Annotated in this window: 53 protein-coding genes and 4 tRNA genes (1 of these 57 only partly in view); 38 read left to right on the forward strand and 19 right to left on the reverse strand. The window is 61.6% G+C overall.

Annotation, left to right across the window (positions count from 1 at the left end):
• Window positions 1-370 precede the first annotated feature (370 nt).
• The 22 genes from rpsB to EOE18_RS04555 all read left to right on the forward strand — a co-directional run bounded on the left by rpsB (window position 371) and on the right by EOE18_RS04555 (window position 20,283).
• Window positions 371-1,123 (forward strand): 30S ribosomal protein S2, encoded by a 753-nt coding sequence (rpsB, locus tag EOE18_RS04455; RefSeq protein WP_127706684.1) that lies wholly within the window; start codon window positions 371-373, stop codon window positions 1,121-1,123.
• A gap of 107 nt (window positions 1,124-1,230) precedes the next feature.
• Window positions 1,231-2,157 carry a translation elongation factor Ts gene (gene tsf, locus EOE18_RS04460; protein ID WP_127706686.1) on the forward strand — a complete coding sequence of 309 codons (927 nt, stop codon included), beginning with the start codon at window positions 1,231-1,233 and terminating at the stop codon, window positions 2,155-2,157.
• Between the two features lie 249 nt (window positions 2,158-2,406).
• Window positions 2,407-3,114, forward strand: coding sequence for a UMP kinase (gene pyrH / locus EOE18_RS04465; protein WP_127706688.1), 708 nt, complete (start codon window positions 2,407-2,409; stop codon window positions 3,112-3,114).
• 18 nt (window positions 3,115-3,132) lie between these two features.
• Window positions 3,133-3,696 (forward strand): ribosome recycling factor, encoded by a 564-nt coding sequence (frr, locus tag EOE18_RS04470; protein ID WP_127706690.1) that lies wholly within the window; start codon window positions 3,133-3,135, stop codon window positions 3,694-3,696.
• 62 nt (window positions 3,697-3,758) lie between these two features.
• Complete coding sequence (uppS, locus tag EOE18_RS04475; RefSeq protein ID WP_127707379.1) at window positions 3,759-4,403, forward strand: polyprenyl diphosphate synthase; 645 nt, start codon at window positions 3,759-3,761, stop codon at window positions 4,401-4,403.
• Window positions 4,393-5,148, forward strand: coding sequence for a phosphatidate cytidylyltransferase (locus EOE18_RS04480; protein WP_127706692.1), 756 nt, complete (start codon window positions 4,393-4,395; stop codon window positions 5,146-5,148). The genes uppS and EOE18_RS04480 overlap by 11 nt, the downstream gene beginning before the upstream one ends.
• 17 nt (window positions 5,149-5,165) lie before the next feature.
• Window positions 5,166-6,320, forward strand: a complete 1,155-nt coding sequence (locus tag EOE18_RS04485) for a 1-deoxy-D-xylulose-5-phosphate reductoisomerase (protein WP_127707377.1) — start codon at window positions 5,166-5,168, stop codon at window positions 6,318-6,320.
• A gap of 5 nt (window positions 6,321-6,325) precedes the next feature.
• Window positions 6,326-7,435: an RIP metalloprotease RseP gene (gene rseP, locus EOE18_RS04490; RefSeq protein ID WP_246027291.1), complete on the forward strand. Its 1,110-nt coding sequence runs from the start codon at window positions 6,326-6,328 to the stop codon at window positions 7,433-7,435.
• Between the two features lie 284 nt (window positions 7,436-7,719).
• Window positions 7,720-10,467: an outer membrane protein assembly factor BamA gene (gene bamA / locus EOE18_RS04495; RefSeq protein ID WP_127706694.1), complete on the forward strand. Its 2,748-nt coding sequence runs from the start codon at window positions 7,720-7,722 to the stop codon at window positions 10,465-10,467.
• A complete protein-coding gene (locus EOE18_RS04500; protein ID WP_127706695.1) occupies window positions 10,467-11,159 on the forward strand; it encodes an OmpH family outer membrane protein in 693 nt (230 codons plus the stop codon). Before bamA ends, EOE18_RS04500 begins: the two co-directional genes overlap by 1 nt.
• A gap of 21 nt (window positions 11,160-11,180) precedes the next feature.
• Window positions 11,181-11,657: a 3-hydroxyacyl-ACP dehydratase FabZ gene (gene fabZ / locus EOE18_RS04505; RefSeq protein WP_127706697.1), complete on the forward strand. Its 477-nt coding sequence runs from the start codon at window positions 11,181-11,183 to the stop codon at window positions 11,655-11,657.
• 108 nt (window positions 11,658-11,765) lie between these two features.
• A complete protein-coding gene (gene rpmE, locus EOE18_RS04510; protein ID WP_127706699.1) occupies window positions 11,766-11,999 on the forward strand; it encodes a 50S ribosomal protein L31 in 234 nt (77 codons plus the stop codon).
• Window positions 12,000-12,180: 181 nt separating this feature from the next.
• Window positions 12,181-12,257: transfer RNA gene (locus tag EOE18_RS04515), tRNA-His, on the forward strand.
• Window positions 12,258-12,449: 192 nt separating this feature from the next.
• Window positions 12,450-13,205, forward strand: a complete 756-nt coding sequence (ccmC, locus tag EOE18_RS04520) for a heme ABC transporter permease CcmC (protein ID WP_127706701.1) — start codon at window positions 12,450-12,452, stop codon at window positions 13,203-13,205.
• A gap of 3 nt (window positions 13,206-13,208) precedes the next feature.
• Window positions 13,209-13,349, forward strand: a complete 141-nt coding sequence (locus EOE18_RS18420; protein ID WP_164852663.1) for a hypothetical protein — start codon at window positions 13,209-13,211, stop codon at window positions 13,347-13,349.
• Window positions 13,346-13,816: a cytochrome c maturation protein CcmE gene (ccmE, locus tag EOE18_RS04525; protein WP_127706703.1), complete on the forward strand. Its 471-nt coding sequence runs from the start codon at window positions 13,346-13,348 to the stop codon at window positions 13,814-13,816. The genes EOE18_RS18420 and ccmE overlap by 4 nt, the downstream gene beginning before the upstream one ends.
• Window positions 13,817-13,825: 9 nt before the next feature.
• Complete coding sequence (locus EOE18_RS04530; RefSeq protein WP_127706705.1) at window positions 13,826-15,799, forward strand: heme lyase CcmF/NrfE family subunit; 1,974 nt, start codon at window positions 13,826-13,828, stop codon at window positions 15,797-15,799.
• Window positions 15,796-16,344 carry a DsbE family thiol:disulfide interchange protein gene (locus tag EOE18_RS04535; protein ID WP_127706707.1) on the forward strand — a complete coding sequence of 183 codons (549 nt, stop codon included), beginning with the start codon at window positions 15,796-15,798 and terminating at the stop codon, window positions 16,342-16,344. Before EOE18_RS04530 ends, EOE18_RS04535 begins: the two co-directional genes overlap by 4 nt.
• Window positions 16,344-16,766, forward strand: coding sequence for a cytochrome c-type biogenesis protein (locus EOE18_RS04540; protein ID WP_425464287.1), 423 nt, complete (start codon window positions 16,344-16,346; stop codon window positions 16,764-16,766). The genes EOE18_RS04535 and EOE18_RS04540 overlap by 1 nt, the downstream gene beginning before the upstream one ends.
• Window positions 16,763-17,425, forward strand: a complete 663-nt coding sequence (locus EOE18_RS04545; RefSeq protein WP_127706709.1) for a tetratricopeptide repeat protein — start codon at window positions 16,763-16,765, stop codon at window positions 17,423-17,425. The genes EOE18_RS04540 and EOE18_RS04545 overlap by 4 nt, the downstream gene beginning before the upstream one ends.
• A gap of 130 nt (window positions 17,426-17,555) precedes the next feature.
• A complete protein-coding gene (locus tag EOE18_RS04550; RefSeq protein WP_425464285.1) occupies window positions 17,556-19,499 on the forward strand; it encodes a potassium transporter Kup in 1,944 nt (647 codons plus the stop codon).
• A gap of 163 nt (window positions 19,500-19,662) precedes the next feature.
• A complete protein-coding gene (locus EOE18_RS04555) occupies window positions 19,663-20,283 on the forward strand; it encodes a superoxide dismutase (protein ID WP_127706711.1) in 621 nt (206 codons plus the stop codon).
• A gap of 61 nt (window positions 20,284-20,344) precedes the next feature.
• Here the strand turns inward: EOE18_RS04555 and EOE18_RS04560 are convergent, their stop codons facing one another.
• The 9 genes from EOE18_RS04560 to EOE18_RS04600 all read right to left on the reverse strand — a co-directional run bounded on the left by EOE18_RS04560 (window position 20,345) and on the right by EOE18_RS04600 (window position 30,247).
• Complete coding sequence (locus EOE18_RS04560) at window positions 20,345-20,971, reverse strand: inner membrane-spanning protein YciB (RefSeq protein ID WP_127706714.1); 627 nt, start codon at window positions 20,969-20,971, stop codon at window positions 20,345-20,347.
• Window positions 20,968-21,894: a signal recognition particle-docking protein FtsY gene (ftsY, locus tag EOE18_RS04565; protein ID WP_127706716.1), complete on the reverse strand. Its 927-nt coding sequence runs from the start codon at window positions 21,892-21,894 to the stop codon at window positions 20,968-20,970. The genes EOE18_RS04560 and ftsY overlap by 4 nt, the downstream gene beginning before the upstream one ends.
• Window positions 21,891-23,063, reverse strand: a complete 1,173-nt coding sequence (mtaB, locus tag EOE18_RS04570) for a tRNA (N(6)-L-threonylcarbamoyladenosine(37)-C(2))-methylthiotransferase MtaB (protein ID WP_127706718.1) — start codon at window positions 23,061-23,063, stop codon at window positions 21,891-21,893. The genes ftsY and mtaB overlap by 4 nt, the downstream gene beginning before the upstream one ends.
• On the reverse strand, window positions 23,060-23,869 hold the full coding sequence (dapF, locus tag EOE18_RS04575; RefSeq protein ID WP_127706720.1) for a diaminopimelate epimerase: 810 nt from the start codon (window positions 23,867-23,869) through the stop codon (window positions 23,060-23,062). The genes mtaB and dapF overlap by 4 nt, the downstream gene beginning before the upstream one ends.
• A 53-nt stretch (window positions 23,870-23,922) precedes the next feature.
• Window positions 23,923-25,539 carry a putative bifunctional diguanylate cyclase/phosphodiesterase gene (locus EOE18_RS04580; RefSeq protein WP_127706722.1) on the reverse strand — a complete coding sequence of 539 codons (1,617 nt, stop codon included), beginning with the start codon at window positions 25,537-25,539 and terminating at the stop codon, window positions 23,923-23,925.
• 136 nt (window positions 25,540-25,675) lie between these two features.
• Entirely contained in the window at window positions 25,676-27,085 is a 1,410-nt protein-coding gene (locus tag EOE18_RS04585) for an efflux transporter outer membrane subunit (protein WP_246027262.1), read from the reverse strand.
• Complete coding sequence (locus EOE18_RS04590) at window positions 27,082-28,041, reverse strand: HlyD family secretion protein (RefSeq protein WP_127706724.1); 960 nt, start codon at window positions 28,039-28,041, stop codon at window positions 27,082-27,084. The genes EOE18_RS04585 and EOE18_RS04590 overlap by 4 nt, the downstream gene beginning before the upstream one ends.
• Window positions 28,038-28,259, reverse strand: coding sequence for a DUF1656 domain-containing protein (locus EOE18_RS04595; protein ID WP_127706726.1), 222 nt, complete (start codon window positions 28,257-28,259; stop codon window positions 28,038-28,040). Before EOE18_RS04595 ends, EOE18_RS04590 begins: the two co-directional genes overlap by 4 nt.
• Window positions 28,256-30,247 carry an FUSC family protein gene (locus EOE18_RS04600; protein WP_127706728.1) on the reverse strand — a complete coding sequence of 664 codons (1,992 nt, stop codon included), beginning with the start codon at window positions 30,245-30,247 and terminating at the stop codon, window positions 28,256-28,258. The genes EOE18_RS04595 and EOE18_RS04600 overlap by 4 nt, the downstream gene beginning before the upstream one ends.
• 82 nt (window positions 30,248-30,329) lie before the next feature.
• On the opposite strand from EOE18_RS04600, the gene EOE18_RS04605 reads away from it, so the two are divergent.
• Window positions 30,330-31,244: a LysR family transcriptional regulator gene (locus EOE18_RS04605; RefSeq protein WP_127706730.1), complete on the forward strand. Its 915-nt coding sequence runs from the start codon at window positions 30,330-30,332 to the stop codon at window positions 31,242-31,244.
• On the opposite strand, the gene EOE18_RS04610 is transcribed toward EOE18_RS04605, so the two are convergent.
• Both EOE18_RS04610 and EOE18_RS04615 read right to left on the reverse strand, forming a co-directional pair.
• Window positions 31,241-32,065, reverse strand: a complete 825-nt coding sequence (locus EOE18_RS04610) for a DeoR/GlpR family DNA-binding transcription regulator (RefSeq protein ID WP_127706732.1) — start codon at window positions 32,063-32,065, stop codon at window positions 31,241-31,243. The genes EOE18_RS04605 and EOE18_RS04610 overlap by 4 nt on opposite strands.
• A 37-nt stretch (window positions 32,066-32,102) precedes the next feature.
• Window positions 32,103-33,626 carry a glycerol-3-phosphate dehydrogenase gene (locus tag EOE18_RS04615; protein WP_127706734.1) on the reverse strand — a complete coding sequence of 508 codons (1,524 nt, stop codon included), beginning with the start codon at window positions 33,624-33,626 and terminating at the stop codon, window positions 32,103-32,105.
• Window positions 33,627-33,810: 184 nt separating this feature from the next.
• On the opposite strand from EOE18_RS04615, the gene glpK reads away from it, so the two are divergent.
• Window positions 33,811-35,304 (forward strand): glycerol kinase GlpK, encoded by a 1,494-nt coding sequence (glpK, locus tag EOE18_RS04620; RefSeq protein ID WP_127706736.1) that lies wholly within the window; start codon window positions 33,811-33,813, stop codon window positions 35,302-35,304.
• A 128-nt stretch (window positions 35,305-35,432) separates the two neighbouring features.
• Here glpK and EOE18_RS04625 read toward each other — a convergent pair.
• The 3 genes from EOE18_RS04625 to EOE18_RS04635 form a co-directional block, all read right to left on the reverse strand.
• Window positions 35,433-35,509 (reverse strand) — tRNA-Pro (locus tag EOE18_RS04625).
• 142 nt (window positions 35,510-35,651) lie between these two features.
• Complete coding sequence (locus tag EOE18_RS04630; protein WP_127706738.1) at window positions 35,652-37,190, reverse strand: methyl-accepting chemotaxis protein; 1,539 nt, start codon at window positions 37,188-37,190, stop codon at window positions 35,652-35,654.
• Between the two features lie 11 nt (window positions 37,191-37,201).
• A complete protein-coding gene (locus tag EOE18_RS04635) occupies window positions 37,202-37,588 on the reverse strand; it encodes a hypothetical protein (protein WP_127706740.1) in 387 nt (128 codons plus the stop codon).
• Between the two features lie 157 nt (window positions 37,589-37,745).
• On the opposite strand from EOE18_RS04635, the gene thyA reads away from it, so the two are divergent.
• A complete protein-coding gene (thyA, locus tag EOE18_RS04640; RefSeq protein WP_127706742.1) occupies window positions 37,746-38,705 on the forward strand; it encodes a thymidylate synthase in 960 nt (319 codons plus the stop codon).
• Between the two features lie 202 nt (window positions 38,706-38,907).
• Window positions 38,908-38,984 (forward strand) — tRNA-Asp (locus EOE18_RS04645).
• Window positions 38,985-39,092: 108 nt separating this feature from the next.
• Here the strand turns inward: EOE18_RS04645 and EOE18_RS04650 are convergent.
• From EOE18_RS04650 to EOE18_RS04665, 4 genes are all read right to left on the reverse strand, one after another.
• Window positions 39,093-39,308 carry a DUF2842 domain-containing protein gene (locus tag EOE18_RS04650; RefSeq protein WP_127706744.1) on the reverse strand — a complete coding sequence of 72 codons (216 nt, stop codon included), beginning with the start codon at window positions 39,306-39,308 and terminating at the stop codon, window positions 39,093-39,095.
• The gene (locus tag EOE18_RS04655) at window positions 39,308-39,880 is read right to left on the reverse strand and encodes a 5-formyltetrahydrofolate cyclo-ligase (RefSeq protein WP_127706746.1); all 573 of its coding nucleotides are present in this window, start codon (window positions 39,878-39,880) and stop codon (window positions 39,308-39,310) included. Before EOE18_RS04655 ends, EOE18_RS04650 begins: the two co-directional genes overlap by 1 nt.
• A gap of 268 nt (window positions 39,881-40,148) precedes the next feature.
• Complete coding sequence (gene zapA, locus EOE18_RS04660; protein WP_127706748.1) at window positions 40,149-40,481, reverse strand: cell division protein ZapA; 333 nt, start codon at window positions 40,479-40,481, stop codon at window positions 40,149-40,151.
• Window positions 40,478-40,708: a hypothetical protein gene (locus EOE18_RS04665; RefSeq protein WP_127706750.1), complete on the reverse strand. Its 231-nt coding sequence runs from the start codon at window positions 40,706-40,708 to the stop codon at window positions 40,478-40,480. The genes zapA and EOE18_RS04665 overlap by 4 nt, the downstream gene beginning before the upstream one ends.
• A gap of 160 nt (window positions 40,709-40,868) precedes the next feature.
• On the opposite strand from EOE18_RS04665, the gene tkt reads away from it, so the two are divergent.
• From tkt to EOE18_RS04695, 6 genes are all read left to right on the forward strand, one after another.
• Window positions 40,869-42,875: a transketolase gene (tkt, locus tag EOE18_RS04670; protein ID WP_127706752.1), complete on the forward strand. Its 2,007-nt coding sequence runs from the start codon at window positions 40,869-40,871 to the stop codon at window positions 42,873-42,875.
• 10 nt (window positions 42,876-42,885) lie between these two features.
• On the forward strand, window positions 42,886-43,893 hold the full coding sequence (gap, locus tag EOE18_RS04675) for a type I glyceraldehyde-3-phosphate dehydrogenase (protein WP_127706755.1): 1,008 nt from the start codon (window positions 42,886-42,888) through the stop codon (window positions 43,891-43,893).
• Between the two features lie 88 nt (window positions 43,894-43,981).
• The gene (locus tag EOE18_RS04680; RefSeq protein ID WP_127706757.1) at window positions 43,982-45,178 is read left to right on the forward strand and encodes a phosphoglycerate kinase; all 1,197 of its coding nucleotides are present in this window, start codon (window positions 43,982-43,984) and stop codon (window positions 45,176-45,178) included.
• 122 nt (window positions 45,179-45,300) lie between these two features.
• The gene (locus EOE18_RS04685; protein WP_127706759.1) at window positions 45,301-46,212 is read left to right on the forward strand and encodes a class I fructose-bisphosphate aldolase; all 912 of its coding nucleotides are present in this window, start codon (window positions 45,301-45,303) and stop codon (window positions 46,210-46,212) included.
• Window positions 46,213-46,309: 97 nt separating this feature from the next.
• Window positions 46,310-47,008, forward strand: a complete 699-nt coding sequence (gene thiE, locus EOE18_RS04690) for a thiamine phosphate synthase (RefSeq protein WP_127706761.1) — start codon at window positions 46,310-46,312, stop codon at window positions 47,006-47,008.
• Window positions 47,009-47,074: 66 nt separating this feature from the next.
• The gene (locus EOE18_RS04695; protein WP_127706763.1) at window positions 47,075-49,033 is read left to right on the forward strand and encodes an OPT family oligopeptide transporter; all 1,959 of its coding nucleotides are present in this window, start codon (window positions 47,075-47,077) and stop codon (window positions 49,031-49,033) included.
• Between the two features lie 42 nt (window positions 49,034-49,075).
• Here EOE18_RS04695 and EOE18_RS04700 read toward each other — a convergent pair whose 3' ends face one another.
• On the reverse strand, window positions 49,076-49,423 hold the full coding sequence (locus EOE18_RS04700) for a hypothetical protein (protein WP_127706765.1): 348 nt from the start codon (window positions 49,421-49,423) through the stop codon (window positions 49,076-49,078).
• 114 nt (window positions 49,424-49,537) lie between these two features.
• Between EOE18_RS04700 and efp the strand changes: the two genes are divergently transcribed.
• The 6 genes from efp to prsR all read left to right on the forward strand — a co-directional run.
• Window positions 49,538-50,101: an elongation factor P gene (efp, locus tag EOE18_RS04705; RefSeq protein WP_127706767.1), complete on the forward strand. Its 564-nt coding sequence runs from the start codon at window positions 49,538-49,540 to the stop codon at window positions 50,099-50,101.
• Between the two features lie 7 nt (window positions 50,102-50,108).
• Window positions 50,109-50,930: an inositol monophosphatase family protein gene (locus EOE18_RS04710; protein ID WP_127706769.1), complete on the forward strand. Its 822-nt coding sequence runs from the start codon at window positions 50,109-50,111 to the stop codon at window positions 50,928-50,930.
• 69 nt (window positions 50,931-50,999) lie between these two features.
• A tRNA-Leu gene (locus tag EOE18_RS04715) sits at window positions 51,000-51,083 on the forward strand.
• Window positions 51,084-51,593: 510 nt separating this feature from the next.
• Window positions 51,594-52,979: a TIGR03013 family XrtA/PEP-CTERM system glycosyltransferase gene (locus EOE18_RS04720; protein ID WP_127706771.1), complete on the forward strand. Its 1,386-nt coding sequence runs from the start codon at window positions 51,594-51,596 to the stop codon at window positions 52,977-52,979.
• A gap of 2 nt (window positions 52,980-52,981) precedes the next feature.
• Window positions 52,982-55,081, forward strand: coding sequence for an XrtA/PEP-CTERM system histidine kinase PrsK (gene prsK, locus EOE18_RS04725; RefSeq protein WP_127706773.1), 2,100 nt, complete (start codon window positions 52,982-52,984; stop codon window positions 55,079-55,081).
• A gap of 1 nt (window position 55,082) precedes the next feature.
• Window positions 55,083-56,298 carry the 5' portion of a PEP-CTERM-box response regulator transcription factor gene (gene prsR, locus EOE18_RS04730; RefSeq protein WP_127706775.1) on the forward strand. Its footprint extends 146 nt past the window's final position, so the window shows 1,216 of its 1,362 coding nt (coding positions 1-1,216); its start codon is at window positions 55,083-55,085; the stop codon falls past the right edge of the window.

Here is a 56,298-nt window from a genome sequence, read left to right on the forward strand (position 1 = left end):
GCCAAATCCAGACCGATAATGCTAACTTCGTCCATGGATGCCTTCTCCTCTGTTGTGACGTTGTGAAAACGTCACAATGGCACATTCGATGCCGTCGGGAGGGGGCATCCACTCCATCAATTCTCAGTGAAAATTTACGCCCCTCCCGGGTCAATTCTCAGCGCAACTCAACAAACAAAGGCGGAAAATAAATTCCCTCTGGCCTTTTGTCCGCCATCCCGCTAAGGGCGCGGCTCCCGTCAGGGATTCGGCATTTCGTCGGGTCTTTTGAACGGGTGTAGCCCACATGGGACGCGCTTTTACCGGTGCCGCAGCGGAATGGTCCGCACGGTTCCTGCGTCCCAGAGGAACAACCGGAAGGAATTCTATTATGGCGGCTCCCGTCGTCACTCTTCAGCAGCTGATCGAAGCCGGTGCCCACTTCGGCCACCAGACCCACCGTTGGAACCCGCGCATGAAGCCCTATATCTTCGGCGCGCGCAACGGCATCCACATCCTCGACCTGTCGCAGACCGTTCCCCTGATGGCTCGCGCTCTGGACTTCATTTCGGCCACCGTTCAGGCTGGCGGCAAGGTGCTGTTCGTGGGCACGAAGCGTCAGGCTCAGGAGCCTGTGGCTGATGCTGCTCGCGCTTCGGGTCAGCACTTTGTGAACCACCGTTGGCTGGGCGGCATGCTCACCAACTGGAAGACCATCAGCCAGTCGATCAAGCGTATGAAGACGCTGGAAGAAAAGCTGTCGGGCGACACCGCTGGTCTGACCAAGAAGGAAGTTCTGCAGCTGACGCGTGAACGCGACAAGCTGGAACTCTCGCTGGGCGGCATCCGCGACATGGGCGGCATTCCCGACGTGATGTTCGTGATCGACGCCAACAAGGAAGAACTGGCGATCAAGGAAGCCAACGTGCTGGGTATCCCCGTCGTTGCCATCCTCGACTCGAACGTTTCGCCCGAAGGCATCGCTTTCCCGATCCCCGCCAACGACGACGCCTCGCGCGCCATCCGTCTGTATGTTGACGCCGTGGCCGCTGCTGCCACCAAGGGCAACCGCAACGCTGTTGTGGACTCGGGCGTGGACCTGGGCGCCATGGCCGAACCGGTGGCCGAAGAAGTCGCGGGCTAAGCCCTTTTGACGCGCACCTGTCATCGGGTGCTGTCATAAAACTTAAGCGCGCCGGGTCCATGGGGCCCGGCGCAACTGCATCAAACCGTCTCTAAAGGATTTCGGACATGGCTTACACTGCCGCCGACGTGAAGAACCTGCGTGAGCGCACCGGCGCTGGCATGATGGACTGCAAGAAGGCACTGGATGAAACCGGTGGTGATTTCGAAGCTGCTGTCGATGCTCTGCGCGCCAAGGGTCTGGCTGCTGCCGCCAAGAAGTCGAGCCGCACCGCCGCTGAAGGTCTGGTGGGTATCGCTGTTGCCGGCACCAAGGGCGTGGCCGTCGAAGTGAACTCGGAAACCGACTTCGTTGCCAAGAACGACCAGTTCCAGGACTTCGTGCGCAAGGCCACCGAAGTGGCTCTGGGCAATGGCACCTCGGACGTGGAAGAGCTCAAGGCTGCTGCCTATCCCGACGGCGGCACGGTTGGCGAAAAGCTGACCAACAACGTGGCGACCATTGGCGAAAACCAGCAGGTGCGCCGCATCAAGCAGGTTGCCGTGTCGCAGGGTCTGGTTGTTCCCTACATGCACAACGCTGCCGCTCCCAACCTGGGCAAGATCGGCGTGCTGGTTGCTCTGGAAGGCGATGCTGCTGCCGACGTTCTGGAAGCTCTGGGCAAGCAGATCGGCATGCACATTGCCGCCGCTTTCCCGCTGGCCCTGTCCGCTGAAGGTCTGGACGCTGACCTGATCGCCCGCGAGCGCAAGATTGCCGAAGAAAAGGCCGCTGAATCGGGCAAGCCCGCCGAAGTGCAGGCCAAGATGGTGGACGGCGCCGTGGCCAAGTATGCCAAGGAAAACGCCCTGCTGTCGCAGCTGTTCGTGATGGACAACAAGACCCCTGTTGAACAGGTGGTTGCTGCCAAGGCCAAGGAAGTTGGCGCCTCGATCAAGCTGGTGGACTATGTCCGCTTCCAGCTGGGTGAAGGCATCGAAAAGGCCGAAACCGACTTCGCCGCCGAAGTGGCTGCTGCCGCTGGTCTGAAGTAAGGTTTGAAACAAAATCGCTTCTGTTTCGGCAGGGGTGGAACATGGGCTCGCCAGCGATGGCGGGCCCTTTGTTTTGGGTGTATTCCCTGATGTAAGGGGCCGATAATAAAGAATTTTTGTTCTTATCGCGGGAGTGTTGACCATTTTTGCGCCGCTGCCCTTGGCATGAAGCTTGGCAAGGTTATAAGGGCGGCAAGATTTGGCCGTTAGGCCCACGCATCTGCAGCACATAGGAAAGGGGTTGAAACCTTGCCGAAATTCAAACGCATCTTGCTCAAGCTTTCGGGCGAAGTTTTGATGGGTTCTCAACCCTTTGGGATCGATCCGGAATTTGTGGCCGAGATGGCCGCCGAGGTGAAGGCGGTGCGCGATAGCGGGGTCGAGGTTTGCCTTGTGATCGGCGGCGGCAATATTTTCCGCGGCATGGCGGGCGCCGCCAAGGGGATGGACCGCGCGCAGGCTGACTATATGGGCATGCTGGCCACGGTGATGAACGCGCTGGCGATGCAGAACGCGCTGGAGCAGCTGGGCGTGCCCACCCGCGTGCAGTCGGCCATCGAGATGGACAAGGTTTGCGAGCCGGTGATCCGCCGCCGCGCCGAACGCCATCTGGAAAAGGGGCGAATCGTTATTTTCGCCGCTGGCGTGGGCGCCCCCTATTTTACCACCGATTCCGGCGCTGCCTTGCGCGCGGCAGAGATGAAGTGCGACGCATTGTTGAAGGGAACCAGCGTGGATGGTGTGTATAACGCCGATCCCAAGAAGGATCCTGCAGCGATTCGTTATGAGACTATTGATTATGACACCGTGCTGGCCGACAATCTGAAGGTGATGGACGCCAGCGCTGTCGCTCTGTGTCGCGATAACAAGATTCCGATCGTCGTCTTCTCCATCCGTGAACGTGGCAATCTGGCCAAGGTCATGACGGGCGAAGCGGTGCAGACGGTCGTAAAATAAGAGTTAGAAGGAAATTTTATGGCAAGCCCCAAGTATGACAAGGCCGATCTGGAACGCCGCATGAAGGGCGCGGTGGAATCGCTGAAAAGCGATCTTGCCGGTCTGCGCACTGGCCGCGCCAATGCCGCGCTGCTCGATCCGATCACGGTGGAAATCTATGGCAGCCATATGCCCTTGAACCAGGTGGCTACGGTGTCTGTGCCCGAACCGCGCATGCTGTCCGTGCAGGTGTGGGACAAGTCGAGCGTGGGTCCGGTGGAAAAGGCGATCCGTTCGGCGGGTCTGGGTCTGAACCCGATCAATGACGGCAATACTCTGCGTCTGCCGATTCCCGATCTGACCGAGGAGCGCCGCAAGGAACTGGCCAAGCTGGCCAGCAAATATGCTGAAAGCGCCCGTATCGCTGTGCGCAATGTGCGCCGCGACGGGATGGAAGCGCTGAAGTCGGATGAAGGCAAGAAGCTGATTTCGGAAGACGAGCGCAAGCGCTTTGAAACCGAAGTGCAAAAGCTGACCGATGAAAGCGTGAAGGCGCTGGACGAACTGGCGGCGGCCAAGGAAAAGGAAATCCTGGGCAAGTGAGCGTCGCGGCGGTTCCGGCCGGTGGTGGTGGCGCGCATGGCGTTCGCCATGTGGCCATCATCATGGATGGCAATGGCCGCTGGGCCAAGCAGCGTTTCATGCCCCGCGCCATGGGTCATCAACGCGGGGCAGAGGCTGTGCGCCGCCTGTTGCGCGGCGCGCGTGAATTCGGGCTGGAGGCGCTGACGCTTTACGCTTTCTCTTCGGAGAATTGGCGGCGTCCGGCGGAGGAAGTCTCCGATCTGATGGGGCTGCTTAAACGCTTCATCATGAGCGAGATGGACGAGATCCACGCCAATGGGATCCGTCTGAAGATTATTGGCGATTACAAGGCTTTGTCGCCTGAACTTGTTGATCTGCTGGAAGGCGCCATGGCGCGCACTGCAGGTAACAAGGTGATGACGCTGGCCATTGCGCTCAATTATGGCAGTCAGCAGGAAATCGCCCGTGCAGCGGCCGCAGCGGCAGCCAAGGGCGAGGTTACGGTCGAGGCGATTGATGCCGAGCTGGACACGGCCGATATGCCGCAGCTCGACCTGTTGATCCGCACCAGCGGCGAGGTGCGCTTGTCGAACTTCCTGTTGTGGCAGGCCGCCTATGCCGAAATGTGGTTCACCGATGTGTTGTGGCCCGATTTCAAGCCCAGCCATTTGATGGAAGCGCTGAACGCCTTTGGCCAGCGGGAGCGCCGTTTCGGTGGCCGCTGAAGCCGAAGGGCAGGCTGCCGCTCCCAAGAAAAATTCCGACCTGAGGGCGCGCACGCTCTCGGCCATTGTGATGGTGGCGGTGTCGGGCGGGGCGTTGTGGGCGGGTGGTTTGGCATGGACCGTATTCGTGCTGCTGGTCGCCACTGGTGTCTTGTGGGAGTGGAACAAGCTTTCGCGCAAGATTGCGGCGAGTTGGCAGAAACGGTTAGTTTGGCTGGTAGCTGGCGTTTTCTACGTGGGCGTTGCTGGTGAAACTTTGGTCGATTTTCGCGGCAACACTGCTTCCGACGCGTTAAATACCATCTTTTTATTGCTTATAGTGGTTGGTGTAGATGTAGGGGCCTATTTTGCCGGAAGAGCTTTTGGAGGGCCAAAAATTGCGCCTAGCATAAGCCCTAGTAAAACATGGTCCGGTCTTGGAGGTGGTGCTTTAGGGGCAGCGCTTGGCATGCTGGCTCGGGGGCCACTATGCTACGATGGGCCTGACGGCGCGATTGCTAATTGGGCAGCATGCTTTGCCGAAAGTCGCCTGAGCTGGGATAGTCTTTTTCTTGTGCCCTTTGGCCTGCTCATCGCCATCATCGCCCAAACCGGCGATTTTTTCGAAAGCTGGATGAAACGTCGCGCGGGCGTAAAGGACTCCGGCAATCTGATCCCCGGCCATGGCGGCCTGTTCGACAGGGTTGACGGCTTGCTCGCGGTGCTGTTCGTTATGGGCCTGCTTGGCGCATTGGGAAGGTTTTAGACGTGCGATCCATCTCCGTGCGATCCATATCGATATTGGGCGCTACCGGCTCGATTGGCGCCTCCACGCTGGATCTGATCCGCCGCAACCGCGGGGAATGGCGCGTTGTGGCGCTGACGGCCCATGGCAATGCGCAAAGTCTGGCCGCCCTGGCGCGCGAATTTGATGCCGAGATTGCCGTCTGCGCCGATGAGGCTGCGCTGCCCGCCCTGCGCGAGGCTTTGGTGGGCACCGGCATCGAGGCCGCCGCCGGCCCGCAGGCGCTGGTGGAGGCCGCCGCTCGTCCTGTGGACCTGACCATGGCCGCGATTGTCGGTTGCGCCGGTTTGGCGCCCACCATGGCCGCGATCGAGCAGGGCCGCACGGTGGCCTTGGCCAATAAGGAAGCGCTGGTTTCTGCGGGCGAAGTGATGATGGCGGCGGTGGCCAAGCATGGCACCACTTTGCTGCCGGTGGATTCAGAGCATAACGCCATTTTCCAATGCCTGTCGGGCAACAAGGTCGACCATGTCCGCTGGATCACGCTGACGGCCAGTGGCGGGCCTTTCCGTGACTGGAGCCTTGAGCAATTGCAGGCGGCCACGCCCGCTCAGGCGATCAAGCATCCCAATTGGAGCATGGGCGCCAAGATCAGCGTCGATTCGGCCTCGATGATGAACAAGGGGCTGGAATTTATCGAGGCCTATCATTTGTTCCCTGTCGGGCTGGATAGGTTGCGGATTATTGTCCACCCTCAGTCGATCATTCATTCCATGGTGGAATATCGTGATGGCTCCACGCTGGCCCAGCTTGGCCCCAGCGATATGCGCGTGCCGATTGCCTCCTGCCTTGCATGGCCGGAGCGGATGGAAACGCCGCTGGCCGCGCAACTGGATCTGGCCGCCATTGGCCAACTGACCTTCCGCGCACCGGACGAGACGCTCTTTCCCGCCACCAGACTGGCGCGCGAAGCGGCAAGGGCAGGGGGCTGCATTCCCGCTGTGTTGAACGCCGCCAATGAAGTGGCTGTGGCCGCATTTCTGGCCGGTCGCATCGGCTTTACCCGCATTTCCGCGCTGGTGGAGGAGGTGTTGTCCTCCTATGCCCCGCCGCCCGCGAGCAGCCTTGGCGATGTGTTGGCGGTGGATTTGGAAGCCCGCAAGCGCGCGCAGATTTTGCCTGAGGTGGCCTGAGAGTGATGGAGCATCCTTCGATCCTGATGACGGTGCTGGCCTTCGGGCTTTTGCTCGGCCCCTTGGTGACGCTGCATGAACTGGGTCATTATCTGGTGGGTCGCTGGTGCGGGGTAAAGGCAGTGGCTTTCTCCATCGGCTTCGGCCGCGAACTGGCGGGCTGGACCGACAGTCGCGGTACGCGCTGGAAGCTGTCCATGCTGCCCTTGGGCGGCTATGTGCAATTTGCAGGCGACATGAACCCCGCTTCGGTGGGCGTGGACAAGATCCCGCTCGATTTGAAAGAGCGCGAGGGCTGGTTCCATTTCAAGCCGCTGTGGCAGCGCTTCCTGATCGTGTTTGCAGGGCCGGGCACCAATCTGCTGGTGGCGGTGGCGATTTTTGCCGCTTTCAATCTGGCCTATGGCCGGATTTATGCGCCGCCAGTGGTGGCCGGTTTCGCCACGCAATCGGTGGCCAAAGATGCCGGTGTGCGCGAGGGTGACCGGATCGTCGCCATTGGTGACAAGGAAATTACCGGATTCGAACAGGTGCGTGACCAGATCGCGCCCTATCCTGACGAGATGGTGACGATTGTGGTGGAGCGGGATGGTTTGCGCCATTCCTATCCGGTCAAAATCGCCAGCAAGACGGTGACCGACGAATTCGGCAATGAATCGCGCATCGGCATGCTGGGCATCGCGGGGCAGGGGTTGAAGCGCGAACGTCTGGGCGTGGGGCGCTCGCTGACCTATGCGGTGGAGCAGACCTATGGCGTGATGGGTACGATGGTGTCTGGCCTGCGCCAGATTTTCACCGGCCAGCGCAGCGTGCGCGAGTTGGGCGGGCCGGTCAAAATCGCCAAATTCTCGGGTGAGAGGCTGGCCTTGGGATGGCAGGAATTTGTCTATTTCTCGGCTTTCATCTCAATTAATTTGGCATTCATCAACCTGCTGCCAATTCCGGGTCTGGATGGTGGACACCTTGCCTTTTATCTGGCCGAAGGTGTGCGCCGGAAGCCTTTGGGTGCTCGCAGTCAGGAATGGGCCTTGCGCACCGGACTGGCCTTCGTGCTGGCCTTGATGGTGTTTGTCACCATCAATGATCTGGTGCCGGCCAATCTGTTCGGATCGTAAGGCTTCCTGCAAGGGTTAGGCCTGAAAGGGAGCGGATAAGCTGTATCCTGCTTGCATGATGCCTTGATTGCCAAGGCGGCATCGGGCAGAGGGGCAGCTTATGTCGCCGGGGATGATTGCCGGTTTCGCCTGTGGCTGCGTGAAGGGGGCGCAGGCGGATCATGTCGAGCACGGGGGCCGTATCTGGGCTGCCTCTGGCGGCCTGACAAGCGGGGGCGCTATGGGTGTCGGGAAACCGGCGCTCGTCAAGGATGGGAAATACCGTGTCGAAGATGGATCGGAATATGGCTCAAGGTGCCAAGGCTGGCGGTTTCAGGCAGTTGGGCATGGCCTTGCTGGGTGGTTCAATTCTGGCCGGTATGCCAAATGGCGCCGATGCCGCGATTACGCGCAAGCCCTTGGCCGAGGCCAAGCCGCCGGTGGCCGCAGCCAAGCCTGCGCCCGAAGCGGCCAAGCCTGTCGCACCTGTGGCCGCGCCGGTCGCCGCTGCACCGGCCCAGCCCATCGTCACGCTCAGCGTCGAAGGTGCGCAGCGTCTGGAACCCGATACCGTGCTGTCCTATGTGCAATTGCGCGCAGGCCAGCCCTACACGGAAACCGCCGCTGACCAGGCGCTGAAGGATCTTTACGCCACCGAATTGTTCACCGATGTTCAGGTGCGCAATGACAATGGGCGCGTGGTGATCACCGTGAAGGAAAATCCGGTGATCAACCGCATCGTGCTTGAGGGCAACAAGCACCTCAAGGAAGACAAGATCAACCCCGAGATCAAGCTGGCCCCGCGCCAGATCTTCACCCGTTCCAAGGTGCGCGCCGACGTTGCCCGCATCATCGAGCTTTACAAGCGTCAGGGCCGCTTTGCCGCCACGGTAGAGCCCAAGATGGTGCGCCTTGACCAGAACCGCGTTGATATCGTGTTTGAAATCAACGAAGGCCCCAAGTCGAAGGTGCGCCAGATCAACGTGATCGGCGCCGATCATTTCAGCATGAAGGAAATTCAGGCTGCGATGATGACCAAGACTGCGCGGCCTTTGCACATCTTCCGCGGCAACACCTCGTATGACCCTGACAAGCTGGCCTTTGACCAGCAGAAGCTGCGCCAGTTCTATCTGACGCAGGGCTATGCCGATTTCCGTGTGGTGTCGGCTGTGGCCGAATTGACGCCCAACAAGCGCGACTTCATCATCACCTATGTGGTCGAAGAAGGGCAGCGCTACAAGTTTGGCGATGTGAAGGTCGAAAGCCAGTTGCGCGATTTCGACGGTAAAATTCTGGCCAACCAACTGCCCATGAAAAAGGGTCAGTGGTATAATGCCAAGCAGGTCGAAGACACGATCGACAAGATGAACGAAACGGTCGGCGTGTTTGGCTATGCCTTCGCCGATACGCGTCCGGACTATATCCGCGACACCAAGAATCTGTCGATGGGCGTGACGTTCAACCTTCAGGAAGCGCCGCGCGTTTATGTCGAACGGATCGACGTGAACGGCAACACGCTGACGCAGGACAAGGTGGTGCGCCGCGAATTCCGTCTGGCTGAAGGCGATGCTTTCAACTCGGTGCAGGTGAAGCGTTCGACCAACCGCATCAAGAGCCTCGGCTATTTTCAGGAAAAGTTCGAGGTCAAGCAGGTCAATGGTTCCGCGCGTGACCGCATCGTGCTGGAAGCCAATGTGGAAGAAAAGCCCACGGGTGAATTGCAGCTCTCGGCCGGTTACTCCAGCCTTGAAAGCTTCATCTTTCAGGCTTCGGTGCGCCAAAACAACTTCCGTGGCCGTGGCCAGTCGATCGGTGTTTCGGGTTCGGTCTCGCGCTATTCCAAGAGCGTGATGCTGTCTTTCACCGAACCCTATGTGTTCGACAAGAACGTCTCGCTGGGCGTGGACCTTTATCGGCGCGATACCAATAACTACAATTATTACAGCACCAACTCCTCCTCGCTGTACAAGAACTCCACCACCGGTTTTCAGGTGCGCGTGGGCGTTCCGGTAACGGAATATGTGTCGGTCGTGGGCCGTTATACGCTCAATCTGGACAAGGTGGCGCTGTCGAAGAGCCAGTTCTACACGCAGGACAGCACGGGTGCTTATACGTGTAACCCGTTGCTGGCGGGCCGCTATCTTTGCGATGCGGAAGGCAAGCGTATTTCCTCCATCATCGGTGGCTCGATCATCTATGACAATTTGGACAATCGCATGCGTCCCACGCGTGGCCAGTCGGCTTCGGCCGGTGTGGACTTTGCCGGTCTGGGCGGGGACGTGCGTTATGCGCGTCTGCGTTTGAACGCGTCGAAATTCTACGATCTGGGCAAGGGCTTCATCGTCTCGCTCAAGGGTGAGGGCGGCGCGATCAAGGCGCTCAGCTCGCGTAACATTGCCGGTGTGGATGACGTCTATCTGACCGATCGTTTCTATCTGGGTGAACCCCAGATCCGCGGCTTTGACATTCGCGGCGTTGGCCCGCGCGTGGTGCGTAAGCCCTATACCACGGATAGCACCGGCAATTACGTGCTGACCACGGACAAGAATTCGTGGACGCAGGACGCTGTCGGCGGCAAATATTATTATATGTTCCGTGCCGAATTGGCCATTCCGCTGGGTTCGGGTGCCAAGGAAATGGGCATCCGTCCCTCGCTGTTCCTTGATGCGGGCGCGGTATGGGGCATTACCAAGCCGACGCTGCAGGATTCGACGCAGATCTGCGGGTCGGTGGGCTGCTCGATCTTTGTCCCGACGCGTGACGCTAATGGTAACAAGCTGTATTACCAGACCAACGCAGACGGCAGCTACACCACCACTACCAGTGCGACCAACACCTCGACGGGTGCGGCAAACACTGCCTTGGGCAGCAATATCAGCGCGTTCAAGGAGTTCTATCATGGCGACACGCCGCGTCCGCGTATCTCCATCGGTGTAGGCTTCAATTGGAATTCGCCATTTGGTCCGTTCCGTATCGACGTGGCCAAGAACCTTCTGCATGAAGATGGCGACGATACAAAAACCTTCCAGTTTAACGTGGGAACCCAGTTCTGATGAAAAGCGTGATCAAGACTTTCGCCGCCGCCGCTCTGCTGGCTGGCGCTTCGCAGGCTGCCATGGCCGCTCCGGCCAAGCCTGCTGCTGCGGCTCCCGCTGCTGCTCCTGCGGCGGCCACCGCTGGCGTGAATGGTATTGCTGTCGCCAATCTTGACGCGGTGATCTACAATTCGGTGGCCTTCAAGAAGGCTCAGGTGGACAGCGAAGCGCAGTACAAGGCGCAGATCGACGCCGCCAAGGCCAAGGAAACCGCGCTGAACGCCCAGCTGCGTCCGTTGGTGGAAAAGTTCCAGAAGGACCGTGCGGCCCCCGGCGCCAATCAGGCCGCTCTGCAAACGCAGGTGCAGCAGCTGCAGCAGATGCAGGAACAGGGCAAGGCCGAGATCGAAAAGATCCTTGAGCCGGTTCGCCTGTCCAACGCCTATGTGCTGGAACAGATCACCGACAAGCGCACCACCGCCGTGCAGGCCGCGATGAGCAAGGCTGGCGTGACGCTGCTGCTCAACCCCGAAGCGATTTTGGCTGCGACCAACGCCTATAACCTCAACCAGCAGATCCTGAACGAGCTGAACGCTTCGCTGCCTTCGGTTGGCGTTGTGCCCCCCGCTGGCTGGCTGCCGCGCGAAGTGCGTGAACAGCAGGCCCAGCAGGGTCAGGGCCAGCCTGCTCCCACCACCGACGGTCGCTAAGCGGCGCACGGGGGCAAGAGTATGAGCGAGGAACAGGCGCTGGCGCCGACGCCGGTCGATTATGACATCCGCAAGATTTTGGCCGCCTTGCCGCATCGTTACCCGATGCTGCTGGTGGACCGTGTTGTGGGCTTGACGCTGGGTGAAGAGATCCATGCCGTAAAGGCTGTCTCTTTCAACGAGGGCTTCTTTCAGGGACATTTCCCCGGTCGCCCGATCATGCCCGGCGTGTTGCAGATCGAGGCTTTGGCGCAGGCGGCCGGTATTCTGGCGGTTGAAACGCTGGAACTGGCCGGTTCGGGCAAGCTGGTTTATTTCATGTCGATTGACGACGCGAAATTCCGCGCTCCGGTGGAGCCGGGCGTATTGCTCGACCTGAAGGTCGGCTTTGTGCAAAAGCGCGCCCGCGTGTGCAAGTTCTGGGGCAAGGCTTCCATCGATGGTAAGGTGACCTGCGAGGTCAACTTTACCGCGATGATCGCCGACCAACCGGCTTAAACTTTGCTGGGACCCAATTAGACTGGACAGTGCGGGCCCATGTCGTTATGGGCCTGCGCTTCCCATTCGGGCCGGTCGGAACCGGCTATTCAAACGAAAGTGACGATCATGGCCAAGGCTAACATCCATCCCGACTACCACTTCATCACCGTTCAGATGACCGACGGCACCACCTTCCAGACCCGCACCACCTGGGGCAAGGAAGGCGACACGATGGCTCTGGATATCGACCCGACCTCGCACCCGGCATGGACCGGCGCGACCGGTCGTCTGCTCGATCAGGGTGGTCGCGTGGCGCAGTTCAACAAGCGCTTTGGCGGTCTGTCGCTCAAGAAGAACTAATCTTCTTTGCGGTCCGGAGGTGGCGCACCGTCACCTCCGGCTCGTTCTGCCGCCAAATTCCGGCTCGCAGAAAAAAAATGCAGAAATTTGAAAATAGTTCTTTTCAAATCTGCAAACATGGTGCAAAGGGCCGCTCCCGCCAGGGTGGTTTTAACGGCCCGGTGGTTAAACAGCCCATGTGGCGACTGTAGCTCAGTTGGTTAGAGCGCCGGTTTGTGGTACCGGAGGTCGAGGGTTCGAACCCCTTCAGTCGCCCCATTGCTTTAAATAAGGCTCCCGTTTCGGGGGCCTTTTTGCTTTCCGGCCTGCGCCAACAAATTTACGCATAAAATCGGGTCTATTGGTCCAAGTCGCCCCTTGCCGCCAGCAAGTCGCCCTGCCAAAGCTAGCGCCATGCCCCGCCGATCCTCGGCATGCGGGCCAGAGGTCTGCTGAGCGACAGTTTGCACCATGCACGGTTTTGCCAATCCCGCCCGATTCTTGCGTATCGCCCGCTGGGCCACGCCTTTGTGTCTGCTGCTAGGTGTGGCTTTGGCCGCGCTGTCGATGGGCTGGGGCGTATTTTTCGGCCCTGCTGACGCCTTGCAGGGGGATACGGTGCGGATCGTCTATCTGCATGTTCCCACCGCATGGTTGGGCATGGGCGGGTGGAGCACGATTGCCATTGCCAGTTTCTGCGAAATCGTGTGGCGTCACCCCTTGGCCGGAATGGCGGCGCGCGCGGCGGCTTTGCCCGGTGCGGTGTTTGCGGCCATCTGCCTGATCACCGGCTCGATCTGGGGCCGCCCTGCATGGGGCACGTGGTGGGTGTGGGACGGGCGGTTGACCAGCATGCTGGTGCTGTTCTTCCTCTATTGCGGCTATATGGCGCTGGATGCGGCGGCGCGTGGGCAAGGGCAGGGTGCTGGTCAGGGCCAGTCGCGCATGACCGCTCTGTTCGGCCTTGTGGGCGCGGTGAACATTCCGGTGATCCATTATTCGGTGACTTGGTGGAACAGCCTGCATCAGCCTCCCAGCATCACTATGGGCAAATCCGCCATGGCTGCGGCTTTCCTGTGGCCGCTGTTGGTGGCGGTTCTTGGCTATTCCCTGATCTTTGGCGGCGTGGTTTTGGCGCGGATGCGTACCATCTTGGCCGATGAACAGGCCGAGGCCCGTTTGCGCCGCAAGGCGATGCGCGCCAGTTCCGATGCGGAAGGTTGGTAAGAAATGACCGAGAGCTTTGATCAATGGCAATTCGTCATCGCTGCCTATGCTTTAGGCGGCGGGGCCACGCTGGCGCTGGTGGTGTGGAGTTGGCTGGCCATGCGCCGCGCCGAACAGCGCCGTGACCGGTCGCGCGAAGGATGAGTATGAACAAGGCAACGGGGATCAAGGCCAAGCATCAGCGACTGGTGCTGGTGGCGATTGCGCTGGTGGCGCTGGTGGGGGCCGGTTTGCTGGCCACCTGGGCCTTGCGCAATCAGGCGAGCTATTTCTATGTTCCGGCTGATATTCTTGCCAATCCGCCCGAGGCCGACCGTGCGGTGCGGCTTGGCGGCATGGTGGAACGGGACAGCATGAAGAACGCCGCCGATGGTGTGACGGTGGAATTCATTGTCACCGATGGCAAGGCTCGCGTGCCGGTGCGCTTTGCCGGTATCCGCCCGGCCTTGTTTGTCGAAGGCAGCGGGGTGGTGGCCGAAGGTCATCTGGGCAGCAATGGCACCTTTGTGGCCGACAATCTGTTGGCCAAGCATGATGAAAAATATGTGCCGCGCGAAATGCAGAATATGACCACAGACGAGGCCCGCAAGGCCGTGGCGCAAACCAAGTGAGGAAGAGCTGTGCTGCCTGAAATTGGGCTTGGATTGCTGTGGCTGGCTGCGGCCTTGGCCGGTTTGCAACTGCTGGCGGGGGCTGCTGGGCTGACCGCCAGTGGGCAGGCGATGGCGCCCTTGGTGCGGCCGGTGGCAATAGTGCAGGGCGTGTTGGCGGCTTTGGCCTTTGCCTGCCTGATCACTCTGTTTGTGGAAACCGATGTCTCGGTCAAGCTGGTGGCGGAAAACAGCCATTCGGCCAAGCCTTTGATGTATAAGATCGCGGGCACCTGGGGTAACCACGAAGGCTCGATGCTGTTGTGGGTGACAGTGATGGGGCTGGGCGGCGCTTTCGTGGCGCTGGTCGAGCGTCGCTTGCCCGAACGCACGATGCTGGCGACCTTGGCGGGGCAGGCCTTTGTCAGCCTTGGCTTCTATGCCTTCCTGCTGCTGGCCTCCAACCCCTTTGCGCGGCTCTATCCTGCGCCAGAGGATGGCAATGGGCTTAACCCGCTGTTGCAAGACCCCGGTTTGGCCTTCCATCCGCCCACGCTTTATCTGGGTTATGTCGGTCTTTCGATTGCCTTTTCCTTTGCGATTGGCGCGCTTGTGACCCGTCAAGTGGGGGCTGACTTCGCCCGCGCCATGCGGCCATGGGTTTTGGGTGCTTGGATTTTCCTGACCGTCGGCATCACTGCGGGCAGCTATTGGGCCTATTACGTGCTGGGCTGGGGCGGCTGGTGGTTCTGGGATCCGGTGGAGAATGCTTCGCTGATGCCGTGGTTGGCGGCCACCGCTTTGCTGCATTCGTGTAGCGTGCTGGCGGCGCGCAATGCTTTGCGCACATGGACGGTGATGCTGGGCGTGGTGGCTTTCTCCATGTCGATGATCGGCACTTTCCTCGTGCGTTCAGGCATTCTGACCAGCGTGCATGCCTTTGCCGTGGATCCCAAGCGGGGCAGTTTCATTCTGGCGCTGCTGGCGATCTATATCGGCGGGGCGCTGCTGCTGTTTGCCCTGCGTGCGGGCACCGTGTCCGAAGGCGAGCGTTTCAACATCACCAGCCGTGAAGGCGCTTTGGTGTTCAACAATGTGATGCTTTCCTCCATTCTGGCGATCACGCTGCTGGGCACGCTTTATCCGCTGGTGACCGAGGCCTTTGGCGCGAAAGTGTCGGTTGGTCCGCCCTATTTCACGCCGGTCAGCGCGATGTTTGCCTTGCCGATGGTGCTGGTGCTGCTGGTGGGGCCATTGCTGCGCTGGCGGCGGGACGGGCTGGGCCGCGTGAAGGCGCAAGTGGTGGGGCCGGTGCTGATCATAGTGATCTGCGGCGTGTCGGCCTATGCCTTGGGCGTGCATGCCTTGCTGCCGCTGTTGGGCCTTGCCGTGGCGCCGGCTTTGATCGTGGCCAGTTTCCTGCCGTTGAAGGGCCGCAATCTACGCCGCGCTCCGCTCAGCCTGTGGGGCATGGTGGTGGCGCATGCGGGCATGGGCGTGGCCCTGTTCGGCATGGCCTCGGACAGCGCCTTTTCGCTGGAACGTCTGGTGGCCGCGCGTCAGGGTGAGACGGTGGCAGTTGGCCCCTGGAGCGTGACCTTAACCGATGTCGGTCCCGTGTCCGGTCCGAACTGGACCGCGATGGAGGGCTTGTTGCAGGCCAGCTATGCCGGTGGCAAGCCGGTGGTGTTGAAGCCCCAATCGCGCACTTTCTGGGCGCCATTGCAGACCAATGCCAATTCCGCGCTTTATACCCGCTGGAATGGCCAGCTGTACACCGTGCTGGGCGAGGAAACCGTGGCGGATAATGGCGCGGCGCGTTGGCAGCTTCGCCTGTGGTGGAAACCCTTTGTGCCGATGATCTGGGTTGGTGGGCTGATGATCGCCTTGGGTGGCTTTCTGGCGCTGATCAGCCGTGTGGCGCAGGATTTGAAGCGCCGTGTCGCGCAGGCCAAGGGCGATTTCCGCCGTGAAGCGATTGCCAAATTGGAGAAGGGCGCATGAGCGAGAAACCCAAGGCCCCGCGCTGGACCCTGTGGCTGCCTTTGGCGCTGTTTGCCGGATTTGTGGTGTTGGTGGTGGGCGGCTTGGTCCGGCCCAAGAACAACGACATTGCCAGCCAGATGATCGGCAAGCCTTTGCCCGCCTTTTCCCTGCCCGCAGGCAGCGATTCGCGCCCCGCTTTGGATGCGGCCCATTTCAAAGGGGGCAAGCCGCGCCTGCTCAACATCTTTGCCAGCTGGTGCATCCCCTGCCGCGCCGAAGCGCCGGTGCTGGAGGAATTGCGCCGCGCAGGGGTGGAGATTGACGGCATCGCCATCCGTGACCGCCGCGAGGATCTGGCTGCTTTCCTTGGCCAATATGGCAATCCCTATGCGCGGATCGGCGTGGATGATGTCTCGCGCGTGCAATTGGCGATTGGGTCCAGCGGCGTGCCGGAAACTTTCGTGATCGATGCGCAGGGCACCATCCGTTACCAGCATATTGGCGACATCCGCCCCGACCAGATCCCGATGATCCTCGACAAGTTGAAGGAGGCGGGCCAGTGATTCGTCGCCTTTCGCTCACCTTGGCTTTGGCCGGTCTGGTGCTGGCCCCCGCCTTGCGCGCCGATGATTCGATGCCGCCTGCGCCTTGGGCCTATCGCCAATTGCCGGACGCGGCGCAGGAGGCCAAGGCCAAGGCCTTGATGGAAACCCTGCGCTGTCTGGTGTGCCAGAGCCAGTCGATTGCCGATTCGGATGCCTCCATCGCGGGCGATATGCGCAGTCAGGTGCGTGAACGCATCGCGGCGGGCGAAGACCCTGAAGCGATTCGCGCATGGCTGATCCAGCGCTATGGCGATTATGTCAGCTATGAACCGCGCGTAACTTCGCTGACTTGGCCCTTGTTTGCCGCGCCCTTGGTGCTGCTGGCCTTGGCCGCGTTGCTGTTGCGCAAAAGATTTACCGGCAAGGGAGATGGGGCATGATCTGGGTGGTGATGCTCGGGCTGGCCTTGGCGGTGCTGGCGGTTTTGCTGTGGCTGCTGCGCGGTAAGCAGGCGGGGTGGGAGGCTTTGGCCGCCGCCTTGATGCTGGGCATGGCGGGCTATGCCTTGCAAGGTTCGCCCAATGTGCCTTCCGCGCCCAAGGTGGCGACGGTGCCCGCCCATCAAAGCGCCGATGCCATGGTGCAATTGCGGCAAAAGATGGAGGGCAGCGATCCCACCGCCAACAAATGGCTGGTGGTCGGGGATGCTCTGGCGCGGCAGGGGCAATATGGCGATGCGGTAACGATCCTGCGCGGGGCAGTGCAGGCGCAGCCGAATTTTGGCGAAGGCTGGCTGGCTTTGGGCAATGCTTTGGTGGGCCATGCGCAGGGTAACCTGTCGCCCGCCGCGCTTTATGCCTTTCGCAAGGCGGCCGCAGCCGAACCCAAATCGCCCGCACCGGCCTTTTTCCTTGGCCTGGCCATGGCGCAGGCGGGGCGGTTTGATGAAACCAAAGGCCTGTGGGCGCAATCCTTGGCCCAAACCCCGCCGGATGCTCCTTGGCGCGGCGAGTTGGAGGACCGTATGGTCAAGCTCGACAAATTACTGGCCATGATCAAGGCGCAGGAACAGGGCGATGTGGCGCAAGTGTCTCGGTAAGGGGCGCTTCACTATGCCCAGTTCGGGACAGGGCGGCTGACGTTAACCAAACGCTGTGTTGCGGTGCAGCTTTGGCGCTGCTAAGCGCCGGTCCTTGCCGCCTTTGCGGCGACTCAGGGGCATAAGTCACATGCAATCCGTGGCATCGCCGGTAGAGCCTTCCAACGAAGGCACCGCCGCTCATTCCGAAAATTCATCGCATAATGAACATCATGGTGGTCACCACGGGGGGCTGGTAAAGCTGGCCGTGGGTGCCATGGGGGTGGTGTTCGGCGATATCGGCACCAGTCCGCTCTACGCCATGCGCGATACATTTGCAGGCCATCACAAGCTGCCTTTGGATGTGCTGCATATTTTCGGCATCGTCAGCCTGATGTTCTGGTCGATGATGGTGATTGTGACGGTCAAATATGTCTCGGTCATCATGCGCGCCGATAACAAGGGCGAGGGCGGCTCGCTGGCGCTGCTGGCTTTGGTGAACCAGCATATTTCTGGCAAGCGCTGGTCGGCGGGCATTGTGCTGCTGGGCGTGTTTGCCACCTCGCTGTTCTATGGCGACAGCATGATCACCCCTGCCGTTTCGGTGATGAGCGCGATCGAGGGTCTAGCGGTTTACGAACCGCTGATGGCCCCCGCCGTGGTGCCGATGGTGGTGGGCATTCTGGTGTTCCTGTTCTTTATCCAGAGCCGAGGTACGGCGCGGGTGGCGTCCTTCTTTGGTCCGGTGATGGTGCTCTATTTCGGCGTCATCTCGGTGCTGGGCCTGTTGTCCATCATGGAAATGCCCGGCGTGATCATGGCGCTCAGCCCGCATCATGCGGTGGCCCTGTTTGTCGCCGACCCAATGCGCGGTTTTCTGGCCATGGGCGCGGCTGTGCTGGCGGTGACCGGTGCCGAGGCACTTTATGCCGATATGGGGCACTTTGGCCGCTCGCCGATTCGCCTGTCTTGGCTGGCGATTGTGCTGCCCTCGCTGGTGCTCAACTATCTGGGGCAGGCCTCGCTGCTGATCCGTCAGCCTGATGCGCTGGTCAGCCCGTTCTATTTTCTGGCGCCCGAATGGTTCCAGTGGCCCTTGCTGGGTCTGGCCAGCATCGCGGCCGTTATCGCCAGTCAGGCGGTGATCACCGGTGCATTCTCGGTCACGCAACAGGCGATCCAGCTGGGCTTTATCCCGCGCATGTCGATCAAATATACCAGCGTGAATGCGGGGCAGATCTACATCCCCGTCATCAACTGGGCCTTGATGATCGCGGTGATCCTGCTGGTGCTGGTGTTCAAGCAATCGTCGAACCTGACCGCTGCCTATGGTATTGCGGTGACGGGCGCGATGATGATCGACAATTTCCTGCTGGCGGTGATGCTGTTCATCGTGTGGAAGTGGAGCAAGTGGCTGGCGCTGCCGCTGCTGGCTTTGTTCTTCGCGCTGGATTTCGGTTACCTTTCGGCCAATCTGACCAAGATTCCCGATGGTGGCTGGGTGCCTCTGGTGATGGGTCTTTTCATCTTCACCCTGCTGACCACCTGGTCCAAGGGTCGCGCCCTGATGCGCCAGACCATGGCCGAAGGCACCATCCCCTTCGAAATCTTTGCCAAGAGCGCCCATTCCAGCGCCACCCGCGTGGCAGGCACGGCGATCTTCATGTCCTCGACGCAGGGCGGTGTGCCCTCGGCTTTGTTGCACAACATCAAGCATAACAAGGTGCTGCATGAGCGCGTGGTGGTGATGACCATTGCCATTCAGGACGTGCCGATGGTGGATGAGGCCGACCGTGTGACGGTCAAGGATTTCGGCAACGGCTTTTACAAAATGATGATCCGCTTTGGCTTCCTTGAGGAAACCGATGTGCCCGCCGCGCTGAAAGGCGTGACGCTGGGGGGCGAATCGATCGACATGATGAAGACCAGCTTCTTCCTCTCGCGCCAGACTTTGATCGCTTCGTCCAAGCCGGGTATGGCGATCTGGCGCGAAAAGTTGTTTGCATGGATGATGCGCAACGCGGCTAGCGCGATGGAGTTCTTCCGATTGCCAGTCAACCGCGTGGTGGAACTGGGCAGTCAGGTGGAAATCTGATCAAGGGGGCGGGGAGGGAAACCTTCCCGCCCTTTTCGCGTGGAAAGCTTCTCTTTGCAGGGTCGAGATTTTTTCACCTGTTCACACTGGTCGATCCGCGCTTCCTTCCCCATATGACAAGCCAATCCCCCGTGAAGGGATTCGTGAAATACAGGAGAAAGTCATGGCCTTCACTCTGCCCGAACTGCCCTATGCCAAGGATGCCTTTGGTACGGTCATCTCGCCCGAAACCTTCGACTATCACCATGGCAAGCATCACAACGCCTATGTGACCCAGGCCAATGACCAGCTGGCCGCCGCCGGTCTGGAAGGCAAGAGCCTGCTGGAAGTGATCGCTGCCGCCAAGGCTGCCGGCAACAAGAAGCTGTTCAACGCTTCGGCCCAGATCTGGAACCACACTTTCTACTGGCTGGGCCTGTCGCCCGTGGCCAGCGAGCCCACCGGCGAACTGCTGGCCAAGATCAACGAAGATCTGGGCGGCGTGGATGCGTTCAAGGCCGCGATCAAGGCTGAAAGCGCTGGCCATTTCGCCAGCGGCTGGGGCTGGCTGGTGCTGGAAGACGGCAAGCTGAAGGTGACGTCTTACCACGACGCCGACACCCCCGTGGCCTATGAAGGCGTGAAGCCGCTGTTCACGCTCGACGTCTGGGAACACGCCTATTACGTCGATTATCGCAATGCGCGCCCCAACTATCTGGACGCGCTGCTGAACCACATCAACTGGGATTTCGTCGCCGCCAACCTCGACGGCGAAGGCGCCTCGCGCGCGGATCAGCAGAGCTAATTCTGCTGGCTGAGATGGCCTAAAGAAAAGGCGCTGGTGTTGATCCACCAGCGCCTTTTTCTTATTCGGCCTCTTCCTCTTTGCCCAAGCCATGTTTGAGTAACATCGGCATATTGGCAAAAGTGAAGATGAAGCTTAGCGGCATGAACAGATAGAGCTTCAGCGCCAGCCATGTGTCGAAATTGTGGTTCGCCTGATTATAGAGGTAACGCGCGCCCTCGTTCATCGCGGCCAGCACTAGAAAGAACCAGCCCCAATTGCGCGACAGCTTGCGCCAGCCTTCATCCGACAGGCCTGCAAAAGCATCCTCCAGCAGGATTTTGAGCAGGGCATGGCCGCGCATAAGGCCGATCAGCAGAGCAAGGCCACTGGCGAGATAGATCGCCGTCGGCTTGATCTGCACCCATGTCGCATCATGGAGCAGCACGGTCAGCCCGCCGAAAAACACCACCAGCCCGCTCGACAGCCACAGCATCGGTGCAATCCGCCCCAAGCGCCATTTCGACACCACCAGCGCGATTAAAGTCGCCACCATGAACACCATCGTGCTCTTGGTCACCGCCACCACATCGCCCACGCCCTCGCTGCCCGGGGCGGGGCGCCAAGCGCGATAGGCGAGGAAAAAGGCCAGCATCGGCCCGTAATCGATCAGCAGGCTGAGGGCGCCCGACTTCTTCTTTTTGGTCATGCGGCCACACCTGCAATCACACGCGCCACCAGATCGGGGTCAAACGGGCGCAGGTCGTCAATACGCTCGCCCACGCCGATGGCATGGATCGGCAGGCCATATTGCTCTGCCGCCGCGACGAGCACGCCGCCGCGCGCGGTGCCGTCCAGCTTGGTCATGACAAGGCCGGTCACGCCCGCCACTTCCTTGAAAATCTCGATCTGCGACAGGGCGTTCTGGCCATTGGTGGCGTCCAGCACCAGCACCACATCATGCGGTGCGGCAGGGTTCAACCGGCCCAGCACGCGGCGGATCTTGGCCAGCTCGTCCATCAACTCGCGCTTATTGTGCAGTCGGCCCGCCGTGTCGACGATCAGCGCATCGGTGCCCTTGTCGGTCGCGGCCTTGACCGCGTCAAACACCACGCTGGCCGGATCGCCGCCTTCAGGCCCGCGCACGATCGGCACGCCCAAACGGTCGGCCCAGACCGCCAATTGCCCGATAGCCGCCGCGCGGAATGTATCGCCCGCCGCCAGCATCACCGCATAATCCTGCTCCTGATAGAGATGGGCCAGCTTGGCGATGGTGGTGGTTTTGCCGCTGCCATTCACGCCGATTACCAGCACCACATGCGGGCGGGGGAAGGCGGTGATGTCCAAAGGCTTGGCCACGGGGCGCAGGATGGCGGCAATTTCCTCGGCCACGGCGGCGCGGATGGCGGCCTCGTCGGCGCCTTTTTCAAACTTGGTCTCGGCCAGACGCGCACGGATGCGGGCAGCGGCGCGCGGGCCAAGGTCCGACAGGATCAGCGCATCTTCCAGATCGTCGAGCTGGTCTTCGCTCAGGCGTCCACCGCCGATCAATCCGCTCAGATTGCCCGTCAAACGCTCGGTGGTTTTGGCAAAGCCGCCCAGCAAGCGGTCGGACCAACTATCGGCACTCATGCCAGCATTCCTTCGTTAAGCACTGTCGGGATTATGGTGATGATCTGGCCGCGCTCTGTGCCTTGCGGCAGGCGGATGCCAGCGAAATTTTCGGCGTGGCCCGTGCCATCGCGCTCGGCCAACACGCGTTGGGGCTGGCCGATCAGGCTGGAGAGCCAGGCGTGACGTTCCCGCGCTACTGCTTCACGCAGGGATGCGGCGCGGGCCAGCACCGTGGCGCGGTCAACTTGTGGCATACGCGCGGCGGGCGTGCCGGGGCGGGGGGAATAGGGGAAGATATGGCCATGCACGATGCCCAGTTCGGCAATGATCGACAGATTGGCCGCGTGGGCTTCCTCATCTTCGGTGGGGAAACCGGCGATAATATCCGCGCCAATCGCCAGATCGGGGCGGCGGCTTTTCAGGCCAGCCACCAAAGCGATGGCATCGGCGCGGCTATGGCGGCGCTTCATGCGTTTGAGGATCAGATCATGCCCATGCTGGAGCGACAGGTGCAGATGCGGCATCAGCCGCGCCTCGCTGGCCATCAATTCGATCAGCAGCGGGTCCATTTCCACCCCGTCGACCGAGGACAGGCGCAGGCGCGACAATTCGGGCACATCGCGCAGGATCGCCTCGACCAGCACGCCAAGGCCCAGCCCCAAATCCTGCCCCCAGGATGTCAGGTCCACGCCGGTCAGCACCACTTCGCCCACGCCCGCCTCTACATGGGCGCGCACTTGGCTCACCACTTGCGCGATGGGGGTGGAGCGGCTGGGCCCGCGCCCCTGCGGAATGATGCAGAAGGTGCAGGCATGGTCACACCCGTTCTGCACCGCCACAAAGGCGCGCGTATGTTCCGCCGAGCGCGCGGCCAGTACGGGCACTTGCGCCACATTCCACGAGCGAGCATCCAGCTTGGCCGCATTGGCGATTAAGCCATCCACCTCGGGCATGGCGGCAATTGCCTCGCGTTCGATCTCTGCCGCGCAGCCGGTGACCAGCAGGCGCGCGGAAGGGTTGGCGCGGCGGGCGCGGCGGATGGCTTGGCGGGTCTGGCGCAGGGCCTCGGCCGTCACCGCGCAGGAGTTGATGACCACCAACCCTTCCTCACGCGCCAGCATCGCCTGCATCTGCTCGCTTTCCGCCAGATTCATCCGGCAGCCAAGGGAGACGACTTCTACACTCATCGATAATTGGCAAGCTCGAAGCTGCCGCGGAAGCTCTCGGTGGCAGGGCCGGTCATGGTGATGCGATTATCCGCGCCCCATTGAATGCGCAATGTACCGCCGGGCAGGGTGACGCGCACATCGCGGTCCACCAACCCGCGCCGCATAGCGCCTACCGCCGTAGCGCAAGCGCCCGTGCCGCAAGCCAAAGTCAGCCCCGCCCCGCGTTCCCACACGCGCAGGCGGATGGCGCTGCGCGACTCCACAGTGGCCACGTTGACGTTCACCCTTTCGGGGAACAGCGGATCATGCTCGATAATCGGGCCAAGTCGGTCCATCGGCACGGCATGGCAATCGGGCGTAAAAAAGATGACATGCGGATTGCCGACATTGACGGCAGTGGGCCCGTCCAGCTCTTCCCAGCCCACCGGCATGGTCAACGTGTCCATCGCATAGGCCAGCGGAATCGCGTCCCAGTCAAAGCGTGGCTCGCCCATATCGACGCTGATGCCGGCATCGGTCGGCGTGGCATGCAGGATACCGCCCAAAGTCTCGATCCGCGCGGGCTGCCCATGCAGCAGGCCAATCGCACGACTGGCATTGCCGCAAGCGCCGCTTTCGCTGCCATCGGCGTTGAAAAAGCGCGCCTTGAAATCGGCCACGCTGGAAGGCTCCAGCACGACCAGTTGGTCGCAACCAATGCCCAGATGGCGGTGGGCGAGGGCGCTGGCCAAGGCGGCATCCATGGGCGGCAGGGGCGATACACGCCCGTCCAGCACCACGAAGTCATTACCCAGCCCGTGCATCTTGACGAAAGGAACTTGCATGGGCTGCGCTCTATGCCGCTTGGGGCCGCAGGTCCACCCCTGAAGTGCGCGAATCAGGCGCTGTGGCGCAGGGGGGCTGGTTCTTCGGCCTGCTCCGGCGCGTCGATCAACAGGCCGCGTTCGGCCAGCAACGCATGGGTGGTGGTGGCGTTTTGCGGGCGGCCATAGAGATAGCCCTGACCTTTGAAATCACCCATCCCGCGCAGGCTGTCGAGCATGGCGGGGGTTTCGATTCCCTCGGCAATCACCGGCAGGCCAAGCCCGCGCCCCAGTAGGGCGATGGCTTCGACAATTACGCGGCAATTGGCATCCTCGCCCATGGCCATCACGAAGCTGCGGTCGATCTTGATCCGGTCAAACGGCAGGCGGCGCAATTGGCCCAGCGAGGAATAGCCGGTGCCGAAATCATCCAGCGTGACCTTGATGCCCTGATTGCGCAAAGATGTCACCAAGGCATGGGCCATGGCAATATTCTGGTGCAGCCCGCTTTCGGTGATTTCCACTTCCAGGCGCTGCGGCGGGAAATTGGCGGCCACCAGCATTTTCAGCAGCTTTTGCGCAAACCACGGGTCACGCATCTGCACCGGCGAAATATTGACCGAGAGCGTCAGATGCGGCGCCCAGCTGGCGGCATGGCGCAGGGCCTTGGCGATCAATTGTTCGGACAGGCGATCGATCAGGCCGGTTTCTTCGGCGATGGCGATGAAGATGTCGGGCGGCACTTGGCCGAATTGCGAGGAATGCCAACGGGCCAGCATTTCAAAGCCACGGATCTCGCCGCTGTCCAGATCGACCTGCTGTTCGTAATAGGGTTCCAGCGCGTCCTTGGCCACGGCATCACGCAGGGCCATTTCCATTTCGCAGCGATAGCGAAGTTCGGCCTCCAAGGCGTTGTAAAACCATTGGACGGGAGCGTTGCCAGCTTTCTTGGCCTGCATATGGGCAATATCGGCGCGGTGCAGCAGCATGGCCGCGTCAGGCAGGCGCGCGGGATCGTTGCAGTCATCGCTGCGGGCAATGCCAAAGGCCAGCGCCAGTTCCTGCGCGCCAAGGCTGGCCATCGTGGGGGTACGCATGCCGGAGGTGATCTGGTCGATGATGCGCTCAATCGCTTGCGGCTGTTGCGGCGCAAAGGGCACGACCAGAGCAAATTCATCGCCCCCCAGTCGCGCCAGCAAGCCATCGGCGGGCAGGGCGGCGCGGATTTGGCGCGTCAATTCCACCAGAACGGCATCGCCGCGCTCGATGCCATGGGCGTCGTTGAAATGTTTGAACTTGGCAATGTCCAGTACCAGATAGGCCACCGCCAGCCCCTGTGCGCGGGCCTGCGCCAGCAAGGCATCGGCATGGGGCGCAATCGCATGGCGCGACAGGCAACCGGTCAGCGCGTCACGCTGGCTCTGGCTTTGCGCGCGGGCCTCGGCTTCCTGCCCCTGACGCAAGGCGCGGCGCAGCGAGGCATAATGCCGCCAGCCCAGCAGCAGCAAACCGACCAACAGAACACAACCCGCCGTCACGGCCACCAACGGGGCCAGTTTCCCCTGCCACGCCAGAAAGGCATCCATCACCAGCAAACCCGCAAAGACCAGCGCCATCAGCGCGCTGGCCATGGACATGCCCAAGGCTCGCTTGGCATGGGGGTTGGTGGATATGTCATCGGCAGTCGGCATAGATAGGGTCCCTCTTCTGCCTGCTTAGGAAGAGGTGTCTAAATTTTGGTTAACGATAGGGTAAAATGACGGAAGTTTTGGTTCCCATCTTTAAGGGAAATGCCGGATTTTTGCCGGAAATATCTGGATGCTATGGTTAATTTTGCCATCCTCCGCCAAGGGCCAGAAACAGGTTTATCTGGTCCTGCGCCAGATTTTCCCGCGCAGATTGCTCGGCAGAGCGGGCCATTAACGCATTTTGCTGCTCGCCCAGATCGGCCAGCAGGGGGGCTTTACCTGCACGGCGCAGCGTCACCGTCTCCTGCAAGGACAGATCCGCCGCCGCCATGGCTCGTTGCAAAGCGGCGTGGCGTTCATGGTCCTGCGCATAGGTGGACAGCGCGGTTTCCGTCTCGCGCAGGGCAGCCAGCACCACCCCGTCGAAACGGGCCAACGCCACATCGGCCCCTGCGCGCGCCACTTGCACCTTGGCGCGGGCGCCGCCCGAAGGGATGTTCCACCGGATCAGCGAGCCAAGGCTCCACATATTGGCCACGCCTTGCCCCAAATCCTGCAACAGGCCGATCGAGCCGCCCGACAGGCCCAGCCCGATTTGCGGATAGAGGTCAGCCGTGGCCACGCCAATGCGCGCCGTGGCGGCGGCCAACTGCCTTTCGGCGGCGCGAATATCGGGGCGGCGGCGGAGCAGCGCCGCACCATCGCCGGTGGGCAAGGCTTGGCGTAATTGCGGAATGGCGTGGCATGTCTCTGCCTCACGCGGGTAATCGGCGGGCGCACGGCCCAGCAGATAGGCCAGTTGGTAAAGCGCGGCGCGGGATCGCGCCTGTTGCGGTGCCAATGCGGCCTGCGCCTGCGCCAGTCGCAGTTCCATGCGCGTGACATCGCCCTGTGGCAAACGACCGGCCTGCGCCAGACGCCGCACCGCGCTCAAGGCTTCCTCTTGCCGCGCCACCTGTTGCTGCAACAGGCCCTGCGCTTCGGAGGCGGAACATTGCGCCACATAGGCCCGCGCCACTTGGGCGGCGACCGTCACGCCCACCGCGCCCAAAGTCGCCTCGCTCGCTTCCTCGTCCGCCTTGGCGGCCTCGACGCTGCGGCGGATGCGGCCGAACAGGTCGACTTGATAGGACATGGTCGCACTGGCGCTGCCCAGATTGAACACGGGAAGCGTTTCATCCTTCAGATAGGATTCGGCCGAAAGCCGCGCCCTTTGCACACCAAGGCTGGCGCCAAATTCCACTTCCTTGGCCCCCTCGGCCACGGCGGTCACGCTGCCTGCCTGCGCCAGATGGGCGGCGGCGGTGCGAAGGTCGGTGTTGGCGGCTAAGGCTTGTTCTTCCAACCTATCCAGCACTGGATCGTCATAGAGATGCCACCAGCGCGCGGGCAGGGGATCGCCCGAGGTTCGCGCGCGCGCCTCCCGAAATGCGCCCTGTGCGGTGGAGGCGTTAATCGCGGCTTTGGGCGGGACATGATAATCCGGCCCCACGGCGGCGCAGCCCGCCAGCATTAGCGGCATGAACAACAGGGCAAGGCGGCGCTTCACTTTTGCCCTCCCTTGTCCAGCGTGACCGTGGCGGTGCGCCCCGCGATCAACGCGACGCCAGCGGGCGGATGGTCCAGCGCGATCCGCACCGGCACCCGCTGCGCCAGACGCACCCAGCTGAAACTGGGGTTGATGGCGGGCAAAAGATTGGGCGATCCGGTGCGGTCATGATCCTCGATCGCGCCGGCGATTGAGGTGACATGGCCATGCAGCACCTGAGCCTCGCCCATCAGGCGGATGGTGGCCTGTTGGCCGACATGGAGTTGGGGCAGCTTGGTTTCCTCAAAATAGCCCTCAACGCGCAGAGAGGCACTATCGACCAGCGCTAGCACCGGCTTGCCCGGCGCGACATAATTGCCGGGGCGCAGGCTCATGTCGGACAGTTGGCCATCAATGGGCGCGCGCACGCTGGTGCGCTCCAGATTGAGGCGGGCCAAATCGCGGGCCTGCCGCGCCAGCAACACTTGCGCCTGCGCCTCGGCCTGCGCGGCGCGGGCTTCGGCAAGGCTGGCCTGCGCGTCGGCCTGTTTGGTCTCGCTCTGCTCTGTGGTTTCGGCGGCGACCAGATTGCCAAGCCCACGGTCACGGCTGGCTTCGCGGCGGCTTTGCGCCAGATTGGCTTGCGCGCGGGTGATGGCGGCGGCGGCGCGCTGCACGCTGGCCTGTGCGCGGACCAGACTGGCCTCGGCCTCGGACAGGGCCAGTTGATAGCGGGGGCGATCAATCTCGAACAGAATATCGCCGCGATGCACTTGCTGGTCATGGCCGACCAATACCCGCGTGACCAATCCGGCCACATCGGGCGCCACTTGCACCACTTCGGCGCGCACCCGCCCGTCACGGGTCCATGGATCGGCGTCATAATGGCGCCACAGGGCAAGGCTGGCCCAACCGGCAGCCACCACCATCGTTCCGGTCAGTGCATAGCGCAAAGAGGTGGCGATTGTGGCATTCATGACAGGAGTCCTTGGAACGGATTAACAGGGGAAAGCACGATCAGCGCCCAGATCAGGATGAACAGCGCGGTATCAAACAGCACCGGATGCCAGACGAAGCGATAAAACCGCAAAGCGACCAGAAGGCGGTGGATGACCAATGCGATCAGAAAAGCCACCGTGGCGGTCAAAGGGGCATTGGCGACGGTGATGCTGCCTATGGCATATTCGGGGATCATGGGGCGATGTCCGGTGCAAAGGCGGGGGCGTGGGGGAACAGATTGCGGCGTAGCGCCACCAAAGCGGCGCGGGTGGTGGCCGGATCGCTGCCGATCAACGCGCCATGCGGACCGGTGGAGGGCGCCGCGCCATGCAGCGTCAGGCGCAGGGCGGCGTCAATGCTATCGCACAAATCATGCGGCGGTGATGCAAGGGCGGCGCTGCTATCGAAATGATCGGCGGCGGTGGCCATCATGGCGGACAGCGCCCCTGCCAAAGCAGGCTCGGCCTTGGCACGGGCCTGACCCAATGTGGCAAGGTTCATTGCCATGCGGACCTCGCGCAAGCTGGTGTCGGCCTCGACGCTGGGCGCGCCCAGACGCTGGCTGATCAACGCCAATTGATCGGTGGCGCGGGCCAGAGTGGCGGCGGGATCAACCGGCTTTTGCGCCTTGGCCAAAGTGGCCAGATCGCCGCGCAGGCTACGCATCAGGCGGCGCACCGAGGCATCGGCCCCCATTGTGCGGAAGGTCGCGGTTACGCCAGCGGCGACCAATACGCCGATGATCTGGCCAACATTGGTGTTGATGAAGCGGGCGAAATCGGCCGAAAACTGTGCCTGAATGGCCAGAGCGCTGAAAAAACCCATCAGGAAGGCGACGGCCAGCAGGCCATAGCGGGGATGGGGCATGATCATGCCCAGCACTAGCATAGGCGGCAGCAACACCAGCGAGAGTTCCACAAAGCCATCAATCTGCGGCAGGATCACGAACAGATAGAGCCCCGCCAGTGGCACTGCCCCGACAATCGCGCCGCCAAAGCCGAGGATGGCGGGCACCGGATTATCCATCGCGGCAAACAGACAGCAGAACACGCCGACCAGAGCAGCCGCTCCCGCACCATCGGGCCATCCGGTCATCACCCAGAACAAGCAGACCAGCAGCAAGGACAGGCCCGCCGCCAGACCGGACAACAGAGCCAGCCCCGGATCGCTATGCAGGCGCAAGGGAAGTCGGGTGTCGGTCAGACCTTCGGGCGCGCGATGATGCGGCTGGAGCAGGGCTTGATGCAATTGCCGCGCCTCGCCCAGCACGTGGCAGGCCTGCTCCAGCCGCACCAGATAGCTTTCGCGCAGCAAATCGCCCCAGCCTTTGCCCGAAGGCGCGGCTTCGGCCACATCGGGGATGGCTCCCATCGGCAATCCGCCATCCAGCCAAGCCGTTGCCCGGCCATTGGCCTCCTCCAGCGACAGGTCGCGGCCCAGCACTTGCCGCCGGTCCGACAGGCCGGAGAGCAAAGGCAGCAGCAGCAGGATGCGATAGAGCAGGGCCTGCACGCTGCCGGTCGCCTCGCGCCAATGGGACGTGTCATAGGGGATATGGGTGGATAGGATCATGCATTCCACCGCATCGACGGCCAGCTTGCGCCGGTCGCGATCGTGCTTGTCATTCCCCGCCATCACATCGCGCAGCCAATGTTCTGCATCGCCGAGCCATGCGTCCAGCTTGGGCGACAGTCTCTCCCCCACCGATGTGGGCCAAAACACACTATGCGCCACCGCCGCGCAGGAGATGCCGAGTACGATTTCGGTAACGCGCGCGACGGCATTGTCGAACACCGCTTCGGGATGGCCCACGCTGGGGAAGGCGATGATGGCGGCGGTATAGCCTGCCAGCATCAACACATAGGCGCGCGGGGATCGGTCCAGCAGCGAGAGCGTCAGGCACAGGCACAACCACGCCGACAGCGCCAGACTGAGCAGCGCGGGCCATTCGACCAGTGCGGGCACCGTGATCACCGCCACCGCCGCGCCCAGCAACGTGCCGAGCATGCGATAGATCGCCTTGGACCTTGTCGCGCCGGCCAAGGGGTTGCTGGTTATATAGACCGTGGTCATCGCCCAGAACGGCATGGGCAATCCCACCGCCAGACTGATGCCCAGCGCGGCCAGAGCGGCAGCGGCGTTTTTGATGGAATAGAGCGCGGGGGCGCCCAGACTATGTTTCATCACCGTGCCCATAGGCCTTGCGGCTGGCCTTTGCCTCCAAGCAGGCTGGCGGGATGGTATAAATTATTTTATGGATGTGGTTATGAGCCTCTCCCGCCTGCGCACCTTTGTAGAAGTCTATCGTCAGGGATCGATCAGCGCTGCGGCGCGCAGTCTGAACCTGACCCAGCCTGCGGTTTCGCAACATATTGCCGGGTTGGAGGAGGCGATTGGCCGCACCTTGTTCGACCGCAGCGTGCAGGGCGTGCTGCCCACGGCGGCGGCGGATGAATTGGCGATGGATCTGGGCGATTCGCTTGATGCGGCCGAAATGGCCTTGTCGGCGGCGCGGGCGCGGTCATCGGATATGGCCGGAGCTATCCAGATTATCGGCCATGCCGACTTTCTGGCCGAAGTGGTGGCGCCACAACTGGTACCCTTGCTGGAAAGCGGCATTCGCGTGCGTTTGCAGACGGGGGACCGAGAGGCGGTGGAGCATAGCCTGATTGAGGGGCGTAGTGATCTGGGTTTTTCCGCTTTTTCCATGCCCGACCGCCGATTGCGCAGCGAGTTGATCCATGAGGAACCGGTGATGGCGGTGGCGGCCCCGCAAGTGGTGGCGCGCTTGCAGGCCGCGCCCGATCTGGCGGCGGCGGTGGCGGCGGAACCGGTGCTGGCCTATAATATGGAGCGGCCATTGGTGGACGAATGGCTGCGCGCCAACGGGATGCAAAGCCGCAAAAGCGCGCCCGCCGTCAGTGGGCAGGACCTGCGCGCCCTGCGCCGATTGCTAATGGCGGGCTTTGGCTGGACGGTGCTGCCCGCCTATCTGTGCGAGGCCGAGATGGCGCGTGGGGAATTGGCGCGCATTCCCTCCACGGTCAGCAGCCTTGGCAACCCCTATTATCTGGCATGGGCACCCAGTGCCTTGCGCCAGCCACGCATCGCCCATGCGCGGCAGATGTTGATGGCGACCTTGCGGCGCAGTCTGGCGGGGCGGCGCAGTCTGGCGGGTTAGGCGTCTTCCGGATCGGTTTCGATCACGGTCACGCCATGTTGGGCGCAGGCCTCGCGCAGGGTGGCATCGCTCATGCGGTCGGTGATGAAATAGTCGATCTTGGCCAAGGGGCTGACCCGCACCGGGGCGGGCCTGCCGAATTTACCGGAATCGCAAACAAGGATCACCTTGCGCGCATTTTCGATAATGGTCTGCGTCACTTTCACTTCGTCGAGTGCGAAGTCCAATAGGCTGCCATCCTCGTCTATCGCCGAGGCGCCGATCAGGGCGTAATCCACCTTAAAGGAACGGATGAACTCCATGGCCAGAGCGCCCACCACTGCGCGGTCGCTGCGGCGGACCTGGCCACCGACCGAGATCAGATTGATGCTGGCATGGTCATTGAGCAGGTCGATGACGTTGAGATTGTTCGAAATGACCACCAGATCGCGGTGCTGCGCCAATTGGCTGGCCACCGCTTCTGTGGTGGTGCCGATGTTGATGAACAGCGACGCCCCATTGGGGATCAGCGCCGCCGCCGCCGCCCCAATCGCGGCCTTGGCGCCTGTGGCCACATGGCGGCGGGTGGCATAGGCGACATTGTCCACGCCAGAGGTGACAATCGCCCCGCCATGCACGCGCGACAGCATCGACTGGCTGCACAGGATCTTCAGATCCTTGCGGATGGTCTGGGGCGTAACGCCAAGCCGCTCGGCCAGATCGTCCACCTCCACGCTGCCCGCCTCGCGCGCGATGGTCAGGATGGCGCGATGGCGCTGGGCAATGGCGGCAGCGGGAACCGCTTCGCTGACGGGATCGGACAGAAGCGGTTCGTCTTGCATGCTGGACCTTTATCTCTCAGGCTTGGGCCTTAGCAAGCTAGTCCGCGCGGTTCAAACGCTGCGCCATATAGGCGTTGATGGCGGCTTCCGCATCCTTGGGCAGATGCAGGCCCAGCTTGCTGCGGCGGTAGAGCACATCCTGCGCGGCGCTCGCCCATTCCTGATCCATCAGATAGTCGATCTCGCGGGCATAGAGATTGCCGCCGAAACATTCCCCCAGATCCTGCATCGACTGCGCATCGCCCAGTAAGCGCTCCGTACGCGTGCCATAGGCGCGGGCCAGACGGTTGAGTAATTTGCCATCCAGCGAGGGATAAAGCCTGCGCAGACCTGCCACATAGGCGGCAAAGTCACCCGAAGGCATATCCCCACCGGGCAGGGTGGCCCCTGCGGTCCATGGCCTATCGCTGCCCGCAAAGAAGGGGGCCAGCTTGCCCAGCGCATGTTCGGCCAGCTTGCGATAGGTGGTGATCTTGCCCCCAAACACGCTGAGCAGGGGGGCGCGGCTTTCATCACCATCCAGATCCAGCACATAATCGCGCGTCACCGCCGAAGCGCTGGTGGCATGGTCATCATACAGCGGGCGAATGCCGGAATAGGTCCAGACAATGTCGGACTGGGCCACCGGCTTTTCGAAATAACGTGCCACCGTGGCCAGCAGATAATCGATCTCGCCCTGATCGATCTCTGCGCGGGCAGGGGCGCCTTGCCATGCCTCGTCGGTGGTGCCCACCAGCGTGAATTCGCCTTCATAGGGGATGGCAAAGACAACGCGCTTGTCGGGGTTTTGCAGCAGGAAGGAGTGCTGGCCTTCAAACAGGCGGGGCACAACAATATGGCTGCCCTTGATCAGGCGCACGCCGCGATCCTGTTTGGCCTGCGAAACGCGGCCCAGCACATCGGCGACCCAAGGTCCGGCGGCATTGACCAAAGCCTTGGCGCGGATGGTCCGCGTGCCATCGCAGTCCTCTATCGTGGCCAGCCAGCCATCGCCATCACGCATGGCGGACACAAGGCGCGTGTGGGTCATGATCTTTGCCCCGCGCTCGGCAGCGTCGCGGGCGTTCAGGACAACTAGGCGGCTGTCTTCCACCCAGCAGTCGGAATAGACAAAGGCCTTGGGCTTACCCTTGCGCAGGCCGTTGCCCACCGCATCGCGGTCGAGCCTAACGCTGCGCGTGGCGGGCAGAACCTTGCGGCCGCCCAGATGGTCATAGAGGAACAGGCCAAGCCGCACCATCCATGCAGGGCGCGGCGAATTGGTCTGGGGTAGCACGAATTCCAGCGGCCAGATGATATGGGGCGCCATGGAGAGTAGGCGCTCCCGCTCGATCAGCGCCTCGCGAACCAAACGAAATTCGCCATATTCCAGATAGCGCAGGCCGCCATGGATCAGCTTGGTCGAGGCCGAAGACGTATGGCTGGCCAGATCCTCTGCCTCGACCAGCGCCACCGACAGGCCGCGCCCAACGGCATCGCGCGCAATGCCGGTGCCATTGATGCCGCCGCCAATGACCAGCAGGTCAAACCCTGTTTCGTTTGCCAGAGAATCATGCGCCATGGGGTTTCGCTATCCTTTCGGCCTTTGCGCGCTTCGTTGCGAATCTGCATGCCAAGTTTCGAATGAAAGTTCAAACGAAACTATTGACGTTCACATGCGCGTGAACGAAAGTGCATTTCAGGAAAGCGACAGGCGCGGCGCGAAAGTGTAAGCGTGGCTATGAAGTGAGAGAGGGGAGAGAATTTTGTCCGCATCCCGATATGTTCTGGCGATTGATCAGGGCACCACGTCCACGCGCTCGATCCTGTTTGATGACAGCGCCACGCCTGTGGTCAGCGCGCAAAAGGAATTCCCGCAATATTACCCGCAACCAGGCTGGGTGGAGCAGGATCCGGAGGATATCTGGCGCGATGCTTTGGATACGGCGCGGCAGGTCTTGGCGCAGAGTGGGGTGGATGCGGGCCAAGTGGCGGGCATCGGCATTGCCAACCAGCGCGAAACCGTGGTCCTTTGGGATCGCGCCAGCGGCGAGCCGGTGTATAAGGCTATCGTCTGGCAGGACCGCCGCACGGCCAGCCTTTGCGCCAACCTGAAGGCGGCTGGCCATGAGGCGGCGGTGCGGGCGAAAACCGGCCTGCTGCTCGATCCCTATTTCTCCGCCACGAAACTGGCGTGGATATTGGATAATGTCGAAGGCGTGCGGGACAGGGCCGAAAAGGGCGAACTGGCCTTTGGCACGGTGGATTGCTTCCTGCTGTGGCGGCTGACCGGTGGCAAGTTTCACGCCACCGATGTGACCAATGCCGGTCGCACCCTGCTCTATGATATCCGCGCCCAGCGTTGGGATGAAGAGCTCTGCGCCTTGTTCAACGTGCCCATGGCTCTGCTGCCACAGGTGCATGATAACAGCTATATTTACGGCATGACCGATCCCGAACTGCTGGGCGCTTCCATTCCGGTGGCGGGCATGGCGGGGGATCAACAGGCGGCATTGTTCGGGCAGGCCTGTTTTGAGCCCAACATGGCCAAGTCCACCTATGGCACCGGCTGTTTTATGCTGCTCAACACTGGTGATCAGGCGCTGGAATCCGAACACCGCCTGTTGACCACGCCCGCCTATCGCCTGAACGGTCAGATGACCTATGCGCTGGAAGGCTCAATCTTCATTGCGGGCGCGGCAATCAAATGGTTGCGCGATGGTATTGGCGTGATCACCCATGCGCGTGAAACCAACGATATGGCCACGCAAGTGTCCGACAGTCACGGCGTCTATATGGTGCCCGCCTTTGTCGGCCTTGGCGCGCCGCATTGGGACCCTGATGCGCGCGGCGCGATCTTTGGTCTGACTTTGGGCACGACTCAGGCCCATCTGGCCCGCGCCGCGCTGGAGGCTGTGGGCTATCAGACGCTGGACTTGATCGACGCCATGGTGGCCGATGGCAGCAAGACGCCCGCCACCCTGCGCGTGGATGGGGGCATGACCGCCAATGACTGGCTGTGCCAGTTCCTTGCCGATCTGCTGCAAACCGTGGTGGAAAGGCCGCGCCATCTGGAAACTACCGCATTGGGGGTTGCCTTCCATGCAGGGTTGGCGACAGGCGTTTGGCCTGATCTGGCCGCTCTGGCGCGTACATGGCAGCCGCGGGATAGTTTTGCCCCGCGCATGGATGGTGAACATCGCGCCCAATTGATCGCCGGATGGCAGGAGGCTTTGGCCAAGACTTTGTCGGCGAAGTAAAGGTATGGGGGGGGAGCGGAAGGCTTCCTTACCCCTTTTCCGCATCGGTCGCGCGTCATTTGCGCGCAACAAAAAAGCCGACCCGAAGGCCGGCTTTGCTGCATCCCCTTAGCAAACCAAGAGGAAAATGGTCGGGGAAAGAGGATTCGAACCTCCGGCCCCTGCCTCCCGAAGACAGTGCTCTACCAGGCTGAGCTATTCCCCGACCGGAGCGATGCTGAAACAGCACCGCAGGGCAGGAGCGCGCCTATAAGGGGGGTTTTCCATGCTGGCAAGCGTCCTTTGCAAAAAAATGAAGAAGGCTTGTCATCAAAGGTTTGAACCCTCGTAAAACCGGCGTTTTACCCCTATGCCGCCATGCCGAAATAGGAACTGTGCCCACCCATGCCGGTTTGCGATTTGCCATCAAACCGGCTGACCAGATCGATCAGCGCCGTTGTTTCGTTTGCAAGGGCGCGAAGGGCGGCGTTGCTTTCCTCCACCATGGCGGCGTTTTGCTGCGTGGACGAATCGAGCGAGGAGAAGGTTTCGTTCACCCGCGCCAGATCCTTGGCATTGTCCACCGCCGCGCGGGCGATGCCATCCACGGCCATGCTGATTTCCATCACCTGCGTGATAATGCCCTGCAAGGCTTCACCGGTGTGCTGCACCTCGGTCACGCCTTCGCTGACATGGGTGGTCGATGTGTCGATCAACGCTTTGATGCCATTGGCCGCGTCCGCGCTGCGTTGCGCCAGCGCGCGGACCTCGTTGGCCACCACGGCAAAGCCCTTGCCCGAATCGCCTGCACGGGCCGCTTCCACGCCTGCATTGAGCGCCAGAAGATTGGTCTGGAACGCGATGCCGTCGATCAGTGTGATGATCTGGCGGATTTCGGCGGCGGATTTTTCCACCTGCTCCATGGTGTTCATGGCGCGGCGGGCGACTTCCTGCCCTTCCTCCGCTGCCTTTTGCGCCACGGTCAGCGCCTCGTTGACGGAGGAGGCATGTTGCGCGGTCGTATGGGCGGCGGCAACCAGGCGGTTCATGGCGCTGGAGGCCTGTTCCACATTGGAGGCCTGCTGTTCGGTGCGGCGGGCTAGATCATCGCTGGCGCTGCGCATTTCAGACGAACCGGCCTGAATATGGCGCGAGGCCTGCGAGACATTGCCCACCATTTCGGAAAGGTCCTGCGCGCTCTGGTTGAAATTGTTGCGCAGGTCTTCGAAATGGTCGGGGAAGGGGTTGTCGATGCGATAGGCCAGATTGCCCTTGGCCAGCGCATGCAGGCCCGCGCCGATTTGCTGCACCACCTCGGACTGGATCGCCTCGGTCCGGTCACGTTCCAGATCGGCCAGTTTTGCCGCCCGTTCCTTCTCGATCTGGGCATAGCTTTGTGCCAGCATCAGGCCTTCAAGCCGCTTGGCAAGCACTACCAGTACGGCGGTTTCCACCACCACCACCACCGCGTGCAGGATCACGCGCTGCAAATCGCCGCCTCCGTTGAACACCAGCGAAGGCGCGGCAAAATTAAGCACCAGATGATGCACCGCCGTAACGCCAGCGGCCGCCAGCACCGGCCGCCAATCCACCAGCACCGGCAAAAGCGCGATGATGGCAAAGAACACCATATGCAGGTCGATCAACCATGCGCTGCCGCTCCATTGATAGAGCAGGATCGCCGGATAGAGCGGCAGCGTGGCGCCCAGTACAATACGCGACATCACATCGTCGCGCCCCTGCATCACCATCAGGCTGGGCAGGGCGCCCACAGCCAAGGCCAGCACCAGCGGCACAAAGCCGCTGCCGGCAAAGAAGCAGCCCAGCGCAATGATGGCAGCGCTGATCCAGCATACAAACATCAGCGCTTTGGCGCCTTGTTGTCGCAGCCGCTCGATATCTTCCATTTAACGGTCCTTCATGGGGTGGTTTGAGGTGGTTGTTGTGCCATCGGTGCGGGGGACACTTCTGATGATTGGCCTGACGGGTTTGAATTCATGGTGCAAAGCAGGTCGGGTGCGGCCAAGGGCAGGATCCCTTGCCGCAACGCATCCAGCGCCGAGGTCGATCCTGCACCCTGCACCACAATGCTGCCCGGCAGTCGCCCTGCGCCCAGCAAGGCTTCTCCACGCGTATGGGCAAAGGAAAGTGCTTCCTGTCGGTCCAGCGCGACCAGCAGCAGGGGCTGGCCTGCCCTTGGCCACAGGGTGCAAACGGCCAGAACGATGGCCAGCACACTCCCTTGCGCCAAAGCGAGGCGCTTGGAGCCCGTGGCGGGCAGGGCAGAGGCTGATGGTATAGGCATATTGGCGACCTGTTTTGGTGCCTTGGTATAGGCCCTTTGCTCTTGGGATTTCCCTTGGGGGCACCTAGGGGGCAATGCGTGGGTAACGGGGCCAATTCGCTTACCGTGATGGTTTGAATGCTTGGCAGCGGGGCGGGCAAGCGGCTAGGGTCGGGCCATGACTGAAGCTTTTAGCGATGCCCGCCCCGCCAGCTCCGACCATTGGGAGCAGCAATATCTCAACCTGATGCGCCGCATCCGCGATGAAGGCGATTTTCGCGGCGACCGGACTGGCGTTGGCACCAGCTCGATCTTCGGGGCCACCATCCGTTGCGATCTGTCGGATGGGCAGATGCCCTTGGTGACCACCAAGCGCGTTTACTGGAAAACCGCCACGCGCGAATTCCTGTGGTTCCTGACCGGTGACACAAATATCCGAAAACTGTGCGAGCAGGGCGTGGAGATCTGGACCGACTGGCCGCTGGACCGCTATCGCCGCGAGACGGGCGAGGAGATCAGCCGCAAGGATTTTTCCGCGCGGATCGTTGCGGACGATGAATTTGCAGCGCGCTGGGGCGATCTGGGGCCGGTCTATGGCAAGCAATGGGTCAATTGGCCGGTTTATGAGCCTGCAGGTGATGGGCTGTTCCGTCAGCGGCCGCAGGGCATCAATCAGGTGGCCGAAGTGGTGCATAGCCTGAAAAACAATCCGGGCAGCCGCCGCCATATTGTCGAAGGCTGGAATGTGGCCGAACTGGACCGGATGGCTCTGCCGCCCTGTCACAAGACCTATCAGTTCCATGTGGCGGATGGGAAACTGTCAGGCTTGCTCTATCAACGCAGCGCCGATCTGGTGCTGGGCGTGCCGTTCAACCTGTGGGGCGCGGCTTTGTTCATCCGCCTGTTGGCCCAGCAATGCGATCTGGAGCCGGGGGAGCTGGTCTGGATGGGGGGCGATGTTCACCTCTATTCCAACCACGCAGAAGTGGTGGAGCAGCAATTGCAGCGCGTACCGCAGGGGGCGCCAAGGCTGGAGATTGCTCGACGTCCTGAAACGATCTTTGATTATGCAATCGAGGACTTTGTCGTGCATGATTACGCCCCGCAAGGCGCGCTAACGGCGCCGGTGGCGGTGTAAGGCAGGTCTGAACGACTGATTTCCCACCTGATTTCCAAAGTGATTCGGGCGGGGCAGGGATAATAGCCTCCTTCGCCCCGCTCAAAAACCAGCAAAATGGGGCTTTGGAAAAAACCTTCAAAAAGTTCGTTGACAGCCCCCCGAACCTGACCTAGAGGCGCGTCACCCCAAGGGGCGCTGCCCTGAAGGAAACGAGAAGTGAGCGGGTGTAGCTCAGTTGGTTAGAGTATCGGCCTGTCACGCCGAGGGTCGCGGGTTCGAGCCCCGTCACTCGCGCCATCTTGGGGAATTTTCCTTGCTTATAAGGAAAGCAACAAGCCCGCTTCGTGCGGGCTTTTTTGCGTCTGGCGTGGACGCATTAGCGCGATCATCAACCGGCGCGGGTTTTTAACCCCAGCGGCCGGTTTCCATCCAGATCAGAAAACGGCGCAAGGGCAGCAGCCACACCACGCCCAGCGCGATATAGGCCAGCGTCTGCACCGCCACCGGCCATCCGGCCATGAAAGGCGCCAGATAACGCGCCACCGCCCCTGCATAGACCAGCAGGCCCAGCAGCAGCGCCAGCACGCCAAAGGGAATGCGCCATGTGGGCTGTTTGCGCATTATAGCTCTCCGTACAGGCGGGATGGGGTGATGATGGCCCGCAGCGGCACATCATGGGCTTCACAGGGCAGGCTTTCGACCATCTGGCAATCCCACGCCATGCCTAGCGCGGTGACGCCCGCATTGGCGGCCAGCCAGCGGTCATAATGCCCGCCGCCCTGGCCCAGCCTTTGGCCTTCTGCGGTAAAACCTACCAAGGGCACGAACACCAGATCGGGATCGGCAAAGGGCGCATCCGGCGCGGGCTGTGGCGCACCATAGGGGCCGGTCACCAGTTCCTCGTCATCATAGGGATTGCGCCAGAGTTTGAACTGCATCGGCGCACCCTTTTCGGCAAACCATGGCAAGGCGACCTGTCGGCCGTTCTCGCTGAACCATTTGGCATAGGATCGCGTGGGCGCTTCGCCATGGATGGCGTGATAGACGGCAACCGTGGCGCCCTCGGCGGCCAGATTGGCCACCATCACCGGCGGGCGCAAAAACATCAGCGCGCGGATGGTTTGAGGCAGGCTGTCGACATGGTCCTTGCGCGCTTTGCGCAAACGCTCACGCAGCGCTTTCTTTTCATCCATCGCAGCCGCTCCGCAACATGGGTTTTGCGCAAGCACGGCGCAGGAAAAGGGTAGGGTGACGGGACCACCATGGGCCGTTTGCCGGGAAATCCTCTGACGCCTCGACGTCAGGTGGGGACCATGTACCATGAACCAGGGTTCGCGGCAGGGACAGCCCCCTAGGATTGCTTATAGCCTCAGGGATTTTCATGCGGCTCGCACCGGGCAGTTCCCGTCGCCTTCCTATGTAGGCGCTATGGGGCTTTATCTCAACCCCTGCCGGTTTTATTCAGGCCAGCACTTCCAATTGGCTGGCCAGCTTCTCGATCTTTTCCGCGACGGCATTAATCCGTTCGGCCAGCATCGGGTCCTGCGTCACCGAAACCAGCGTGGGTGCAGGCGCGGCGGCCAGAGCAGCCGATTCGCGCAATTCGTTCAATTCATCGGCCAGCAGCAATGAGGCGAACAGCAGCGAGCGCACCTCGCTTTGCGCGGTGGTGGCGGGTTGATCGACCAGCTTTTCATCGATCATCCGGCCCAGATGGATGACATGGGCCTCTTCACCCTCGGCGCAGGCCACGGCATAATCGCGCCCGCCGATCAAGAGATTGACCTTGCTCATGCTTTTTCGCTCTCGACCTTGGCGATCAACGTGTCGATCTGTTCCAGCGCCTCGCCCACAACCTCGCGCAGACGTTCGTTCTGCACCTCGATTTTCACCGTATCGGCGGCCGTTTTCAATTGCGCCATCCGCACCTTTTGCGTGGCCGCGCTCAAACGGTCCAGCGCAAGGCCAAGACGCTCCAGCGCGGTGTCGCAGTCGTTCTGGTCGGTCAAAGGTTGGATCATGCCTTGCTCGCTAGCGCAAAAAGAATGTGCATGCAAAGCATTGCCAGCGGTAATTGATGCGGATTAGGATACATCCATAGCCATTCAGCATCAGTGTAGAGGTTGACGGGGCAGGGGGCATCCGCAATGGAGCCCATGCGAATCGCAAGAGCGACAGCTTATGCATACCTATTCGGAGCCATCGAAGCTTATGAGCACTTCCGCCCCGCGCCTGCAAAGCATGGCCAACGCCATTCGGGTACTTTCCATGGATGCGGTGCAAGCCGCCAACAGCGGACATCCCGGCATGCCTATGGGCATGGCCGATGTGGCCACGGTGTTGTTCAGCAAGTTTCTGAAGTTCGATCCCGCCCAGCCGCGCTGGCCCGATCGTGACCGCTTCATCCTGTCGGCGGGCCATGGCTCGATGCTGATCTACAGCCTGCTGCATCTGACCGGCTATGAACAGCCCACGATCGAGGACATCAAGAAGTTCCGCCAGCTGCATTCGGTTTGCGCTGGTCACCCGGAAAACACCGAATTGCCCGGCGTGGAATGCACCACCGGCCCGCTGGGTCAGGGTCTGGCCATGTCGGTCGGCTTTGCGCTGGCCGAGCGTCACCTGAACGGTGTTTTCGGTGATGAGTTGGTCGACCACAAGACTTTCGTGATCGCGGGCGACGGTTGCATCATGGAAGGCATCAACCATGAAGCCATCGGCCTTGCCGGTCACCTGAAGCTGGGCCGTCTGGTTGTGCTGTGGGACGATAACCGCATCACCATCGATGGCGACACCGATCTGTCGACCAGCGAAGACGTGGCTGCGCGCTATGCCGCCACCGGTTGGCACACGGTGGCCTGCGATGGCCATGATTTTGCCGATATCGAACGCGCCATTGCCGAGGCCGTGGCCGATCCGCGCCCCTCGCTGGTGGCCTGCCGCACGATCATTGGCAAGGGCGCTCCTAACAAGCAGGGTGGCCATTCGGTGCATGGCGCGCCTTTGGGTGCTGCCGAAATCGAGGCGGCTCGTGCGGAACTGGGCTGGACCCTGCCTGCTTTCGAACTGCCCGAAGAAGTCGTGGCCGACTGGCGCGCTGCTGGCGTTCCGGGTGCCAAGGCCGCTGCCGAATGGGCGCAGCGTCTGGCCGCCGCGCCGCAGGGCGCTGAATTCAGCCGCCGCATGGCTGGCCAGCTGCCCGATCTGGCCGAGGCTGAAGCGACCTTTGCCGCTTGGTTGGAAGGCAGCCAGAAGGTTGCCACCCGCAAGGCCAGCGAATTGGCGCTGAGCGTCTTGACGCCGGTGGTGCCCGAAATGGTGGGCGGCTCGGCTGACCTTACCGGATCGAACCTGACCAAGACCAAGGCGACCACCGACCTGTCGGCGGATGATTATTCGGGCCGCTATGTGTCCTATGGCATCCGCGAATTCGGCATGGCCGCGGCCATGAACGGCATGGCGCTGCATGGCGGCATCCTGCCCTATGGCGGCACGTTCCTCGTCTTCTCGGATTACTGCCGCAATGCCATTCGTATGTCTGCTTTGCAGAAGGCGAAGGTGGTCTATGTCCTGACGCACGATTCGATTGGCCTTGGCGAGGATGGTCCGACCCATCAGCCGATCGAACATGTGATGTCGATGCGCATGATCCCGAATCTGGAAGTGTTCCGTCCGGCGGATGTGATTGAAACGGCTGAATGCTGGATGCTGGCCCTGCAGAATGAGGGCACGCCCAGCGTGCTGGCGCTGACCCGCCAGAATCTGCCGCAATTGCGCAAGTCGGGCCCGAACCTTTCGGCCAAGGGCGCCTATCGCCTGATCGCGGCCGAAGCTCCCCGCAAGGTGGTGCTGGTGGCCACGGGCAGCGAGGTGGAAATTGCCGCCGCCGTGCGTGACAAGCTGGAAGCAGCTGGCGTGGGTGCCGACGTGGTGTCGATGCCTTCGATGAGCCGCTTCTATGCACAGGATGCGGAATATGTGGCCGATGTGCTGCCCGCCAATGTGCTGCGTGTCAGTATCGAGGCTGGCACCACCTTCGGCTGGGAGCGCGTGACGGGCCTTGAAGGTCTGCGCTTTGGCATCGACTCGTTTGGCGCCTCGGCGCCGGCCGACCAGCTGTATGACTATTTCGGTCTTACCGCTGAAAAGATCGCGCCGCAGGTTCTGGCGGCAGTGACGAACAACTGAGGAGGAATTCATGGCTGTGAAGGTTGCCATTAACGGATTTGGTCGCATCGGTCGCAATGTGGCCCGCGCCATTCTGGAACGCCCCGATTGCGGGCTGGAACTGGTCTCGATCAACGATCTGGCCGATGCCAAGGCCAATGCTCTCCTCTTCAAGCGCGACAGCGTGCATGGCGCCTATCCGGGCACCGTGGAAGTTGACGGCAATGATCTGATCATCGACGGCAAGCGCATTCAGGTGACCGCCGAGAAGGACCCCGCCAATCTGCCGCATGCCGCCAATGGCATCGACATTGCGCTGGAATGCACCGGCTTCTTCACCGACAAGGCCTCGGCGGGTAAGCATCTGACCGCCGGTGCCAAGCGCGTGCTGATCTCGGCGCCTGCCAAGGGCGTGGACAAGACGGTTGTGTTCGGCGTGAACCATCAGGAACTGACCGCAGAACACCTGATCGTGTCGAACGCTTCTTGCACCACCAACTGTCTGGCTCCCTTTGCCAAGGTTCTGCATGAAGCCATTGGCATCGAACGCGGTCTGATGACCACGATCCACAGCTACACCAACGACCAGAAGATCCTTGACCAGATCCACAAGGACCCCCGTCGTGCCCGCGCTGCGGCTCTGAACATGATCCCCACCAGCACCGGTGCGGCTGTGGCTGTGGGCGAAGTGCTGCCCGAACTGAAGGGCAAGCTGGACGGTTCCTCGATCCGCGTCCCGACCCCCAACGTGTCGGTGGTGGACCTGACCTTCACCCCCAAGCGCGACACCACGCTGGAAGAAGTCAACGCGGTGCTCAAGGCTGCTGCCGAAGGCGAACTGAAGGGCGTGTTGGGCTACACCGACGAGCCGCTGGTTTCGATCGACTTCAACCACGATCCGCATAGCTCGACCATCGACAGCCTCGAAACCGCCGTGCTGGAAGGCAAGCTGGTGCGCGTGCTGAGCTGGTACGACAATGAATGGGGCTTCTCCAACCGTATGCTCGACACCGCCGGGCAGATGGCGAAGTTCCTTTAAGGACCAAGCAGGCGGGAGGGGAAACCTTCCCGCCTTTTTTCACACGTAAGACGCTTCGCAAGGTTCGCCTGCGGAAAAAGGGGTATTCATGGCTTTTCGCAAGCTGGATGATTTGGGCGATGTGACCGGTAAGGTCGCTCTGGTCCGTGTGGATTTCAACCTGCCGATGCAGGATGGCGCGGTGACGGAAGACACCCGCGTGCGCGCTGTGGCGCCCACCATTCTGGAACTGGCCGACAAGGGCGCGAAAGTGCTGCTGCTAGCGCATTTTGGCCGTCCCAAGGGCAATCGCGTTCCCGACCAGTCGCTGAGCATGGTGATTGGCGCGGTGGAAAAGGTTCTGGGCCGCGAAGTGATGTTCGTGCCCGAAATCGCCGGTGACATTGTGGCGCAGGCCGTGGGCATTCTTCAGCCCGGCGGCATTGCCTGCCTTGAAAACACCCGCTTCTGGGCTGGTGAGGAAAAGAACGACCCCGAACTGGCCAAGGCGATTGCCGCCAATGGCGATTTCTACGTCAACGACGCTTTCTCCGCCGCGCATCGCGCCCATGCCTCGACCGAAGGTCTGGCCCATCTGCTGCCCGCCTATGCCGGTCGCTCGATGCAGGCTGAACTGGAAGCTCTGGGCAAGGCGCTGGACGCTCCGGAAAAGCCGGTCGCCGCTGTGGTTGGCGGGGCCAAGGTCTCGTCCAAGCTGGATGTTCTGAAGCATCTGGTGACCAAGGTGGATCACCTGATCATCGGCGGCGGCATGGCCAACACCTTCCTCGCCGCCAATGGCGTCGATGTGGGCAAGAGCCTGTGCGAGCATGACCTGACCCCCACCGCGCTGGAAATTCTGGAAGCGGCGGACAAGTCGGGCTGCACCGTGCACCTGCCCTATGAAGTGGTGGTGTCCAAGACGTTTGAAGCCAATCCGCCTTCCTTGCGCACCTGCAATGTGCATGAAGTGGCCGCCGACGAGATGATCCTCGATGTTGGCCCTTCGGCGGTGGAAGCTTTGGCCGATGCGCTCAAGACCTGCAAGACGCTGGTGTGGAATGGCCCGATGGGCGCGTTTGAAACCACGCCGTTTGACGCGGCTACCGTGGCTCTGGCGCGCATTGCCGCGGCGCTGACCAAGGAAGGCTCGCTGGTGTCGGTGGCCGGTGGCGGGGATACCGTTGCTGCGTTGCACCATGCGGGCGTAGCCGCTGATTTCTCCTATATTTCGACGGCAGGCGGTGCCTTCCTCGAATGGATGGAAGGTCGCGAATTGCCGGGCGTCAAGGCGCTCGAAATCTAAGACTTTTTTCACCCGCCCGGTTGCGCTTGCGCTCCGGGCGGGTTATTCGGCCTCTATGTGCATACCTATGCATGGATATGTTGCAGTGCACATGGCGGGCTACTTGCAGACAGGGAAGAGTTATGACCACGAAGGTTGTCCAGAAGATCCTCTCCAACTATGAAACCGACAATGCTGGCGTTAAGGCCAACCTGTATCGCATGCTGATGCAGGGTAAGCTGGGCGGCACGGGCAAGATGATTATCCTGCCGGTCGATCAGGGCCTTGAACATGGTCCGGCGCGCAGCTTCTCGGTCAACCCCGATGCCTATGACCCGCATTACCACTATCAGCTGGCGATCGACGCTGGCCTGAACGCCTATGCGGCGCCTTTGGGCATGCTGGAAGCGGGCGCGGACAAGTTCGCAGGGCAAATCCCCACCATCCTGAAGGTCAACAGCTCGAACAGCTGGGGCACCGCCGCCAATCAGGCGCTGACCGGCAGCGTGGATGATGCGCTGCGTCTGGGCTGCTCGGCGATTGGGTTCACCATCTATCCCGGTTCGGATGATGTCTTTGAAATGATCGAAGAGATCAAGGAACTGCGCAATGAAGCCGCCTCTGTGGGCATTGCCACGGTGATCTGGTCCTATCCGCGCGGTGGCAAGCTGCCCAAGAGCGGCGAGCTGGCTTTGGACGTGGGCGCTTATGCCGCGCATATCGCCGCCCTGATCGGCGCGCATATCATCAAGGTGAAGCTGCCCAGCGCGCATATCGAGCAGGCCGAAGCCAAGCCCTGCTATGAAGGCACTGACTGGTCGGCGCAGTCCGACCGCGTCAAGCATGTCGTGCAGTCCTGCTTTGCCGGTCGCCGTCTGGTGGTCTTCTCGGGCGGTGCGGCCAAGGGTGCCGATGCCGTGTATCAGGACGCCCGCGACATTCGCGATGGCGGCGGCAACGGTTCGATCATCGGCCGCAACACCTTCCAGCGTCCGCGTGACGAAGCGCTGGCCATGCTGGCCAAGCTGGTGAACATTTACAAGGGCAAGGAATAAGCCCTTCGGGTCGCCGGTCCCCGCTAACGCCATCCATGGCGGGGACCGGCGTTTTCCATGATGGAAAATGGCGCTGTTTTCGCGTAAGGCGCAGCCCATGACAGAAGAAACGAATGAAGCCGCCGTGCAGGCGAGTGCCGAAGCTCCGGTTTTTGAACATTACCGCACGCCCACCAAGATCTATCTGATCTCTCCGCTCGATGTGGGTGGCGATTTCCCCGAGCGTCTCGATCGCGCGCTGGCTGCGGGCACCGACAAGCAGCATGGTGCGGTTGCTTTCCAGTTCCGCGTGAAGGATCTGGACGAGCATGCCGCCGCGCGTCTGGCCGAGCCTTTGCAGAAGATCTGCGCCGCGCGGGACGTTAATTTCATCATCAATGACTCGATCAGCCTTGCCAAGCGTCTGGGCGCCGATGGCGTGCATCTGGGGCAGGAAGACGGCGATGCGCGTGAGGCGCGCGACGTGCTGGGTCGCGATGCGCAGATCGGCATTACCTGCCACGGCAGCCGCCATCTGGCGATGGAAGCGGGCGAGGCAGGGGCTGATTACGTGGCCTTTGGCGCGTTCCACCCCACCACCACCAAGCAGGTCGAGCATATGGCCGACCCTGAATTGCTGACCTGGTGGCAGAGCTATTTCGAAATCCCCTGCGTGGCGATTGGTGGCATTACGCCCGCCAATGCCGCGCCTTTGGTGCAGGCCGGTGCAGACTTTCTGGCCGTGTCGGGCGCGATCTGGAACGGTGATGAAGTGGTCAATATGCAGGCCCTGATCGCGGCGATCCGCGCGGCCTGACGCTATAGTTAACTTGCGTGTCAGTAACCCCTTCCAAGGCGCGGGTTGCCGTGCCATCAAGGCGGCATGACTGACACGCAAGCGACTTCTCCCGCCCCCCGTGAATTGACCCTGCGTTCCGTGCTGCTTGGCGCGGCACTGACGGCGGTGTTCACGGCGGCCAATGTGTATCTCGGCCTGAAAATCGGGCTGACCTTTGCCACCTCCATCCCCGCAGCGGTGATTTCCATGGCGGTGCTGCGCCAGTTTTCCGGCGCCACCATTCAGGAAAACAACATCGTGCAAACCATCGCCAGCGCGGCGGGGACGTTGAGCGCGATCATCTTTGTCCTGCCCGGCCTGATCATGATCGGTTGGTGGGTGGACTTTCCCTATTGGCAATCGGTGGCCGTGATCGGCGTCGGCGGCATTCTGGGCGTGATGTATTCGGTGCCCCTGCGCCGCGCTTTGGTAACCGGCAGCGATCTGCCCTATCCCGAAGGCGTGGCGGCGGCCGAAGTGCTCAAAGTGGGCGCGGGCCTGGGCGGCGAGGAAGAGAACCGCAAGGGTCTAGCCGCGATTGTGGCTGGTTCGGCGGCTTCGGTCGGTTATACTTTGCTGGCCAAGTTGGGGCTGGTGGCAGAAGAGGCTGCCAAGGTTTTCCGCGTGGGCGCTGGCGCTTCGGGCGTTTCCACCAGCTTTAGTCTGGCACTGATCGGCGTGGGCCATCTGGTGGGGTTGACCGTGGGGCTGGCGATGCTGGCGGGGATGCTGATTAGCTGGGTGGTGCTGGTGCCGCATTTCACCGTGGGTGGTCCGCCGGTGGGCACCGAATTGGCCAGTTTCGTGTCCGGCGTGTTCCGGCAGAAAGTGCGCTTCATCGGCGCGGGCACGATTGGCGTGGCGGCGGTCTATACTTTGCTGAGGGTGATCGGCCCGATTGTGCGCGGCATTGCGGGCGCTCTTGCGGCGCAGCGGGCGCGCAAGGCGGGGCAGGGGGCGGCCCTTGCCCTGACCGAGCAGGACCTGCCAATCGGTCTGGTGGGTATGGTGATCGCCGCCTCGATGGTGCCAATTGGTTTCCTGCTGGCCGGTTTTGCCCAAGGCGGGCCGATCGAGCAGAATTTCTGGCCGGTGCTGCTCTGCACCATCGCCTATGTGCTGGTGATCGGCGTGGTGATCGCTTCGGTCTGTGGCTATATGGCGGGGCTGATCGGCGCGTCGAACAGTCCGGTGTCGGGCACGGGCATTCTGTCGGCTTTGGGCATTGCGCTGCTTTTGGCGGTGCTGTTTGGCCGCAATCTGGCGCCGGAGGCCACGCGGGCCTTGGTGGCCTTTGCGCTTTTTGTCACCGCTCTGATCTTTGGCGTGGCGACCATTTCCAATGACAATTTGCAGGATTTGAAAACCGGCGAGTTGATCGGCGCGACCCCTTGGCGTCAGCAAGTGGCCCTGGTGCTGGGCGTGGTGTTCGGCGCTTTGGTGATCCCGCCAATCCTCAGTCTGCTCAACAGCACTTTCGGTTTTCAGGGTGCAGCAGGCGCTGGGCCGGAAGCCTTGGCCGCCCCGCAGGCCGCGCTGATTTCGGCCATTGCGCAAGGCGTGCTGGGCGGTGGGCTGGATTGGGGGCTGATCGGGCTGGGGGCAGGCATTGGCGTTGTGGCCATTATTGTGGACGAGGTTCTGCGCGCCACCAAGAAGGGCGCCTTGCCGCCGCTGGCCTTGGGCATGGGCATTTATCTGCCCATGGCGCTGACTTTGCTGATCCCTGTGGGGGCGATCATTGGTTGGTTCTATGACCGCTGGGCGCATAAGGCCAAGGACCCCGCGCTGGCCGAGCGTCTGGGTGTTCTGGCGGCCACGGGCCTGATCGCGGGCGAGAGCCTGTTTGGCGTGGTGTTCGCCGGTATCGCTGCCGCGCGCAACAGCCCGACGCCGCTGGAAGTGGTGGAGGGCTTCCCCTTGGCGCTGCCGCTGGGGATGGCTTTGTTCGCCGGTTTGATTGGCTGGCTGTATAGCCGGACCAAGAAGGCGGGCACGCTTTGATCTAAAAAGGGCGCTGGAACCAACCGGCGCCCTTTTTGTTGGTCACCCGTTGTTGTTCAAAACCTTGCGGATGCAGCGCAGATTGCTCTCGCCGCCATCGCGGGTCAGTTTGCGCAGGTAATTCTCGCTCACGCGCTTATACTTTTCGCCCTTTTTCGGGCCAGTGGTCATCACAATCTCGTCGCCCGTGGCCAGATAGGTGCCACGGCCCGCAGACGTGCTATAGATAGAGCCTTGCCGGATGGTGAAATCCTCCTGAGGCTGGGCAATGCCCGCCGTGGTCAGCGCGTGACCGGGCAGTTCGCAAGTATAATCCCCGCGCCTTAAGGTAAAAGCTGGCCCCTCTGGCCCCGCCAGTGCCGGATTGACACCGGCCACCAGCAAAAGCATGCAGCAGCATGATTGCCAGAACGTGTTTGGCGCGCTAAGGCCCGGCGATTGCGCGCAGTCACGTTTATTGCCGCGCTCATTATTTTCGCTCTTTCGCATCAAAGGTTGTGTCCCATGAAGATCAGCGGCGTCGAAATCCGCCCCGGCAACATTCTCGAATATGAAGGTGGTATCTGGAAGGTCGCCAAGACCCAGCATACGCAGCCCGGCAAAGGCGGCGCCTTCATGCAGGTGGAAATGAAGAACCTGATCGACGGGCGCAAGACCAATGTGCGTTTCCGCAGTGCCGATACGGTGGAGAAAGTCCGTCTCGACACCAAGGATTTCCAGTTCCTCTATGCCGAGGGCGAAAGCCTGGTGTTCATGGACGTGGAAAATTACGACCAGATCAATCTGCCCACCGATCTGCTGGGCGATGCGGCGGCCTTCTTGCAGGACGGCATGACGGCCGTGCTGGAAATGTATGACGAACGCCCGATCAGCGTGCAGCTGCCCGAACAGGTCGAAGCCACTATCGTGGAAGCCGATGCCGTGGTGAAGGGCCAGACCGCCTCTTCGTCCTACAAGCCCGCCGTGCTGGACAATGGCGTGCGCATTCTGGTTCCGCCGCATATCGCCAGCGGCACCCGCATCGTGGTGAACGTTTACGAACGCACCTACGTCGGCAAGGCGGACTGAGCGCTTTATGGCCATTTCCGGTATGATTCGCGTGATGGAGCGCGCCGCCCGCAAGGCTGGTCAGCGCCTCCGTCGCGATTTTGGCGAGGTGGAGCACCTTCAGGTGAGCCGCAAGGGCACGGCTGATTTCGTCAGCCGCGCCGACCAGCAATCCGAACGCACCATTTGGGAAGAGCTGCGCGCAGCCCGTCCCGATTGGGGCTTTGTGCTGGAGGAAGGCGGGATCATCGAAGGCGATCCCACCAAGCCGCGTTGGATCGTCGATCCTTTGGACGGCACCACCAACTTCCTGCACGGCATCCCGCATTTCGCGATCTCGATCGCGGCGCAGGAGCCCAAGCTGGACGGTTCGGGTTGGGGCGAGGTGACTGCTGCGCTGGTTTATCAGCCGATCACCGATGAAAGCTTCTGGGCCGAAAAGGCGCGTGGCGCTTGGTTGCATGACCGCCGCCTGCGCGTGTCGGGCCGCCGCCATCTGGACGAGAGCCTGATTGCCACCGGCATTCCCTTTGCCGGTCACGGCGACACCGCCGAATGGCAGAAGATCTATAACGCGCTGGCCCCGCAGGTGGCGGGCATCCGTCGCTTTGGCGCGGCGGCGCTGGATCTGGCCTGGGTGGCTGCCGGTCGCTACGAAGGCTTCTGGGAAAGCAATCTGAAGCCTTGGGATACGGCTGCGGGCTGTCTGTTGGTGCGTGAGGCCGGTGGCTTTGTGTCCAACTGGCGCGGCCAGTCGCTGCCCATTTGTGATGAAGAAGTGCTGGCGGGTAATGACGCCTTGCACTCGCGCCTGCATAAACTTTTGGCGGGTGCGCTTAAAAACGATTGACCTTCGTTTCAACACTCACTAGGTGGGCACTCCGCAGTGACCACCTGGTGTGGTGAAAGCGATGGAAGTGCCCCCGTGGCGGAATGGTAGACGCGACCGACTCAAAATCGGTTGTCGAGAGATGTGCCCGTTCGAGTCGGGCCGGGGGCACCATTCCCTGACAAATATGAAATGACGCAAGCGCGCTTTCCAGACGGGAGGTGCGCTTTTTGCATTTCGGCTCAGCCGGTGCTGCTGACCTTTTGTCTGACAACTGCAAATGCAAACGATGTAAATAGGCAGTTGTTTGTCGGAATTTGTGGTGTTTTTACTTCACCTTGTAAAGTTGGCCTCGGCTTTGCAGTATTTACTTGCAGTTCAAGTAAAAGGCTGCTTATTTCCCGCCTGCGACCCGGAGGGCTTACACTTAGTGTGGTTCTCTTACTGCCCACCCTGGGGATTACCTAGGGTGGGCTTTTTACTTATAGATCAATCATAGTTAAAGTAAATCAATGATTTGCTAAGGTGTCACGCCCGTTTAGCATTTAACTATCCAAAAAGCCTGCAAAATTGCCTGCTGCGGGAAAGCCGGTCCTTTTGTAAAATTTACCGACATTTTACCCCTGCGCTTTAAGGCTTGGTCAAGACCGGTGTTTTGCCGGTCAACCATATCCGGGCACAGGCATGATCCGCGTTTTCAAACATTACATTCCCCATTCGGTGCTGTTGCTGGGATTGTTCGATCTGGCGCTGCTGGTGCTGGCGGGTGATTTCGCATGGCGTTTGCGGGCTGAGCAACTCAACCTCGTGTCGGGTGCGCTGGATGCGCGACTGGGCATGTTGTTGTCCTATGCGGGCATGATGCTGGCCACGATGATCGGTGTGGGCGTCTATGGGGCAGAGGCTCTGCGTTCGGTGCGCTTTGCCTCATCGCGGTTACTGGTGGCGATTTCGCTGGGTATCATGGCGATTATTGGCGTGCATTCGCTGATCGGTGGCCAAGCCTTTTGGCGATCGACGCTATTTTACGCGATGCTGGCCACCATGGCGCTGCTGATTCTCAACCGGCTGATTGTCGGCGGCATTCTGGGCACTTCGGCGTTTCGCCGCCGCGTGCTGGTGCTGGGCGCGGGGGACCGTGCCGATCGGTTGCGCGCCTTGGGCGACAGGGCGGAAAGCGGCTTTGCCATCGTCGGCTATGTGGCGATGACCGACAATGCCGCTGTGGTGGAGGAAGCCATTCCGCGCAGCGCGATCCATAATCTTAAGCGCCACGTTGAAAATCTGGGCGTTTCCGAAGTGGTGCTGGCCTTGGAAGAGCGCCGCAATGCGCTGCCGCTCAAGGACCTGTTGCGGATCAAGACCGCTGGTGTTCACGTCAATGACTTCTCCAGCTTTGTCGAGCGCGAGACGGGCCGTGTCGATCTGGGCACGGTAAACCCCAGCTGGTTCATCTTCTCGGACGGTTTTTCCTCTGGCCGCGCCTTTTCCAGCGGTGCCAAGCGGATTTTCGACGTGGTGGTCAGCCTGTTGCTGCTGACCTTGACCGCGCCGATCATCGTGCTTTTCGCCATCATTGTGAAGATCGACAGCCGTGGTCCCGCTTTCTACCGTCAGACCCGCGTCGGCCTTTACGGACAGAACTTCGACGTGATCAAATTGCGGTCCATGCGCACGGATGCGGAGGTCAATGGCGCGCAATATGCCACCGAAAACGACCCCCGCGTGACCCGCGTCGGCAATTTCATCCGCAAGCTGCGCATTGATGAATTGCCGCAGGCGTGGACGGTGCTGAAAGGCGAGATGAGCTTTGTCGGCCCGCGCCCCGAGCGCCCCGAATTCGTGGCCGATCTGGAGGAAAAGCTCTCCTATTATTCCGAACGCCATATGGTGAAGCCGGGCATCACCGGTTGGGCGCAGGTCAATTATCCCTATGGTGCCTCAATGGAGGATAGCCGTAACAAGCTGGAATATGACCTCTATTACGTGAAAAATTACACGCCTTTCCTAGATGTGCTGATCATCCTGCAAACTCTGCGGGTCATTTTGTGGCACGAGGGGGCCCGCTGATCATGCATCCCGCCATGGAGGCATGGCCGGAAGTGACCAGCGCCACCCATCTGGCCGGAGCCTGTGCGGCGATCACGGTGGCGGTCAGCCTGCTTGGCCAACCGGAGCGCTTCTGCGGGGCAGGGCGCAAGCTGGCGCTGGCTTTGGCCTGTACGGGGCTGTGGAGCCTGTCCGTGGCGGCGCAGGGGGCGTGGGGCATGGCGGCGCAGGCTATGCTGGGGCTGCGTAACCTGTCCTATCTGTTGGCGCTGTATCACATGTTCGCCAGTGATGGGCGACACCGGCAGGTGGCGCAGGTGGTGCCGGTTCTGGCCTCGCTGGTGCTGGTGGATGTGTTGGGGCCTTTGGCGCATATTTTGGAAATGCGGCTTGATCCGGCCAGTATGACCAAGGATGCGACCTATCGGCTGCATATCCTTATCGCCATGCTGGGCGTGGTGGGTTCGCTGGTGCTGGTGCATAATCTTTATGCCAGCGCGTCGAACAGCGCGCGGCAGATCCTGCGCTGGCCCGCCGCCGGATTGGCGGTGATCTGGGGCTTTGATCTCAATCTTTATACCGTGGCCTATCTGGCCAAAAGCTGGCCGGGGGAATTGGCCGCGCTGCATGGGCTGGCGGTGTTGGGCTTGGCGGGCATTTTGGCGCTGGGCGCGTCGCGGAGGCGCGAATTGCTGGCGATACGCCCATCGCGCACGGTAACATTCCAGTCTTTGTCGCTGTTGGTCATTGGTGCCTATTTCGTGGCCATGCTGGGGGTGGCGCAATGGCTGGCGCTGGCGGGGGGCGAATGGGCGCGCTGGTGGGAATTCGGATTTCTGATCGTGGCCATTTCCGGTGCCAGCCTGATGCTGCCTTCGCGGCGGCTGCGGGCGTGGTTGCGGGTGAAGTTGTCGAAACATCTGTTCCAGCATCGCTATGACTATCGGCAGGAATGGCTGCGTTTTGTGCAGACCATTGCGCGCAATGGCGCCGATGCCGCGCCTTTGGAAAAGCGCGCCATTCAGGCCATGGCCGACATGACCGACAGCCCCTCCGGCTTGCTACTGACGCCCGATGATCAGGGCGATCTGGTGTTGGCGGCGCGGTGGGAATGGGGCGCGCTGGATGTGCCTTCGCCCGCACTGGGCGGGGAAGCGTCCGCTTTTCTGACCGCACAGGATCACATCATCGAACTGGATGTTTTGCGCCAAGGCGACCGCGGCATCAAAGGCGAGGGGGCGATCGTTCCGGCATGGTTGCTGCAGGAGGGCCGCGCATGGGCTTTGGTGCCTTTGCAGCATTTCGGGCGCTTGGTGGGTGTGGTGGTGCTGACGCGTCCGCCGCATGATCGGCCCTTGGATTGGGAAGACTTTGATCTGCTGCGCGTGGTGGGCCAGCAAATCGCCACCTATCTAGCCGAGCATCAGGGCCAGACCGCCTTGGCCGAGGCGGCGCAATTTGATGAATTCCACCGCCGCATCGCCTTTGTGATGCATGATATCAAAAACCTTGCCAGCCAGTTTTCGCTTTTGGCCCGAAACGCCGAAAGACATTCGGAAAATCCGGCGTTCCGCGCCGATATGCTGGTGACGTTGCGTACATCGGCGGAAAGGCTGAACCATCTGGTCGCGCGCCTGTCGCGTTATGGGGGGACGGTGGAAAGGCTGGAGCCTGTCGCGCTGCCCGATCTGGCGCAGGAGGTGGCCAAGGCTTTCCCGCCCGCTAAGGTGCAGGTTGTGGCGCCCGAGGACTGCGTCGTTCTGGGCCACCGCCATGCTTTGGAGCAGGTCCTGCGCCATTTGCTGCAGAACGGCGTGGAGGCCAGTGCGGCAGAGGCCAGCGTCTTGCTCTCCATTTCCCGCGATGGCGCACAGGCGCGGGTGGAGGTGATCGATTCGGGTCATGGCATGTCGGCGCAATTCATCCGTAACCGCCTGTTCCGCCCGTTTGATTCGACCAAGAGCGGCGGCTTTGGCCTTGGCGCCTATGAAGCGCGCGAATTGGTGCGCGCGATGCAGGGGCGCATGGCTGTGGAAAGCCGCGAAGGGCTGGGCACGCGTTTCATCATCCATTTGCCGCTGGCGCAGAGGCCAGCGGATTCCATCATCGAGAAAGTAGCCTGATATGGCGCAAAACCTGCCCAAACTTCTGGTGGTAGAGGACGATCCCGGCCTGCAGGCCCAGTTGAAATGGGCCTATGACGATTTCGAGGTGGTGATCGCGGGGGACCGTCCCAGCGCTTTGGCCGCACTGGAACTGCATCAACCGGCGGTGGTGACATTAGACCTTGGTCTTCCGCCCGATGCCGATGGCACCAGCGAGGGCTTCGCCGTGCTGGACGCGATTATGGCGAGCAGGCCGGACACGAAAGTCGTGGTCGCATCTGGCCATGGTGCCCGCGAATCCGCTTTGCAGGCGATCGCGCGCGGGGCCTATGATTTTTACCAGAAGCCGCTGGATATTGACGAGATCGCGCTGATTGTGCGGCGCGCCTATCAATTGCATCGGATCGAGGCGGAAAACCGCCAACTGGCCTCGCGTTTGGGCGGAGAGCAGCGCGTGCTGGGCCAGATCATCACCGGCGCGCCCGAAATGCTGCAAGTGGCGCGGCAGGTGGAGCGGGTGGCGGCGACCAAGGCTTCGGTCATGCTGCTGGGGGCCAGTGGCACGGGCAAGGAATTGCTGGCGCGCGGGCTGCATCAGGCCAGCGGGCGACAGGGTGCCTTTGTGGCGATCAATTGCGCGGCCATTCCGGAAAACCTGCTGGAATCCGAGCTTTTCGGCCATGAAAAGGGCGCGTTCACCGGTGCGGTCAAAACCACCGAGGGCAAGATCGAGCAGGCTCATTGCGGCACTTTGTTTTTGGACGAAGTGGGCGATATTCCGCTGGCGCTGCAGGTCAAATTGCTGCGTTTCCTGCAAGAGCGCGTGATTGAGCGCATCGGCGGGCGGCGGGCGATAGCGGTGGACACGCGTATCGTTTGCGCCACGCATCAAAATCTGGAAGCGATGATGGGCGAAGGCCGCTTCCGCGAGGACCTCTGGTATCGCTTGGCCGAGATTGTGGTGAAAATCCCCACCTTGGCGCAGAGGGCAGGTGATGCCGTGCTGCTGGCTCGCGTGTTTCTGGCGCGGTTTGCGCAGGAGATGAACCCGCAGGTCAAGGGCTTTGCGCCGGACGCTCTGGCCGCGCTGGACGCGTGGGGGTGGCCGGGCAATGTGCGCGAATTGGAAAACCGTGTGAAGCGGGCGGTGATCATGGCCGATGGGCGTTTGATCCATGCGGCCGATCTGGATCTAGCCAATGTGGTTGGTGAGGAAACGGTCTCGCTCAATCTGA

Origin of the sequence: Novosphingobium umbonatum (genome assembly GCF_004005905.1) — a bacterium.
GTDB classification, from domain to species: domain Bacteria; phylum Pseudomonadota; class Alphaproteobacteria; order Sphingomonadales; family Sphingomonadaceae; genus Novosphingobium; species Novosphingobium umbonatum.

Excerpts from the sequence above, each read along its gene's own strand:
- EOE18_RS04695 (WP_127706763.1), top strand. The coding sequence starts at position 47,075 with ATGACTGACACGCAAGCGACTTCTCCCGCCCCCCGTGAATTGACCCTG.
- EOE18_RS04550 (WP_425464285.1), top strand. The coding sequence starts at position 17,556 with ATGCAATCCGTGGCATCGCCGGTAGAGCCTTCCAACGAAGGCACCGCC.
- EOE18_RS04600 (WP_127706728.1), bottom strand. The coding sequence starts at position 30,247 with ATGAAACATAGTCTGGGCGCCCCCGCGCTCTATTCCATCAAAAACGCC.
- EOE18_RS04610 (WP_127706732.1), bottom strand. The coding sequence starts at position 32,065 with ATGCAAGACGAACCGCTTCTGTCCGATCCCGTCAGCGAAGCGGTTCCC.
- EOE18_RS04655 (WP_127706746.1), bottom strand. The coding sequence starts at position 39,880 with ATGGATGAAAAGAAAGCGCTGCGTGAGCGTTTGCGCAAAGCGCGCAAG.
- EOE18_RS04710 (WP_127706769.1), top strand. The coding sequence starts at position 50,109 with ATGGCCATTTCCGGTATGATTCGCGTGATGGAGCGCGCCGCCCGCAAG.
- EOE18_RS04595 (WP_127706726.1), bottom strand. The coding sequence starts at position 28,259 with ATGATCCCCGAATATGCCATAGGCAGCATCACCGTCGCCAATGCCCCT.
- EOE18_RS04685 (WP_127706759.1), top strand. The coding sequence starts at position 45,301 with ATGACCACGAAGGTTGTCCAGAAGATCCTCTCCAACTATGAAACCGAC.
- EOE18_RS04680 (WP_127706757.1), top strand. The coding sequence starts at position 43,982 with ATGGCTTTTCGCAAGCTGGATGATTTGGGCGATGTGACCGGTAAGGTC.
- EOE18_RS04555 (WP_127706711.1), top strand. The coding sequence starts at position 19,663 with ATGGCCTTCACTCTGCCCGAACTGCCCTATGCCAAGGATGCCTTTGGT.
- zapA (WP_127706748.1), bottom strand. The coding sequence starts at position 40,481 with ATGAGCAAGGTCAATCTCTTGATCGGCGGGCGCGATTATGCCGTGGCC.
- efp (WP_127706767.1), top strand. The coding sequence starts at position 49,538 with ATGAAGATCAGCGGCGTCGAAATCCGCCCCGGCAACATTCTCGAATAT.
- thyA (WP_127706742.1), top strand. The coding sequence starts at position 37,746 with ATGACTGAAGCTTTTAGCGATGCCCGCCCCGCCAGCTCCGACCATTGG.
- ccmC (WP_127706701.1), top strand. The coding sequence starts at position 12,450 with ATGCACGGTTTTGCCAATCCCGCCCGATTCTTGCGTATCGCCCGCTGG.
- tkt (WP_127706752.1), top strand. The coding sequence starts at position 40,869 with ATGCATACCTATTCGGAGCCATCGAAGCTTATGAGCACTTCCGCCCCG.
- gap (WP_127706755.1), top strand. The coding sequence starts at position 42,886 with ATGGCTGTGAAGGTTGCCATTAACGGATTTGGTCGCATCGGTCGCAAT.
- EOE18_RS18420 (WP_164852663.1), top strand. The coding sequence starts at position 13,209 with ATGACCGAGAGCTTTGATCAATGGCAATTCGTCATCGCTGCCTATGCT.
- EOE18_RS04630 (WP_127706738.1), bottom strand. The coding sequence starts at position 37,190 with ATGGAAGATATCGAGCGGCTGCGACAACAAGGCGCCAAAGCGCTGATG.
- EOE18_RS04720 (WP_127706771.1), top strand. The coding sequence starts at position 51,594 with ATGATCCGCGTTTTCAAACATTACATTCCCCATTCGGTGCTGTTGCTG.
- EOE18_RS04500 (WP_127706695.1), top strand. The coding sequence starts at position 10,467 with ATGAAAAGCGTGATCAAGACTTTCGCCGCCGCCGCTCTGCTGGCTGGC.
- dapF (WP_127706720.1), bottom strand. The coding sequence starts at position 23,869 with ATGCAAGTTCCTTTCGTCAAGATGCACGGGCTGGGTAATGACTTCGTG.
- rseP (WP_246027291.1), top strand. The coding sequence starts at position 6,326 with ATGGAGCATCCTTCGATCCTGATGACGGTGCTGGCCTTCGGGCTTTTG.
- ccmE (WP_127706703.1), top strand. The coding sequence starts at position 13,346 with ATGAGTATGAACAAGGCAACGGGGATCAAGGCCAAGCATCAGCGACTG.
- rpmE (WP_127706699.1), top strand. The coding sequence starts at position 11,766 with ATGGCCAAGGCTAACATCCATCCCGACTACCACTTCATCACCGTTCAG.
- mtaB (WP_127706718.1), bottom strand. The coding sequence starts at position 23,063 with ATGAGTGTAGAAGTCGTCTCCCTTGGCTGCCGGATGAATCTGGCGGAA.
- EOE18_RS04560 (WP_127706714.1), bottom strand. The coding sequence starts at position 20,971 with ATGACCAAAAAGAAGAAGTCGGGCGCCCTCAGCCTGCTGATCGATTAC.
- EOE18_RS04615 (WP_127706734.1), bottom strand. The coding sequence starts at position 33,626 with ATGGCGCATGATTCTCTGGCAAACGAAACAGGGTTTGACCTGCTGGTC.
- EOE18_RS04590 (WP_127706724.1), bottom strand. The coding sequence starts at position 28,041 with ATGAATGCCACAATCGCCACCTCTTTGCGCTATGCACTGACCGGAACG.
- EOE18_RS04605 (WP_127706730.1), top strand. The coding sequence starts at position 30,330 with ATGAGCCTCTCCCGCCTGCGCACCTTTGTAGAAGTCTATCGTCAGGGA.
- bamA (WP_127706694.1), top strand. The coding sequence starts at position 7,720 with ATGGCTCAAGGTGCCAAGGCTGGCGGTTTCAGGCAGTTGGGCATGGCC.
- EOE18_RS04635 (WP_127706740.1), bottom strand. The coding sequence starts at position 37,588 with ATGCCTATACCATCAGCCTCTGCCCTGCCCGCCACGGGCTCCAAGCGC.
- fabZ (WP_127706697.1), top strand. The coding sequence starts at position 11,181 with ATGAGCGAGGAACAGGCGCTGGCGCCGACGCCGGTCGATTATGACATC.
- EOE18_RS04650 (WP_127706744.1), bottom strand. The coding sequence starts at position 39,308 with ATGCGCAAACAGCCCACATGGCGCATTCCCTTTGGCGTGCTGGCGCTG.
- EOE18_RS04665 (WP_127706750.1), bottom strand. The coding sequence starts at position 40,708 with ATGATCCAACCTTTGACCGACCAGAACGACTGCGACACCGCGCTGGAG.
- EOE18_RS04545 (WP_127706709.1), top strand. The coding sequence starts at position 16,763 with ATGATCTGGGTGGTGATGCTCGGGCTGGCCTTGGCGGTGCTGGCGGTT.
- prsK (WP_127706773.1), top strand. The coding sequence starts at position 52,982 with ATGCATCCCGCCATGGAGGCATGGCCGGAAGTGACCAGCGCCACCCAT.
- tsf (WP_127706686.1), top strand. The coding sequence starts at position 1,231 with ATGGCTTACACTGCCGCCGACGTGAAGAACCTGCGTGAGCGCACCGGC.
- EOE18_RS04535 (WP_127706707.1), top strand. The coding sequence starts at position 15,796 with ATGAGCGAGAAACCCAAGGCCCCGCGCTGGACCCTGTGGCTGCCTTTG.
- EOE18_RS04700 (WP_127706765.1), bottom strand. The coding sequence starts at position 49,423 with ATGCTTTTGCTGGTGGCCGGTGTCAATCCGGCACTGGCGGGGCCAGAG.
- uppS (WP_127707379.1), top strand. The coding sequence starts at position 3,759 with ATGGATGGCAATGGCCGCTGGGCCAAGCAGCGTTTCATGCCCCGCGCC.
- EOE18_RS04580 (WP_127706722.1), bottom strand. The coding sequence starts at position 25,539 with ATGCCGACTGCCGATGACATATCCACCAACCCCCATGCCAAGCGAGCC.
- frr (WP_127706690.1), top strand. The coding sequence starts at position 3,133 with ATGGCAAGCCCCAAGTATGACAAGGCCGATCTGGAACGCCGCATGAAG.
- ftsY (WP_127706716.1), bottom strand. The coding sequence starts at position 21,894 with ATGAGTGCCGATAGTTGGTCCGACCGCTTGCTGGGCGGCTTTGCCAAA.
- rpsB (WP_127706684.1), top strand. The coding sequence starts at position 371 with ATGGCGGCTCCCGTCGTCACTCTTCAGCAGCTGATCGAAGCCGGTGCC.
- thiE (WP_127706761.1), top strand. The coding sequence starts at position 46,310 with ATGACAGAAGAAACGAATGAAGCCGCCGTGCAGGCGAGTGCCGAAGCT.